This window comes from Streptomyces sp. NBC_00322 (genome assembly GCF_036147535.1).
Lineage (GTDB): Bacteria > Actinomycetota > Actinomycetes > Streptomycetales > Streptomycetaceae > Streptomyces.
Genome location: NZ_CP108019.1, coordinates 3,628,874 through 3,685,744, shown reverse-complemented (window position 1 = coordinate 3,685,744; position 56,871 = coordinate 3,628,874). Strand labels below are relative to the sequence as shown.

General features: G+C 70.8%; 49 protein-coding genes and 2 riboswitches (2 of these 51 only partly in view). Of the genes, 32 read left to right on the top strand and 17 right to left on the bottom strand.

What is annotated here, in order from left to right:
• The 3 genes from OG905_RS16515 to OG905_RS16505 form a co-directional block, all read left to right on the top strand.
• Positions 1-953, top strand: partial view of an ATP-binding protein gene (locus tag OG905_RS16515; protein ID WP_266486689.1) — the 3' portion only. 340 nt of this gene lie to the left of the window's left edge; 953 of the gene's 1,293 nt are visible here — the last part of the coding sequence; the start codon falls outside the window, past its left edge; the stop codon is at positions 951-953.
• Positions 950-1,645 carry a response regulator transcription factor gene (locus tag OG905_RS16510; protein WP_328670340.1) on the top strand — a complete coding sequence of 232 codons (696 nt, stop codon included), beginning with the start codon at positions 950-952 and terminating at the stop codon, positions 1,643-1,645. Before OG905_RS16515 ends, OG905_RS16510 begins: the two co-directional genes overlap by 4 nt.
• 70 nt (positions 1,646-1,715) lie before the next feature.
• Positions 1,716-2,942: an alpha/beta hydrolase gene (locus OG905_RS16505; protein WP_328670339.1), complete on the top strand. Its 1,227-nt coding sequence runs from the start codon at positions 1,716-1,718 to the stop codon at positions 2,940-2,942.
• A gap of 20 nt (positions 2,943-2,962) precedes the next feature.
• Here OG905_RS16505 and OG905_RS16500 read toward each other — a convergent pair whose 3' ends face one another.
• On the bottom strand, positions 2,963-3,730 hold the full coding sequence (locus OG905_RS16500; RefSeq protein WP_328670338.1) for a GNAT family N-acetyltransferase: 768 nt from the start codon (positions 3,728-3,730) through the stop codon (positions 2,963-2,965).
• Positions 3,731-3,773: 43 nt separating this feature from the next.
• Entirely contained in the window at positions 3,774-4,847 is a 1,074-nt protein-coding gene (locus tag OG905_RS16495) for a C40 family peptidase (RefSeq protein WP_328682394.1), read from the bottom strand.
• A 507-nt stretch (positions 4,848-5,354) separates the two neighbouring features.
• Here OG905_RS16495 and OG905_RS16490 point away from each other — a divergent pair.
• Positions 5,355-5,708 (top strand): hypothetical protein, encoded by a 354-nt coding sequence (locus OG905_RS16490; protein ID WP_328670337.1) that lies wholly within the window; start codon positions 5,355-5,357, stop codon positions 5,706-5,708.
• A gap of 98 nt (positions 5,709-5,806) precedes the next feature.
• Here the strand turns inward: OG905_RS16490 and OG905_RS16485 are convergent, their stop codons facing one another.
• The gene (locus OG905_RS16485; protein ID WP_328670336.1) at positions 5,807-6,997 is read right to left on the bottom strand and encodes a C40 family peptidase; all 1,191 of its coding nucleotides are present in this window, start codon (positions 6,995-6,997) and stop codon (positions 5,807-5,809) included.
• Position 6,998: 1 nt separating this feature from the next.
• A riboswitch (cyclic di-AMP (ydaO/yuaA leader) is annotated at positions 6,999-7,163 on the bottom strand.
• A gap of 250 nt (positions 7,164-7,413) precedes the next feature.
• Here OG905_RS16485 and pcrA point away from each other — a divergent pair.
• Positions 7,414-9,855, top strand: coding sequence for a DNA helicase PcrA (pcrA, locus tag OG905_RS16480; protein ID WP_328670335.1), 2,442 nt, complete (start codon positions 7,414-7,416; stop codon positions 9,853-9,855).
• Between the two features lie 3 nt (positions 9,856-9,858).
• Here the strand turns inward: pcrA and OG905_RS16475 are convergent, their stop codons facing one another.
• Both OG905_RS16475 and OG905_RS16470 read right to left on the bottom strand, forming a co-directional pair.
• Positions 9,859-11,403, bottom strand: a complete 1,545-nt coding sequence (locus tag OG905_RS16475; protein ID WP_328670334.1) for a M23 family metallopeptidase — start codon at positions 11,401-11,403, stop codon at positions 9,859-9,861.
• Between the two features lie 236 nt (positions 11,404-11,639).
• Positions 11,640-12,494 carry an alpha/beta fold hydrolase gene (locus OG905_RS16470; RefSeq protein ID WP_328670333.1) on the bottom strand — a complete coding sequence of 285 codons (855 nt, stop codon included), beginning with the start codon at positions 12,492-12,494 and terminating at the stop codon, positions 11,640-11,642.
• On the opposite strand from OG905_RS16470, the gene OG905_RS16465 reads away from it, so the two are divergent.
• Positions 12,493-12,633, top strand: a complete 141-nt coding sequence (locus OG905_RS16465; protein WP_328670332.1) for a hypothetical protein — start codon at positions 12,493-12,495, stop codon at positions 12,631-12,633. The genes OG905_RS16470 and OG905_RS16465 overlap by 2 nt on opposite strands.
• A 246-nt stretch (positions 12,634-12,879) precedes the next feature.
• Entirely contained in the window at positions 12,880-13,293 is a 414-nt protein-coding gene (locus OG905_RS16460; protein ID WP_328670331.1) for a cobalamin B12-binding domain-containing protein, read from the top strand.
• Positions 13,294-13,578: 285 nt separating this feature from the next.
• On the opposite strand, the gene OG905_RS16455 is transcribed toward OG905_RS16460, so the two are convergent.
• Both OG905_RS16455 and OG905_RS16450 read right to left on the bottom strand, forming a co-directional pair.
• Positions 13,579-15,210: a DUF5691 domain-containing protein gene (locus tag OG905_RS16455; protein WP_328670330.1), complete on the bottom strand. Its 1,632-nt coding sequence runs from the start codon at positions 15,208-15,210 to the stop codon at positions 13,579-13,581.
• 16 nt (positions 15,211-15,226) lie between these two features.
• Positions 15,227-16,570 (bottom strand): SWIM zinc finger family protein, encoded by a 1,344-nt coding sequence (locus tag OG905_RS16450; protein WP_328670329.1) that lies wholly within the window; start codon positions 16,568-16,570, stop codon positions 15,227-15,229.
• A gap of 140 nt (positions 16,571-16,710) precedes the next feature.
• Between OG905_RS16450 and OG905_RS16445 the strand changes: the two genes are divergently transcribed.
• From OG905_RS16445 to sucD, 7 genes are all read left to right on the top strand, one after another.
• Positions 16,711-17,823, top strand: a complete 1,113-nt coding sequence (locus OG905_RS16445) for an ATP-binding protein (protein ID WP_328670328.1) — start codon at positions 16,711-16,713, stop codon at positions 17,821-17,823.
• Positions 17,820-20,291: a DUF5682 family protein gene (locus OG905_RS16440; RefSeq protein ID WP_328670327.1), complete on the top strand. Its 2,472-nt coding sequence runs from the start codon at positions 17,820-17,822 to the stop codon at positions 20,289-20,291. Before OG905_RS16445 ends, OG905_RS16440 begins: the two co-directional genes overlap by 4 nt.
• Entirely contained in the window at positions 20,288-21,439 is a 1,152-nt protein-coding gene (locus OG905_RS16435; RefSeq protein ID WP_328670326.1) for a VWA domain-containing protein, read from the top strand. The genes OG905_RS16440 and OG905_RS16435 overlap by 4 nt, the downstream gene beginning before the upstream one ends.
• A gap of 104 nt (positions 21,440-21,543) precedes the next feature.
• On the top strand, positions 21,544-22,338 hold the full coding sequence (locus OG905_RS16430; RefSeq protein ID WP_328670325.1) for a hypothetical protein: 795 nt from the start codon (positions 21,544-21,546) through the stop codon (positions 22,336-22,338).
• A gap of 108 nt (positions 22,339-22,446) precedes the next feature.
• Positions 22,447-23,472, top strand: a complete 1,026-nt coding sequence (locus tag OG905_RS16425) for a hypothetical protein (protein WP_328670324.1) — start codon at positions 22,447-22,449, stop codon at positions 23,470-23,472.
• 308 nt (positions 23,473-23,780) lie between these two features.
• Entirely contained in the window at positions 23,781-24,959 is a 1,179-nt protein-coding gene (gene sucC, locus OG905_RS16420; RefSeq protein ID WP_328670323.1) for an ADP-forming succinate--CoA ligase subunit beta, read from the top strand.
• Between the two features lie 16 nt (positions 24,960-24,975).
• Positions 24,976-25,860, top strand: a complete 885-nt coding sequence (gene sucD / locus OG905_RS16415; protein ID WP_328670322.1) for a succinate--CoA ligase subunit alpha — start codon at positions 24,976-24,978, stop codon at positions 25,858-25,860.
• A 75-nt stretch (positions 25,861-25,935) separates the two neighbouring features.
• Here sucD and OG905_RS16410 read toward each other — a convergent pair whose 3' ends face one another.
• A complete protein-coding gene (locus OG905_RS16410; protein ID WP_328670321.1) occupies positions 25,936-27,162 on the bottom strand; it encodes a sigma factor-like helix-turn-helix DNA-binding protein in 1,227 nt (408 codons plus the stop codon).
• A 124-nt stretch (positions 27,163-27,286) separates the two neighbouring features.
• Here OG905_RS16410 and OG905_RS16405 point away from each other — a divergent pair, with 124 nt between their 5' ends.
• On the top strand, positions 27,287-28,954 hold the full coding sequence (locus tag OG905_RS16405; protein ID WP_328670320.1) for a cell division protein PerM: 1,668 nt from the start codon (positions 27,287-27,289) through the stop codon (positions 28,952-28,954).
• 148 nt (positions 28,955-29,102) lie between these two features.
• On the opposite strand, the gene OG905_RS16400 is transcribed toward OG905_RS16405, so the two are convergent.
• A complete protein-coding gene (locus OG905_RS16400; protein ID WP_328670319.1) occupies positions 29,103-29,876 on the bottom strand; it encodes a hypothetical protein in 774 nt (257 codons plus the stop codon).
• Positions 29,877-30,131: 255 nt separating this feature from the next.
• On the opposite strand from OG905_RS16400, the gene purN reads away from it, so the two are divergent.
• Both purN and purH read left to right on the top strand, forming a co-directional pair.
• Positions 30,132-30,770 carry a phosphoribosylglycinamide formyltransferase gene (purN, locus tag OG905_RS16395; RefSeq protein WP_328670318.1) on the top strand — a complete coding sequence of 213 codons (639 nt, stop codon included), beginning with the start codon at positions 30,132-30,134 and terminating at the stop codon, positions 30,768-30,770.
• Positions 30,757-32,310 (top strand): bifunctional phosphoribosylaminoimidazolecarboxamide formyltransferase/IMP cyclohydrolase, encoded by a 1,554-nt coding sequence (purH, locus tag OG905_RS16390; protein ID WP_328670317.1) that lies wholly within the window; start codon positions 30,757-30,759, stop codon positions 32,308-32,310. Before purN ends, purH begins: the two co-directional genes overlap by 14 nt.
• Positions 32,311-32,400: 90 nt before the next feature.
• On the opposite strand, the gene OG905_RS16385 is transcribed toward purH, so the two are convergent.
• Complete coding sequence (locus tag OG905_RS16385) at positions 32,401-32,997, bottom strand: hypothetical protein (RefSeq protein WP_328670316.1); 597 nt, start codon at positions 32,995-32,997, stop codon at positions 32,401-32,403.
• A gap of 263 nt (positions 32,998-33,260) precedes the next feature.
• Between OG905_RS16385 and OG905_RS16380 the strand changes: the two genes are divergently transcribed.
• From OG905_RS16380 to OG905_RS16355, 6 genes are all read left to right on the top strand, one after another.
• Positions 33,261-34,127 (top strand): bifunctional methylenetetrahydrofolate dehydrogenase/methenyltetrahydrofolate cyclohydrolase, encoded by an 867-nt coding sequence (locus OG905_RS16380; protein WP_328670315.1) that lies wholly within the window; start codon positions 33,261-33,263, stop codon positions 34,125-34,127.
• A gap of 23 nt (positions 34,128-34,150) precedes the next feature.
• Positions 34,151-34,819 (top strand): DUF3017 domain-containing protein, encoded by a 669-nt coding sequence (locus tag OG905_RS16375; protein ID WP_328670314.1) that lies wholly within the window; start codon positions 34,151-34,153, stop codon positions 34,817-34,819.
• A 65-nt stretch (positions 34,820-34,884) separates the two neighbouring features.
• A complete protein-coding gene (locus OG905_RS16370) occupies positions 34,885-36,105 on the top strand; it encodes an NADP-dependent isocitrate dehydrogenase (protein ID WP_328670313.1) in 1,221 nt (406 codons plus the stop codon).
• Between the two features lie 435 nt (positions 36,106-36,540).
• Complete coding sequence (locus OG905_RS16365) at positions 36,541-37,641, top strand: XRE family transcriptional regulator (RefSeq protein ID WP_328670312.1); 1,101 nt, start codon at positions 36,541-36,543, stop codon at positions 37,639-37,641.
• Positions 37,642-37,793: 152 nt separating this feature from the next.
• Positions 37,794-38,783, top strand: a complete 990-nt coding sequence (locus OG905_RS16360; protein WP_328670311.1) for a malate dehydrogenase — start codon at positions 37,794-37,796, stop codon at positions 38,781-38,783.
• 100 nt (positions 38,784-38,883) lie between these two features.
• On the top strand, positions 38,884-40,254 hold the full coding sequence (locus OG905_RS16355) for a B12-binding domain-containing radical SAM protein (protein WP_328670310.1): 1,371 nt from the start codon (positions 38,884-38,886) through the stop codon (positions 40,252-40,254).
• A gap of 18 nt (positions 40,255-40,272) precedes the next feature.
• Here OG905_RS16355 and OG905_RS16350 read toward each other — a convergent pair whose 3' ends face one another.
• Both OG905_RS16350 and OG905_RS16345 read right to left on the bottom strand, forming a co-directional pair.
• Positions 40,273-40,644 carry a hypothetical protein gene (locus OG905_RS16350; RefSeq protein WP_328670309.1) on the bottom strand — a complete coding sequence of 124 codons (372 nt, stop codon included), beginning with the start codon at positions 40,642-40,644 and terminating at the stop codon, positions 40,273-40,275.
• The gene (locus OG905_RS16345) at positions 40,641-40,904 is read right to left on the bottom strand and encodes a hypothetical protein (RefSeq protein WP_328670308.1); all 264 of its coding nucleotides are present in this window, start codon (positions 40,902-40,904) and stop codon (positions 40,641-40,643) included. The genes OG905_RS16350 and OG905_RS16345 overlap by 4 nt, the downstream gene beginning before the upstream one ends.
• 220 nt (positions 40,905-41,124) lie before the next feature.
• Between OG905_RS16345 and OG905_RS16340 the strand changes: the two genes are divergently transcribed.
• The 6 genes from OG905_RS16340 to OG905_RS16315 all read left to right on the top strand — a co-directional run bounded on the left by OG905_RS16340 (position 41,125) and on the right by OG905_RS16315 (position 48,660).
• Complete coding sequence (locus tag OG905_RS16340; protein WP_328670307.1) at positions 41,125-42,621, top strand: aldehyde dehydrogenase family protein; 1,497 nt, start codon at positions 41,125-41,127, stop codon at positions 42,619-42,621.
• A 27-nt stretch (positions 42,622-42,648) separates the two neighbouring features.
• On the top strand, positions 42,649-44,184 hold the full coding sequence (locus OG905_RS16335; RefSeq protein WP_328670306.1) for a GMC family oxidoreductase: 1,536 nt from the start codon (positions 42,649-42,651) through the stop codon (positions 44,182-44,184).
• Complete coding sequence (locus OG905_RS16330; protein ID WP_328670305.1) at positions 44,181-45,338, top strand: quaternary amine ABC transporter ATP-binding protein; 1,158 nt, start codon at positions 44,181-44,183, stop codon at positions 45,336-45,338. The genes OG905_RS16335 and OG905_RS16330 overlap by 4 nt, the downstream gene beginning before the upstream one ends.
• Positions 45,335-47,284 carry an ABC transporter permease subunit gene (locus OG905_RS16325; RefSeq protein ID WP_328670304.1) on the top strand — a complete coding sequence of 650 codons (1,950 nt, stop codon included), beginning with the start codon at positions 45,335-45,337 and terminating at the stop codon, positions 47,282-47,284. The genes OG905_RS16330 and OG905_RS16325 overlap by 4 nt, the downstream gene beginning before the upstream one ends.
• A gap of 36 nt (positions 47,285-47,320) precedes the next feature.
• Complete coding sequence (locus OG905_RS16320; RefSeq protein WP_328670303.1) at positions 47,321-48,274, top strand: ABC transporter substrate-binding protein; 954 nt, start codon at positions 47,321-47,323, stop codon at positions 48,272-48,274.
• Positions 48,275-48,336: 62 nt separating this feature from the next.
• Positions 48,337-48,660: a hypothetical protein gene (locus tag OG905_RS16315; protein ID WP_328670302.1), complete on the top strand. Its 324-nt coding sequence runs from the start codon at positions 48,337-48,339 to the stop codon at positions 48,658-48,660.
• Positions 48,661-48,760: 100 nt separating this feature from the next.
• Here OG905_RS16315 and OG905_RS16310 read toward each other — a convergent pair whose 3' ends face one another.
• Both OG905_RS16310 and OG905_RS16305 read right to left on the bottom strand, forming a co-directional pair.
• Positions 48,761-49,492 carry an isocitrate lyase/PEP mutase family protein gene (locus tag OG905_RS16310; protein WP_328670301.1) on the bottom strand — a complete coding sequence of 244 codons (732 nt, stop codon included), beginning with the start codon at positions 49,490-49,492 and terminating at the stop codon, positions 48,761-48,763.
• Between the two features lie 37 nt (positions 49,493-49,529).
• Positions 49,530-50,030: a carboxymuconolactone decarboxylase family protein gene (locus tag OG905_RS16305; RefSeq protein ID WP_328670300.1), complete on the bottom strand. Its 501-nt coding sequence runs from the start codon at positions 50,028-50,030 to the stop codon at positions 49,530-49,532.
• Positions 50,031-50,077: 47 nt separating this feature from the next.
• Between OG905_RS16305 and pdxR the strand changes: the two genes are divergently transcribed.
• Positions 50,078-51,478, top strand: a complete 1,401-nt coding sequence (gene pdxR, locus OG905_RS16300; protein ID WP_328670299.1) for a MocR-like pyridoxine biosynthesis transcription factor PdxR — start codon at positions 50,078-50,080, stop codon at positions 51,476-51,478.
• A 265-nt stretch (positions 51,479-51,743) separates the two neighbouring features.
• Here pdxR and OG905_RS16295 read toward each other — a convergent pair whose 3' ends face one another.
• From OG905_RS16295 to rocD, 3 genes are all read right to left on the bottom strand, one after another.
• The gene (locus OG905_RS16295) at positions 51,744-52,598 is read right to left on the bottom strand and encodes a hypothetical protein (RefSeq protein ID WP_328682392.1); all 855 of its coding nucleotides are present in this window, start codon (positions 52,596-52,598) and stop codon (positions 51,744-51,746) included.
• Positions 52,599-52,684: 86 nt separating this feature from the next.
• On the bottom strand, positions 52,685-53,020 hold the full coding sequence (locus OG905_RS16290) for a hypothetical protein (RefSeq protein WP_328670298.1): 336 nt from the start codon (positions 53,018-53,020) through the stop codon (positions 52,685-52,687).
• 257 nt (positions 53,021-53,277) lie between these two features.
• Positions 53,278-54,483, bottom strand: a complete 1,206-nt coding sequence (gene rocD / locus OG905_RS16285) for an ornithine--oxo-acid transaminase (protein WP_328670297.1) — start codon at positions 54,481-54,483, stop codon at positions 53,278-53,280.
• 121 nt (positions 54,484-54,604) lie between these two features.
• Positions 54,605-54,695, top strand: a riboswitch (ZMP/ZTP riboswitch).
• A gap of 114 nt (positions 54,696-54,809) precedes the next feature.
• Between rocD and glyA the strand changes: the two genes are divergently transcribed.
• Positions 54,810-56,078: a serine hydroxymethyltransferase gene (gene glyA / locus OG905_RS16280; protein ID WP_328670296.1), complete on the top strand. Its 1,269-nt coding sequence runs from the start codon at positions 54,810-54,812 to the stop codon at positions 56,076-56,078.
• A gap of 145 nt (positions 56,079-56,223) precedes the next feature.
• Positions 56,224-56,871, top strand: the 5' portion of a protein-coding gene (gene trpS, locus OG905_RS16275) for a tryptophan--tRNA ligase (protein ID WP_328670295.1). 366 nt of this gene lie beyond the right edge of the window; only the first 648 of its 1,014 coding nucleotides appear in the window; the start codon lies at positions 56,224-56,226; its stop codon lies beyond the right edge, outside the window.

Genomic DNA, 56,871 nt, shown 5'->3' with positions numbered 1-56,871 from the left:
TCGCGCTGCTCGTCGGCGCCGCGATCTTCGCGGGCAATGTGCAGATGGGCAGCAGCGCCGGCCGCTATGTCTGGCCGATCCTGCTGATCGGCGCCGGTGTGGTGCTGGTGTGGCGGCAGGCGGACAACGCGCGCCGCGCGCGCTGGACCGAGGTCGGCCGCCGCCGCAGGCTGCTGCAGCTGGGCCGCGCGCTGGCGGGCGTGGCCCTTGTCGGCATGGGCCTGACCGTCTTCATCGTGGTCCGCGGCTCGGCCGCCCAGCTCGGCAACGTACTGACCGCGGCGATCGCCGTGATCGCCGGTGTCGCGCTGCTTGCCGGGCCCTGGCTGGTGCGGATGACCCAGGACCTCTCGGAGGAGCGGACGATGCGCATCCGGGCCCAGGAACGTGCCGAAGTCGCCGCGCACGTCCATGACTCCGTCCTGCACACCCTCACCCTGATCCAGCGCAACGCCGACGACGGGGGCGAAGTGCGCAGGCTCGCCCGCGCCCAGGAGCGCGAGCTGCGGAACTGGCTCTACAAACCCGAGGGCACCGGCAAGGACGAGGACGAGGAACCCGACACCCTCGCCGACGCGGTGAAGAAGGCGGCGGCCGAGGTCGAGGACAAGCACGGTGTCCCGCTGGAGGTCGTAGTCGTCGGAGACTGCCCGCTGGACGAGAAACTGGTCGCACAGATGCAGGCCGCACGCGAGGCGATGGTCAATGCGGCCAAGTACGGTGGCGAGGGCGGGGCAGTGCAGGTCTACGCGGAGGTCGAGGGCCGCACGGTCTTCGTCTCCGTACGGGACCGCGGGCCCGGATTCGATCCGGATTCGGTGCCCCAGGACCGGATGGGCGTAAGAGAATCGATCATCGGCCGGATGCAGCGCAACGGCGGCACGGCACGGCTTCGCTCGGTACCCGGCGGGGGCACCGAGGTCGAGCTGGAGATGGAGAGGGCGGGCGAATGACCGAGACCGAGGCTGCGGGAGAGACCGCACAGCGGCGCGTACGGGTCGTGCTCGTCGACGACCACCGGATGTTCCGCACGGGCGTGCAGGCGGAAATCGGCCAGACTGCCACCACCGGCGTCGAAGTGGTCGGCGAGGCGGCCGACGTGGACCAGGCGGTCACCGTGATCACGGCGACCCGGCCCGAAGTCGTTCTGCTCGACGTGCATCTGCCGGGTGGCGGCGGGGTGGAGGTGCTGCGGCGCTGCGCCCCCCTCATGGCGGCCGCCGAGAACCCCGTACGGTTCCTGGCGCTGTCCGTCTCGGACGCGGCGGAGGACGTCATCGGGGTGATCCGGGGCGGTGCGCGCGGCTATGTCACCAAGACCATCACCGGTACGGACCTGGTCGACTCGATCTTCCGCGTGCAGGACGGCGACGCGGTGTTCTCTCCGCGGCTCGCGGGCTTCGTCCTCGACGCGTTCGCCTCGACGGACGCGCCGCCGGTGGACGAGGACCTCGATCGGCTCACTCAGCGCGAACGGGAAGTTCTGCGGCTGATCGCGCGGGGATACGCGTACAAGGAAATCGCGAAGCAGCTGTTCATCTCGGTGAAGACGGTGGAGTCCCATGTGTCGGCGGTGCTGCGCAAGTTGCAGCTCTCGAATCGTCACGAATTGACGCGATGGGCGACGGCTCGTCGTCTGGTCTAGGCTCCGTTGTGAGGTAACTGGTACATAGGCGGGCAACCGACTGTGCCGTGATCACCTCTTGTTTTGCGTGATGAATTTGACGGGGAACACCTTCTTCGTGATCACGATCGTCCTGGTCGTGATCGCCGTACTCCTGCCGCTCCTGTTCTGGAGCCGGCTGCGCGGACCCGCCGTGGTGCGGGGCGGCGGCCGGCTGATCATGGTGCTCTTCGCGCAGGCGACGGCGGTCCTGATGGTGTTCGTGGCGGTCAACAACGCCAATGGCCTGTACGACAGCTGGGACGACCTGCTCGGCACGTCGAACCATGTGAACACCGCGGTCGACCTCGGCCCCAGCGGCACCGGCGGCAGGCAGATATCCTCGCTGCCCACGTTGCACCAGAAGTTCGACAAGGTCGATGATCCCTCGCTCGGCAACGGGCTGCGCCGCACCTATCTCAAGGGCGGGATATCGGGCGTGGAGGGCGAGGTCCTCGTCTGGCTGCCGCCGCAGTACGACGACCCCGCCTACCGCAACAAGAAGTTCCCGGTCGTCGAACTGCTCGCCGGTTTCCCCGGCTCCTCCAAGAGCTGGTTCAAGGCCATGAAGGCGCAGTCCAAGATCCAGCCGCTGATCGAGTCGGGCAGGGTCGCTCCCTTCATACTCGTCTCGCCCCGCACGATGCTGCTGGGCGCGTCCGACGCCGGATACGCGAACATCCCCGGCACGGTCAACGCCGACACCTGGCTGACGGTCGACGTGCGCAAGATGATCTCTGACAACTTCCGGGTCTCCCTCGGCCCCGACAGCTGGGCCATCGCGGGCTACTCGGCGGGCGGGCACGGCGCGGCCAAACTGGCCTTCGCCCACCCCGACCGCTACCGCGCGGCGGTCAGCCTCTCCGGCTACAACGACCCGGCGGCGGAGAAGGACTCGATAACGGGTTCGGACCCGGAGCTGCGCCGCGAGAACGACGTACTGCACATCCTGAAGTCGGCCAAGAAGCCGCCGCGTGTCTCGCTGCTGGCGACGGGCGAGGGAGTGGACGGGTACCTGCCCGGCCTCGCGCTCCAGCGAGCGGCCAAGGGACCGACGAAGGTCGAGGTGCGCAAGACGACCGGCGGGCACCTCACCCGGGTGTGGGGCAGGGAAATGCCGTACGCGTTCGAGTGGCTGACGCGGCAGATGCATCTGCAGGGCATGACCCGGCCCCACGGAAAGGACCAGGGAGACACCGTGGGACAGGCCAGGGGCCGGAGCGATGACCGGAAGCAGGAGGGGGAGCCGACCGACAGCGCCGCCGGACTGCTCGAGTAGCTCGCTGTAACGCCCATGGCCTACCGGCGTGACACGTCCAGTGCCATGTCGGTCTTGTCGCCGACCCGCCGGTAGCCGATCCCCGCATAGATCCGCTCGATGTCCGCGTCGCCCGGCTCCAGCCAGACGACCTTGCAGCCGCGGTCGAAGGCGGTAGCCGTCAGATACGCGGAGAGGGCGGCGCCGATGCCGCGGCGGCGGTGCGACGCGGCGACCGCGAGACCGCACAGCTCGCTCATCCCGTCGACCGGAATGGAGCAGCCGCCTGCGGCGACCGTGGTCCCGTCCGCCTTGTCCCTGGCGAGCGCCGCGACCCCGCCGCCCTCGTGGGCCCCGCGGAGCCAGGCGATCTCGCCCTCGGTCGGCTCGCCCGTGTCGCCGTACGCGAGATGCTGCACGGCGGCCGCGGCGGTGAATCCGGCCGGGTCGCAGGGCTCGCTGATCGCTGTCCCGGCCACCGGCGCGGGCGGGAGGAGGGAGCCGGGCGCGCAGGCCAGCAGTGGGGCGCGGTTGACGACCGCGAAGCCCGCGGCGAGCAGCGCGGGCTCCACCTCGGGCGCGCAGGACGGCAGGAACTCAAGACGCGGCATCCGGTCGCGCTCGCGGAAGACGGCGATCAGAGCGCCGATCTCTTCGGTGGTCGGCTCCGCGCCGTGGTCCGGTATGGCGTAATTCGCCGGCGGGATGGCCCAGTTGGGGTGGTAGCGCACCGTGAAGGGGCCGACCCGCACATGATCGGGCGACCGGAGCGCGAGGGTGCGTACGTAGTTCTGGACGTCGACGTCCACATCGGGCTCCTGCGGCGTTCGGGATCTTTGGACGCCGGGGATCCTATGCGGGCCGGGTGGCACCGGCGAAAGGCATTTCGTCGATCGGCGCGACCCGGACCGGGGCGCCGGGGCGGGGTGCGTGGATCATCTGTCCGCCGCCGATGTAGAGGCCGACATGGCTGATGCCGGAGTAGAAGAACACCAGGTCACCGGGGGCTAGTTCGGAGCGCGATACACGCCGGCCCGCGTTGATCTGGGTGTACGTGGTGCGGGGCAGCGAGACTCCCGCGGAGCGCCAGGCGGCCTGGGTGAGCCCGGAACAGTCGAAGGAGTCGGGCCCGGTGGCGCCCCAGACGTACGGCTTGCCGAGCGCCCCGTAGGCGAAGGCGACGGCCTGCGCGGCACGGGGGTTGGGGGCCTGGAGGGAGCCGCGGGGGGCCGCGGAGCGGTCGGCGCGGGCGTCGGTCGCGGCGTCCCCGTAGCCTCCGTAGGACGTCCCCTGCGAACTGTCGTAGGAGGCGCGCTGCGCGGCCGTGAGCTGGTCCAGCAGGCGTTCGGCGGCCGAGAGCTTCTCCTGGACGGTGGCCTTGTGCCTGGCCAGTTCGGTCTGCCGGGCCGTGAGCGCGCCCATCCGTCTCCCCGCCTCGGCCCGCAACCGGGCGATGTCCACGAGCTGTTGGTGCACTCCGGCGATGGCGTCGGCCTGACGGGTGCCGACCCGCTCGGCGAGCGCGGCACGCTCCAGATACTCGTCCGGGTCGGAGGTCAGCGCGAGCTGCAGCGCCGGGTCGATGCCGCCCGCGCGGTATTGGGCGGTGGCGATCGAACCGAGCGCGTTGCGTGAGGTGTTGAGCAGCTCGGTCCTGCGGGTGGCCTCGTCGCGCAGCTCGTCCAGCGAGCTGCGGGCGCTCGCGGTCTGCTCCTTGGCCCCGTTGTACTTCTCGGTGGCGGCCTCGGCCTCCTCGTAGAGCTTGTCGACCTTGGCCTTGACCTGTGCGGGGGTGAGGACGGGCTCCGCAAGTGCGGTGCCGTTGAATGCGGTGGTCGTTGCGGCGCCGGCGAGCGCGAGGGTGGCGGCGGTCCGGGCCGCGGGCCCGGTGAGCGGATGCTGCTTCGGTTTCCGGTGCGCTGCCACGAGGGCGTCCACGTCCTTCCGTCTTCCCTGCGGTCCGAGCCCGAGTCCGACGGCGGTCCGCACGGGGGGAGCGGTCCGCCGCCGGATCTCTCGGCGGTGGTGGCCGACGGCCGCCCGGGAGCTCGGCGGCGGTGGGGAGTCGGTCACCTGAGGAAGGACGCTAAACCTGGGGATCACGGGGCTGAGGCGCAAGGACCGGTTTTGCCCGAAGGTGGACACCCTGGACCGCTTTCTGGGAGCGGACCTGATGGCACCGGCCCGACCCCGGTACCGCTGTGACCGATGCGGCGAATGAGGCACACCTGCCCAAAGGGCGGTGGTATGGGGATCGTTAGGGGGTGTCTTTCGGATCTTGCCGGGCTCGCGTGCCCTGGCACGCACATCTGCCGCGTTGTCGTCAGTCGCCTACGCTCCGCGTGGGCTCCATCCTCCGCCTTGCAGCTGCACGCACCAGACCCCGCTCACTGACCCGGCCTGATCCGAAAGACACCCCCTAAGCTCCGCCTCATGGACGTACTCATCAATGTCTTCGTCGCCCTGCACATCATCGGTATCGCGTTGCTGCTCGGCGGCTTCCTCACCCAGATGAAGGCGATGGGCGCGGGGACGGCCCGCTTCAGCCCGGCGATGCTGCACGGTGCGCTGACGATGCTGGTCACCGGCGTGGTGCTGGTGGGCCTGAACCGGGCGGACGACCAGCCGGTGAACAGCCTGAAGATCGGGATCAAGCTGGCCGTGCTGGTGGTCATCCTGGGCCTCGTCTACGTCAAGCGGGACGAGGAGAAGGTCGACAAGGCGCTGTTCGGCGCGGTGGGCGGGCTGACGATCGCGAACATCTTCATCGCGACGCTCTGGACCTGATGCCCGGGATGCCCGGGATGCCCGGGGTGCTCGGGGTGCGCCGGGCATGAGAACGCCCGGGCGCGCTTCGGAAGCCCGGGCGTTCGGCTGCTGCGGTGTTACGCGGGGCGCACGCTGCCGTAGATCGGCATGTAGTAGATCGACTCCTCGCGGACGTTCGTACCGGGCTTCGGCGCGTGGATCATCATGCCGTCGCCGATGTAGATGCCGACGTGGCTGATGTCGTCGTAGAAGAAGACCAGGTCACCCGGGAGCAGATCCTTCGTCGCGACCCGCGTGCCCACGTTCACCTGGTCCCAGGTGGTGCGCGGCAGGTCCACACCGGCCGCCTTCCAGGCGGCCTGGGTCAGCCCCGAGCAGTCGTACGAACTCGGGCCGGTCGCTCCCCAGACGTACGGCTTGCCGACCTGGGCGCGGGCGAAGGCGAGGACCTTGTCGGCCTTGGCCGCGTACGTGCTGTCGGTGGTGCCGGTGCCGGTGCCGGTGCCGGTGCCGGTGCCGGTGTCCGTGCCCGTCCCGGTGCTGGTGTCCTGGCTCTGCGCGGCCTCCTGCTGCTGCCGCGCCGCCTCTTCCTTGGCGCGGGCCTCCGCCTCCGCCTTGGCCTGTGCCTCGGCCTTGAGGCGGGCTTCCTCCTGCTTCTGGCGCTCGATCGCGGCGAGCCGGGCCTTCTCCTCGGCGGTCAGCTTCGACAGCAGCTCCCGTGCCTCGGCGAGCTTCGCCTGGACCTCCTGCTTGCTGGCGCTCAGGGCCTTCTGCGAGAGCGTGAGCGACTCGAGCTTCTCGTTCGCCGCCGCGCGCTGCTTGGCGTCCGCGGCCCGCTGGGTCTCGTAGTCGTCGATCACCGTGCGCTGACGGTCGGTCATCCGGTCCATCAGCTGCGTCTGGTCGAAGTACGCCTGCGGGCTGTCCGCGAAGAGCAGCGCGGCGGTCGGAGTGACGGCTCCCGTGCGGTACTGCGTGGCCGCGTAGTTGCCCAGCACTCTGCGCGACTCGTTCAGCTTCTCGGTACGCGTGGCGGCCTCGTCGAGCAGCTCGTCGACCTCGCGCCGCTTCGCGTCGGTGGATTCCTTGGCCTTGTTGTACTTCTCGGTCGCGGTGCCGGCCTGCCGGTAGAGGTCGTCGACCTTCTTCTGCACCTCTTCGATGGAGGGCTTCGGCTCGGTCGGCACGGCGTTGGCGCTCTGCGTCGACAGCAGCGTGACGCCGGCGATGGCTGCCGTCGTGAGCCCGACGGCGGGTGAGGTCGTGGTACGGCTGCGTTCCTTGCGATGCGACGCCAAGGCCGGCATCTCCTTCTTCCGTGGGCCGCCTACCGGGTTAGCTGTCGGGTTCGGGCGGAACGGAAGGTCGCCCTACGGACCGGATGGGGTGCGGTCCGATTCACCCCGGTTGTGCATGGTGGGTCCCCGGTTCCGAACTTCCTTGCGGAAAGCCCGAATTCGGCGCAGGCTGCCCGATGTGGCGCGGATCGCCAGGGGGATACGGGCCGCCTGGTCGAGCACCGTAGCCAACTCGTGTGGCCGCTGTGAAGGTTGATGTTCGATATGCCCGATACATTTTCGTGACCTTGCCGATCGGCGGACCCGGACGTTCCGGAAGATGACCCGACGACATGGCCCGATCACGCAGGGTCGCGAGGATTACGGAGGGTGGTGGCCCGATGCGGCGGCAAGCTGTCAGTGCGGCGGCCTAGACTCGTAGAGCGATGAGCAGCCTCTTTGACGACAGCTTCCTGGCGGACCTCCAGCCCAGCTCGGAGCACCCTCCGCCGCCGCCCGAGGACCCCTCCCCGGAGGAGATGCCTGACGATCTCTTCCAGGGCGCGTTCGACGTGCCCCCGGCCCGGGATCCGTACCACCGCGACGGCGCCCCGCGCACCGTCGTGGACCCCGCCGCCCTCCTCGAAGGGCTGAACGAACAGCAGCGCGCCGCCGTCGTGCACACCGGCTCGCCGCTGCTCATCGTCGCCGGGGCCGGATCCGGCAAGACCCGGGTGCTGACCCACCGGATCGCGTATCTGCTGGGGACCCGCAGCGTCCACCCCGGCCAGATACTGGCGATCACCTTCACCAACAAGGCCGCCGGCGAGATGAAGGAGCGCGTCGAGCAGCTCGTCGGGCCGCGGGCCAACGCCATGTGGGTGTCCACCTTCCACAGCGCGTGTGTCCGCATCCTGCGCCGGGAGTCGAAGAGGCTCGGCTTCACCTCGTCGTTCTCGATCTACGACGCGGCGGACTCGAAGCGGCTGATGGCCCTGGTCTGCCGGGACCTTGATCTCGACCCCAAGAAGTTCCCGCCGAAGGCCTTCAGCGCCAAGATCTCGAACCTGAAGAACGAGCTGATCGACGAGGAGACCTTCGCCGACCAGGCTGCCGACGGTTTCGAGAAGACGCTCGCCGAGGCATACCGCATGTACCAGGGCAGGCTGCGCGAGGCCAACGCCCTGGACTTCGACGACATCATCATGACGACGGTGCATCTGCTCCAGGCGTTCCCGGACGTCGCCGAGCACTACCGGCGCCGCTTCCGCCATGTCCTGGTGGACGAGTACCAGGACACCAACCACGCTCAGTACACACTCGTACGCGAGCTGGTGGGGACGGGGTACGAGGACCTGCCGCCGGCCGAGCTGTGTGTCGTCGGCGACGCCGACCAGTCGATCTACGCCTTCCGCGGTGCGACCATCCGCAACATCCTCCAGTTCGAGGAGGACTACCCGGACGCGACGACGATCCTGCTGGAGCAGAACTACCGCTCGACGCAGACGATCCTCTCCGCCGCCAACGCGGTCATCGAGCGGAACGAAAGCCGCCGCCCCAAGAACCTGTGGACGAACGCGGGCGCGGGCGCGCAGATCACCGGCTATGTCGCCGACACCGAGCACGACGAGGCGCAGTTCGTCGCCGACGAGATCGACCGGCTGACGGACGCGGGCGACGCGAAGGCGGGCGACGTCGCCGTCTTCTACCGTACGAACGCCCAGTCCCGTGTCTTCGAAGAGATCTTCATCCGCGTCGGACTGCCGTACAAGGTCGTCGGCGGAGTGCGCTTCTACGAGCGCAAGGAGGTCCGCGATGTGCTGGCGTATCTGCGGGTGCTGGCCAATCCGGAGGACAACGTCCCGCTGCGCCGGATCCTGAACGTCCCCAAGCGCGGCATCGGCGAGCGCGCCGAGGCGATGATCGACGCCCTGGGGCTGCGCGAGAAGATCACCTTCCCGCAGGCGCTGCGCCGCGTCGACGAGGCGTACGGCATGGCGGCCCGCTCCGCGAATGCCGTCAAGCGCTTCAACGTGCTGATGGAGGATCTGCGCACGGTCGTCGACTCCGGCGCCGGCCCGGCTGTGGTGCTGGAGGCCGTCCTGGAGCGCACCGGCTATCTCGCCGAGCTGCAGGCCTCGACCGACCCGCAGGACGAGACGCGTATCGAGAACCTCCAGGAACTGGCCGCCGTGGCCCTGGAGTTCGAGCAGGACCGCGCAGCGGAAGAAGGCGCGGGCACGCTCGCCGAATTCCTGGAACAGGTCGCGCTCGTCGCCGACTCCGACCAGATCCCCGACGAGGACGAGGACGGCTCCGGCGTCATCACGCTGATGACGCTGCACACCGCCAAGGGCCTTGAGTTCCCTGTGGTGTTCCTGACGGGCATGGAGGACGGCGTCTTCCCGCACATGCGCGCCCTCGGCCAGGCGAAGGAGCTGGAGGAGGAGCGGCGGCTCGCCTACGTCGGCATCACGCGCGCCCGCGAGCGCCTGTATCTGACCCGGTCGTCGATGCGCAGCGCCTGGGGCCAGCCCTCGTACAACCCGCCCTCGCGCTTCCTGGAGGAGATCCCGGGGCAGCACCTGGAGTGGAAGCGGACCGGCCCGATGGCCGCGCCCGCGGGGCCGACCTCCGGCATCACGTCGTCGCTCTCGTCCTCGCGCTCCCGCTCGGGCGGCGGTGCGTCGGGCTTTGCCACGCGGCGTGCGAGCGAGAAGCCGGTGATCTCGCTGTCGGTCGGTGACCGGGTCACGCACGACCAGTTCGGTCTGGGGACCGTGGTGGAGGTGACGGGGTCGGGCTCGGACGCGCAGGCGACGATCGACTTCGGCGACACCAAGCCGAAGCGGCTGCTGCTGCGGTACGCGCCGGTCGAGAAGCTGTGAGCCCTAGGTGGGGTCGAGGCCGTGGCTGCGAAGCCACGGCAGCGGGTCTATGGCCGAGCCGCCGCCGGGCCGGACCTCGAAGTGGAGGTGCGGTCCGGTGGAGTTGCCGGAATTGCCGGAGTACGCGATGACGTCACCGGCCTTGACCGAACCGGAGCGGATCTTGGTGCTGCTGAGGTGGCAGTACCAGGTCTCCGTGCCGTCGGCCGCGGTCACGATGGCCATGTTGCCGTAGGCGCTGTTCCACTGCGTACGGACGGTGCCGTCGGTCGCGGCGCTCACTTCGGTGCCGTACGACACCGGGAAGTCGATGCCGGTGTGCACGGACATCCAGTTGACGCCGGCCTGGCCGTAGTACGCGCTCAGACCCTGCTGCTTCACCGGCAGCACGAACTTGGGGCGCAGGGCCTCGCGGCGCCTGGCCTCCTCCTCGCGTTTCTTCTTCTCCGCTTCCTGGCGCGCCTTGAGATCGAGGCGTTCCTGGGTGCGGGAGGCGCGGTCGCCGAAGTCGCGGGCGTCGGCGCTGAGAGCGGCGAGCTGCGTGTCCATCTTGTTGTTCGCCGCGACGGGCTTGACGGAGGACGGATCGGCGGCCGCGAGGCTCTTGGAGTCGTCTTTGGTGTCGGTACCGAGATTGCCGACGGAGGCGGCGGCGATGCCTGCGACGCCCATCACGCAGGCCGAGGGTACGGCGACGGTGAGGAGGGCGGAACGCTTGGCGGGGGTACGGCGACGGCCGCGGGATCCGCCGGAGCGGCGGACGGGGCGGGGGGTGACGGCGGCGGAGACGGGTTCGGGTTCCGGCGCGAAGTCGGATGCGAACTCGGACTCGGGGTCGTGCTCGGCGTCCGGATCGTCGTCGGCCTCGGAGCCGGTTTCGGCATGGGCCTCGGCGTCGAAGTGAGCCTCGTCGAACTGGGCCTCGGTGTCGAAGTAGGCCTCGGGCTCGGGCTCGGCCGCGAAGTGGGCTTCGTAGTCGGCCGCCGCGAACTCGGTCGTGAACTCCGGCTGGAAGTCGGGCTGGAATTCCGGCTGGAACTCGTTGGTGAGGCCCTCGTAGGTCGGCTCGCCGTGGGACTCCGGCTGGAGGTACTCGTGCTCCGGCGTGAACTGCTGCGGTACGACGGCCTGCGCGCCCGCGTTCCACGCGGTGGCGTCGTACGTCCCGGTGTCGAAGGCGGGCGCCGCCCACTGCCCGGTCGTGTCGTACGCGAACGTCGCCGCGGCCGTTTCGTACTGACCCGTCTGCGCGGTCTGGTTCCACGCGCCGGCGTCCCACTGCCCGGTCGTGTCGTACTGGACCGCGGAGGTGTCGTACTGCGGGAATTGCTCGGTGTACTGCGGCTGTTGTACCTGCTGCGCGCCGTAGACGTCGTAACCGGCGGTCTGGTGCGACCCGGTGTCCCACTGGGTGCTGTCGTACTGGCCGCTGTGGCCCGCCTCGTAACTCCCGGGGAGCGCACCGAAGAGCGGGTCGGCGTCGAAGCTGCCAGTGGTCGAATACCCGTCGTGTCCGACGTACCCGGCGTGGGCGTGCTGGTCGTTCACCAACTTCTCTCTCGCCTCGGCAGCAGGACCTGGGTTCTGGGAGCCACGGGGAGCGGGGGACCCAGAGGGAAAGCAGTGGCGCGACTGTACCCGGCGGTATGCGACGGCGACAATCTTCCGCAGGTTTTAGGCAATCAGGAAACGGGCATTCGGCCGTCTTTCGGCGGACTGCGGGCACAGCTTTGATCCTACGTTCGAAATGCGTTCGACCAGGCGTTGCCCGGCGCTACGCCGGTTCACGCGACGGAGACGGCTCCCGAGGTGACTGCCGCCGAGTCGCTCGACTCGAGGGCCTCCCGGATCGCGGCCGCGACGGCGGGGTGGACCGGCAGGGCGAGATGTCCGATTCCGCTGACACGTACGTTCTGCGCGACGAGGTCGGGGTGGTCGATGCAGGCCGTCTCGACCGGGACCATGATCTGGTCGAGATCGCTCCAGAAACTCACGAACCGGGTGCGGCACCCAGGAGCGGGCTTGGTCAGCTCCTCGATCACGGCCGAGCCGGGACGCATCTGGCGCACGATGGGGTGCGCACTGGCGAGCGGGGCTACGGCGGTGCCCGAATGGGGCGTTCCGAGCGTGACCAGGGTGCGTACGCGCAGGTCGCCGCCGAGGCGCTGCACGTAATAGCGGGCGATCAGGCCGCCCAGGCTGTGCCCGACGATGTCGATCTCGCGTCGGCCGGTACGTGCGCAGATCTGCTCGATGTGGCGGCCCAGCAGTTCGGCGGCCGTGCGGATGTCGCAGGTCAGAGGTGAGTAATTCAGGCACTCGACCTGCTGTCGGCCGTGCCGGGCGAGGGCGCGGCGCAACAGGACGAAGACGGAGCGGTTGTCCACGAAGCCGTGGAGGAGCACGACGGGCGGGTGGACCGGGCCGCCGGTCGGGAGCAGTGCGGCGTCGGAGGGGTGGGGCTCCGGATCCGGTGCCGGGGTGGGCGCGGGGCGCTCCGGGGTCAGGCCGGTGGGGTAGAGAAGCAGATGCCCGGCGAGGATCGCCAGCTCGAGGGCGGTGGCGCGCAGTAGAGCGGCGGATATTCGCAGGTGTCGGACGGGGCGCAGACACAGCGGAAAGAAGGGGAGAACCCTCATGGCCGACCTCCCGTACGGCACGCCGGAGGACGGCTCCGTCCCCCGTGTGCCCTCGTGGGAGCTGCCGCAGGTACTGTGCGGCCCCTGGCCCGAACCGGGCCAGGGGCCCACGGCGTCGTACGCCGTGCCGCGCGGCTGACGGCACGGGGGTACGACCCTGTTGCGGCTCCCGTAGCGACCGTGCCTGCGGCGGTGGTGCGGCTTGTGTTCCGCCTGATGCGGGTACGACGCATAGCGAACTTGTCCCACGTGTGATTTCCCCCTCGCTGTCCACCGCGAAACGGCCGGTTGCGGGATGCTGGAGATAACGTTCGTTCACTTCCCCGGGCCTGAGTCGGCGCGGGACCCGTGCCCAGTGCGGCGCAGTCGGTATGTGGAGGCAGTGATGGGTGTGACCGGTCCGATCCGTGTGGTGGTGGCCAAGCCGGGTCTCGACGGCCACGACCGGGGTGCCAAAGTGATCGCGCGGGCGCTGCGCGACGCGGGTATGGAGGTCATCTACACCGGCCTCCACCAGACCCCGGAGCAGATCGTGGACACGGCGATCCAGGAGGACGCGGACGCGATCGGCCTGTCCATCCTTTCCGGCGCGCACAACACGCTCTTCGCGAAGGTGATCGCGCTCCTGAAGGAGCGCGAGGCGGAGGACATCAAGGTCTTCGGCGGCGGCATCATCCCGGAGGCGGATATCGCTCCGCTGAAGGAACTGGGCGTCGCGGAGATCTTCACGCCGGGGGCGACGACGGCGTCGATCGTCGACTGGGTCAACGCGAATGTGCGGGAGCCGGCGGGCGCGTAGCGGTTTGCCGTGCGGGTGCGGGTCGCCTGCGGCGGGCCTTCCCCTACCCGCCCTCCCCCTACGGCCTGGCGGCCGTGGGAGGTACCCCCATCTCGTTACTGGGGCAAGCCCCCAGACCCCCGTATGCGGCCTTCGGCCGCATGTCCTCAAACGCAGGACGGGCTGGAATTCCGCCCGTCCTGCCAGAATTTGAGGCCTACCCGGGCAAATCCAGCCCCGCCGGCGATTGAGGCGCGGGGGTTCGGGGGCCGAGTCCCCGCAAGGGAGCCGGGGCGGAGCCCCGGTTCAGAGCGGCGCACCCCCGAGCTCCGTCCGTATCGTCGCGCGCAGTCTCAGTGTCGACACCAGTCGCTGGAAGGCCTCCGACCAGTAGCCTCCCGCCCCCGGCGACGCCCCCTCCGTCTCGTCCGGGGTCGCCGTCAGCAGTTCCAGGCGGCTCGCCTCCGCAGGGTCCAGACAGCGCTCCGCGAGGCCCATCACGCCGCTGAAGCTCCACGGGTAGCTACCCGCGTCCCGCGCGATGTCCAGCGCGTCGACCACCGAGCGGCCCAGCGGCTCCGCCCATGGAACGGCGCAGACGCCGAGGAGCTGGAAGGCCTCCGACAAGCCGTGCGCCGCGATGAACTCCGCCACCCAGGCCGCCCTCTCGCCTGCCGGAAGCGTCGCGAGCAGCTTTGCCCGCTCGGCGAGGGACGAGGTGCCCGGACCTGTCTCCGGCGGGGCGGCCGGGGCGCCGAGGAGGGCGCGGGACCACTCCGCGTCGCGTTGTCGCACCGCCGCCCGGCACCACGCCGCGTGCAGTTCCTGCCCCCAGTCCTCGGCGACGGGCAGGGCGACGATCTCCTCGGCCGTGCGCCCGCCGAGCCGCGACGGCCAGGTGGACAGGGGGGCCGCCTCCACCAACTGGCCCAGCCACCATGACCTTTCGCCCCGGCCCGTCGGCGGGTTGGGCACCATCCCGTCGCGCTGCATGTCCGCATCGCACTCGTGCGGTGCCTCGACCGCGATCGTCGCCGCGCCCGCGCCGGCCCCGTCCCCGCTGCGGTCCAGGCCGACGCAGGACGCGGCCCGGGCTGCCATCCGTGCGGCGAGCGCGGAGTGCGGCAGCGCGGACAGGAGCTCGGCCGCCGTGGCGCGGACATTGCGGCTGCGGTCGGACAGGGCCCGCTCCAGGAACGGCTCGTCCTCGCCGGACAGCCCCGTACGCAGGGAGTCGAGGAACATCAGCCGGTCCTCGGCACGCTCTGTGCCCCACGTCGCGGTCAGCAGCGCCAGCGCGGCCCCCGCGTCGTGCACCCGCACCGCGGCCAGCAGGGCGACGCGCTCCGCGAACAGCCCTTCGTCCCAGAGCCGACTGACCGCCTCGGCGTCGGTCAGGTCCGGCAGCACGGCGCTCCCGGACGCGCCGCGCAGCGCGAACTTCCACTCCGGGTTGAGCCGGGCCAGCCACAGCCCGCGCGATCCGGCGAAGGCGAGGGCATGCGGTCGCAGGTCGGTCCGCGCCCGGGCCGCGTCGAGCAGCGCGGGAAGCAGGGACGGCGGCGCCTGGTAGCCGTGCTCGTTGGCCGCGGCGAGCCACTGCGGGAGCAGCTCGGTCAGATCGGGTGCCGTACCGCGCCGCCCGCCCGCCTGGGAGGGGGCGGACCGGTCGGCCAGCAGCTGGGCGAGCCGGCGCCGCGCGGCCACGGGCAGCCGTGGCCGAGTGTCCAGCGGCGCGGGCTCGGGACGGTCGGCCGAGGGTGCGGGCAGCAGTCCCGCCCTGCGCCGTACGGTATGGAGCGCCGCGGCGTCCAGTAGTGCGGCCGGGGCATCCTTGCCCGGGGTCAGGACCGCGTCCGGCGGCGTGCGGCGGTCGGTGCCGAGCAGGGCCGCGGTGACGAGTTCTTCCCAGGCCGATGGGCTGGTGGTGCCAGTCATGGGGTCCTCCGTACGTTCAGATCAGCGGGACCGTCTCGGACCCGTCCTCGGACCAGGCGGCGAGCGGCGAGAAGCCCTGGTGGCCGCACTCGCCGAAGACGGTGACCGGGCCGCCGCCGGAGACGGCCACGAGCTTCAGCAGCCCGGAGCGGGCGAGCGCCGCCGGCGCGACGGGCAGCGCGGTCTTGCCGTCGGCGTCGGCCAGTTGCCACCCTCCGTCCGACGGAACGGGGATGACGCGGCTCAGCGTCACCGGCCAGGAATCCAGCCAGGGGTCGTCCCGCAGTGCTTGCCCGTACGCCTCCAGGGCCGCCGCGGTCGGGCCGCCCGGCGGTGGCGACGTGATCGGGACGGGCGCGCCGAACTGCTCGCCCAGGTCCGCCCGCAGCTGTCCCGCACCCGCGTACGGAGTGAGCTCTGCGTCGATCATCAGCCCCACCGGAAGGGCCTGCTGCGGGGACCGTCCCGCCGCGCCGAACGAGAGCAGCAGTGCCATGCGCCCGGACTCGCGTCCGTACAGCCAGATACGCCGAGTCGCGATCTTGCCGTCCGAGGAGTCGTACTGAGCGAGGATCAGCCAGTCGTCCCGCACCGCCGGGCCCTCGGCGGACGAGGTGAGCCCGACCCGGGTGCGGACCGTCGCGGCCAGCGGCGGCGGCAGGCGCTCGATCCCCAACCAGGCCGCGTCCAGCAGATGGATCAGCGCGAACTCCTCCAGCAGCCGCACCGGCCAGCCGGGCCCCGAACCCGGTATCGCCCCCAACTCACGCACCCGGCCCGCCAGTCCGGGAGCCTGCGCGTCGACCATCCGGGCGGCCGTCTCCTCCCACAGCCCGTACCCCGCCTGCTCGGCCGCGGCCAGGCCGCCGCGCAGCAGGTCGGACAGCCGCTGCTCCAGCTCGGTCGCCCCCGCGGTGATCCGCTCCGCCCGGCGCTCGGCCCTGCGCCTGGCCGCCTCGGGATCGGCGGTCTTCGCCGCCTGCCCCGCTCCGCTCTCTTCCTTGTCCGTGGCGCGCTTTCTGCGCCCTTCCAGCCACTCCTCGGCCCAGTCCGGTGTGCTCGCGACCTGCACGGCGTCCTCGTCCGCCGCCCAGAGCAGCAGCAGCCCCAGCGCGTGCTTGCACGGGAACTTCCGGCTGGGGCAACTGCACTTGTACGCCGGGCCGGTGGTGTCGACGACGGTCTGGTACGGCTTGCTGCCGCTGCCCTTGCACAGGCCCCACACGGCCCCCGAGCCGCTGCTGCCCGCACCGGACCACGGCCCGGCCGCACCGAGTTTGTTTCCCGCTTTGCGTGACGCGTCGTCAGGAGCCAGTGCCAGCACCTGTTCCGACGTCCAGCGCACCCCCAGCTGATTCATGGTGACGACGCTACGGGTCACCACTGACAACGGGCTCTGACCTGCGGCTTCGTATGCGGCGAGGTCGATTGTCAGTGGCATGGTGCACCGTGGAATCCACATCGGGTCGAACGATCTGGAACCGATCTGGAGGGGGATCCATGACCGTGTCCGAAACCGGGGCAGTCACCGGCGCCGAGGCCCTGCGGCCGCATGCCGAGGACGCTTTCGCCGCGGAGCTCAAGGCGCTCGCAGCGGCCGACGACCGGCCGCGCCCGGTCAATTGGCGGCTGTCGCCGTGGGCCGTGTCCACCTATCTGCTCGGCGGCGCGCTCTCCGACGGGACGGTGATCACGCCCAAGTACGTGGGTCCGCGCCGGATCGTCGAGGTCGCCGTCACCACACTCGCCACCGACCGGGCGCTGCTGCTCCTCGGCGTGCCCGGCACCGCGAAGACCTGGGTCTCCGAGCATCTGGCCGCCGCCGTCAGCGGCGACTCGACGCTGCTCGTGCAGGGCACGGCGGGCACACCCGAAGAGGCGATCCGCTACGGCTGGAACTACGCCCGGTTGCTCGCCCACGGCCCCAGCCGCGACGCGCTCGTGCCCAGCCCCGTCATGCGCGCCATGGCGGAGGGCATGACGGCGCGGGTCGAGGAGCTCACCCGTATCCCCGCCGACGTACAGGACACGCTGATCACGATCCTGTCCGAGAAGACCCTGCCGATCCCGGAGTTGGGGCAGGAGGTGCAGGCCGTGCGCGGGTTCAACCTCATCGCCACGGCCAATGACCGCGACCGCGGGGTCAATGACCTGTCCAGCGCGCTGCGCCGCCGCTTCAACACCGTTGTGCTGCCGCTGCCCGCGACGTCCGAGGCCGAGGTCGACATCGTGTCGCGGCGCGTCGACCAGATCGGGCGCTCCCTCGATCTGCCGGCCGTGCCCGAGGGGCTTGAGGAGATCCGCCGGGTGGTCACCGTCTTCCGCGAGCTGCGGGACGGCGTCTCGGCGGACGGCCGCACCAAGCTCAAGTCGCCCTCGGGCACGCTCTCCACGGCCGAGGCGATCTCCGTCGTCACGGGCGGCCTCGCGCTCGCCGCGCACTTCGGCGACGGCGTGCTGCGGCCGGGCGATGTGGCGGCGGGGATCCTCGGCGCCGTCGTCCGCGACCCGGCGGCGGACCGCGTCATCTGGCAGGAGTACCTGGAGACGGTGGTGCGTGAACGGGACGGCTGGAAGGACTTCTACCGCGCCTGCCGTGAGGTGAGCGTATGACCGGCCCCCTGCTCCTCGGCGTCCGTCACCACGGTCCCGGCTCGGCACGGGCGGTGCGGGCCGCGCTGGACGCGGCATCGCCCCCGGCGGTGCTGATCGAGGGACCGCCCGAGGGCGACGCGCTGCTGGCGCTGGCGGCGGACGAGCAGATGCGCCCGCCGGTCGCGCTGCTCGCCCATGCCGTGGACGACCCGGGACGGGCGGCGTTCTGGCCGCTGGCCGCGTTCTCGCCGGAGTGGGTGGCGATCCGCTGGGCGCTGGAGCGGGAGGTGCCGGTGCGGTTCATCGACCTGCCGGCCGCGCATTCGCTGGCACTGGCGGCGGCGGAGGAGGAGAAGGACTCCCCGGACGCGGATCCGGCCCGGGACGAGGATCCGAAGCTCCTCCCGGACGGGGTGGCCGTCGACCCCGAATGGGATGCGGTTCCGGGCGGGGAGCCGCTCGGCGTCGTACCCGACGCGGCGGCCGTCGATCCCGAATGGGATGCCGTGCCCGACGCGGGTCTGCGGATCGATCCCATCGCCGTCCTCGCCGAGACCGCCGGGTACGACGACCCCGAGCGGTGGTGGGAGGACGTCGTCGAGCACCGCGGGTCCGGGTCCAGGGCAGGGCCGGAGGGCCGGGCTGAGGACGACCCCCGCGCGCCGTTCGCCGCGCTCGGCGAAGCCATGGCCGCGCTGCGCGAGACGCACGGCCACGGCGGGCACGACCGCGACCTCGCCCGCGAGGCCCATATGCGGATCCAACTGCGCGCCGCGCGCAAGGAGTTCGGGGACAACGTCGCCGTCGTCTGCGGCGCCTGGCATGTGCCCGCGCTCGCCGAGAGGACCACCCTCGCCGCCGACAAGGCCCTCCTCAAGGGACTGCCCAAGGTCAGGACCGAGATGACCTGGGTGCCCTGGACACACCGCAGGCTCGCCCGGCACAGCGGCTACGGCGCTGGGATCGACTCACCCGGCTGGTACGGACACCTCTTCGGCGCGCCCGACCGGCCCGTGGAGCGCTGGATGACCAAGGTCGCCCGGCTGTTGAGGGACGAGGACCGGATGGTCTCCTCGGCCCATGTCATCGAGGCCGTCCGCCTCGCCGACACTCTTGCCGCGATGCGCGGCCGGCCGCTGGCCGGGCTGACCGAGACGACCGATGCCGTACGGGCGGTGATGTGCGACGGCTCCGACGTTCCGCTCGACCTGATCAGGGACCGGCTGATCGTCGGGGACGTTCTCGGCGAGGTGCCGGACGCCGCACCCGCCGTGCCGCTGCAGCGTGACCTGAGCCGCCTCCAGCGCAGCCTCCGGCTCAAACCGGAGGCACTGGAGCGCGAGCTGGAGCTCGATCTGCGCAAGGAGACCGACGCGGCGAAGAGCCGCCTGCTGCACCGGCTGAAGCTGCTCGGCGTCGGCTGGGGCGAGCCCGTCACGGGCCGGGGGAGCACCGGCACCTTCCGGGAGAGCTGGCGGCTGCGCTGGGAGCCCGAGCTCTACGTCAAGGTCGCGGAGGCCGGGGTGTGGGGGACCACCGTGCTCTCCGCGGCCACCGCGAAGGCGGAGAACCAGGCGGTGGCGGCCACCGCCCTCGCCGAGGTCACCGAGCTCGCCGAGCAGTGCCTGCTGGCCGAACTGCCGGGCGCGCTCCCCGTCGTGATGAGGGCGCTCGCCGACCGTGCCGCCCTTGACGCCGACGTCGGCCATCTCGCGCAGGCGCTCCCCGCCCTGGCCCGTTCCCTGCGGTACGGAGACGTGCGGTCAACCGACACGGCAGCACTCGGCGAGGTCGCGGCCGGGCTCGCCGAGCGCGTCTGCGTCGGCCTGCCGCCCGCGTGCACCGGGCTCGACGCGGACGGCGCGGCCGAGATGCGCGGACACCTGGACGGGATGCACACCGCGATCGGACTGCTGCCCGCAGCACAGGAGTTGAGCGGGCGCTGGGGTTCGGTCCTGCACCGGCTCGCGGGGCGGGACACCGTACCGGGGGTCATACGGGGCCGGGCCGCCCGGCTGCTGCTGGACGACGGCCGGCTCGAGGAGGCCGAGGCCGGGCGCCTCATGGGCCTCGCGCTCTCGCCCGGCACAGCGCCCACCGAAGCGGCCGCCTGGATCGAGGGCTTCGTCGGCGGTGCCTCGGGAGGAGGGATGCTCCTGGTTCACGACGAGCGCCTGCTCGGGCTCGTCGACGCCTGGCTGACGGGAGTTCCGGCGGACGCGTTCACCGACGTCCTGCCGCTGCTGCGCCGCACGTTCTCCGCGTACGAAGCAGGTGTGCGCCGCACCCTGGGTGAGCTGGTCAGGCGCGGGCCATCGGCGGCCCCCGGTGAGATGCGCGCCGAGTCCACGGTGCGCGGCTTCGGCCCGGGCCTCGACGAAGAGCGGGCCGACGCGGTGCTGCCGCTCCTGCGACTGCTGCTCGGCACCCAGGACACCGACGACAACGACCGTGTGGACAACGACCTTGTGGGGGTGGGCCGATGAGCCACGACGACGAGCGGCTGCGGCGCTGGCGGCTGGTGCTCGGCGGCGAGTCCGCGGACGGCACCGGCTGCGCCCTCGCCGGTACGGATGCGGCGATGGACGGCGCGCTGACCGCCCTCTACGGCAACGACGGCGCCAGGAACGCTGACCGCGCCCGCACCCGTTCGGCAGGCCTGGGGGCGTCCGCGCCCTCGGTCGCCCGCTGGCTCGGCGACATCCGTACGTACTTCCCGAGCTCCGTCGTCCAGGTCATGCAGCGCGACGCGATCGACCGGCTCGGTCTGTCCACGCTGCTGCTGGAGCCGGAGATGCTGGAGGCCGTGGAGGCGGACGTCCATCTCGTCGGCACCCTGCTCTCGCTCAACAAGGTCATGCCCGAGACGACCAAGGAGACGGCCCGGGCCGTCGTGCGCAAGGTCGTCGACGACCTGGAGAAACGGCTGGCCACCCGCACGCGCTCCACCCTCACCGGGGCGCTCGACCGCTCGGCGAGGATCAACCGCCCGCGCCACCGGGACATCGACTGGGACCGCACCATCCGGGCGAACCTCAAGAACTACCTTCCTGAGTTCAACACGGTCGTGCCCGAGCGGCTCATCGGGTACGGGCGGGCGTCGCAGTCCGTCAAGAAGGACGTCGTCCTCTGCATCGACCAGTCGGGTTCGATGGCGGCCTCCGTCGTCTACGCCTCGGTGTTCGGCGCGGTCCTGGCCTCCATGCGCTCCATCGCCACCCGGCTTGTCGTCTTCGACACCGCGGTCGTCGATCTCACTGACCAGCTCGACGATCCGGTCGACGTCCTGTTCGGCACCCAGCTCGGCGGAGGCACCGACATCAACCGGGCGCTCGCGTACTGCCAGTCGCAGATAACGCGCCCGGCCGACACCGTCGTCGTACTGATCAGCGACCTCTACGAGGGCGGTATACGGGACGAGATGCTGAAGCGGGTCGCGGCGATGAAGGCGTCGGGCGTGCAGTTCGTCGCGCTGCTGGCGCTCTCCGACGAGGGGACGCCCGCGTACGACCGCGAGCACGCGGCGGCCCTCGCGGCGCTGGGCGCACCGGCGTTCGCGTGTACGCCGGATCTGTTCCCGGAGGTGATGGCGGCGGCGATCGAGAAGCGGCCGCTTCCCATACCGGACAAGTGACCCATCAGTAACCAGGGACTTGCGTGCCCCCGGGAGTCTCGTGCGAGCATCGTCCCGATCCCCGCGGAAGGTCCGCTTCCGCCGACAGGGAAGGCCCCTTCACCGTGACTGCCGCAGCTGCTCGTTCTGCTGCTGTCCTGCGCGTACTGCGCCGGGTGGCGGGCGGACGGCGTGCGCTGCGCGTGATGCTGTTCCTCGGGGGCCTGCTGACGATCGGTCTTCTCTACGGCGGTCAGGCGCACGCGGCCGAACTGCCGCAGCCGACGGCGGCCACCGAGACATCAGCGATGTCGGCCGACGCCGAGGCGAGCGTCGCAACGTCGGTGCAGCAGGCCCCGGTAGGGGAACTGCGGCGCGTGGTGCGGTCCGTCGAGCCGGTGCGCGAAGTGGCGCGGCCGGTCGTGGACACAGTGCGCCATGTCGTACGGCCCGTGGTCCAGCAGCTCACCGAGCCGCTCGGCGGGCTGCCCGTCCAGTCGCTGCCGGAGCCCCCTCCCGTACCGCTGACACCTCCGGGCAGCGACGCGGACAAGGTGGGTACGCCGCAGCTTCTCCTCGGCCGGTCTGCGGTCGTCGAGGCGGGCGGGTCGACCGAGGCGGCGACCGTCACCACCCGGGGACAGCTCGGCAGTTACGGCACCGGACTCGACGGCCCTTGGGCCGAAGCCCGCTCCGAGCGGCCCGTTTCCGCGCCCGCTCAAGTCCCGGGCGAGCCCTGCGACTCCACCCCCGGCACGCTGCAGCAGTCCACCGAGACCCACACGCCGCGCACGGGCGACCAGCATGCGGCGACGAGTGCGTACGACAGGCCGTTCGCGCTCGTACCCGGCGCGGGCGGGTCGGCGGCGGAAGCGCCGACCCGCGAACGACCGCGCGACATCCTCGAATTCCCCGGCTAGGGCAGTCCTTTCCCCCGCTCAAGACCTGCCGCGCGGGGGCGGGACAGGTCTGCCCGCCAACCGGATAGTTCCGGACAGCCGAACCACTTCGAAGGATTTGACACAAGCATGCACAAGAACATTCGCCGTTCCATAGCCGTCGCCGCCACGGCCACCGGTATGTGGGCGCTCGGGACCGCCGCGGCCAGCGCCGACGAGCTGCCCGTCTCCGTGCCGCTCTCCACTCCCGACGAGGCGGCCGACGTCGTCGACGACGTCACGGACGTCCAGTCGGAGGTCCGCTCGGAGATCCAGCCCGAGGTTCAGTCCGTCGTTCAGGGCATCGATGCCGTCGGCGCCGCCAAGGGTGCCGCCTCCGACGCGCGCGCCACCGCCACCGGCTCGGCCACCTACGCCCAGGGTTCGGCCCAGAGCGTCGCCGAGCAGGCCCGTCAGTACGCCGAGGCCGAGCTCCCGGCGTACGACGTCCCTTCGCACGACGTCCCCGCGTACGAGGTTCCGGCCACCCCCGGCGTCGCCGACGTCCAGGCCGAGATCGACTACCTCTTCGGTCCGCTCGCGGCCTTCGCGCCGCAGCTCGCCGAGCAGGCCCCGGCCCAGGCCCAGTACACGGCGCAGAGCACCGTCGCCGCCGCCACCCCGATCGCCGACGCGGCCGCGCAGGACACCCTGCCGCCCATCGCCTCCCGGGCCGTCGACGGCGTCCGCCCGGTCGCCGGTCAGGCGGTCGGCGACATCGGCGGGCTCGCGCAGGGCGTCGTCGGTGACGTGACGCCGTTCGCGGGCGGTGTCGTCTCCGAGGTCCAGCCGTTCGCCGGTGGCGTGGTCTCCGAGGTCCAGCCCTTCGCGGGCGGCGTCGTCGGCGCGGTCACGCCGCTCGTCGACACCGTCGTCGGCCAGGTCCAGCCCGTCGCGTACGGAGTCGGCGGCAGCGCGGGCACCCTCGCGCAGGGTGTCGTCGGTGATGTCGCCCCGTTCGCGGGCGGTGTGGTCTCCGACGTCCGGCCGTTCGCGCAGGACGTCCACGGCACGGCCGACTCGACGCAGCTCGCCGGCAACGCCGTCTCCGGCGCCCAGGGCCTGGCTGCCACGGTCACCCCGGGTTACGCCTCGCACCTGACCCAGGGCATCTGAGGCAGCAGCGCTGTCCGGCAGGCGGGCCGGATTTTCCACGGGCGGTCCTCATTGGGGTGGGGACCGCCCGTTTCCTTCGGTGTAGCCCCTGTTCGGCGCGCCCACCCGTGCGATCTGTGACCGTAATCACCGCTCAGGTGTGATCTGCGATTTAGGGACCCCGGTCCGGCGGGGATAACCTGCGAGACGGACATGCCGCGTACTCGGCCACCGTGTACGCCTCCCTTGTGACAGCGCAGTCACGTTGCCCTTCGCGGCACGCCCACGCAGACAACGAACCGCGATCAGTAGAAAAGGGACGGACGCGCGTGGACCTGTTCGAGTACCAGGCGAGGGACCTCTTCGCCAAGCACGGTGTACCGGTGCTGGCCGGTGAAGTCATCGACACGCCTGAGGCGGCGCGCGCGGTGACCGAGCGTCTGGGCGGCCGGTCGGTCGTCAAGGCGCAGGTGAAGGTCGGCGGCCGCGGCAAGGCCGGCGGCGTGAAGCTGGCCTCCGACCCGGACGACGCCGTCGAGAAGGCCGGTCAGATCCTCGGCATGGACATCAAGGGCCACACGGTCCACAAGGTCATGCTCGCGGAGACTGCGCCGGAGATCGCCGAGGAGTACTACGTTTCATACCTCCTCGACCGCACCAACCGCACGTTCCTCGCCATGGCCTCCGTCCAGGGCGGCGTGGAGATCGAGGTCGTCGCGGAGGAGAACCCCGAGGCCCTCGCGAAGATCCCGGTCAACGCCAATGAGGGCGTCGACCTTGAGAAGGCCCGCGAGATCGTCGCGGCCGCGAAGTTCCCGGCCGATGTCGCCGACCAGGTCGCCGACATCCTCGTGACCCTGTGGAAGACCTTCATCGAGGAGGACGCCCTCCTCGTCGAGGTCAACCCGCTGGCCAAGGTCGCCGACGGCCGGGTCATCGCTCTTGACGGCAAGGTCTCGCTCGACGAGAACGCCGACTTCCGCCAGCCGGAGCACGCGGCGTTCGAGGACAAGGACGCAGCCAACCCGCTCGAGGCTGCTGCCAAGGCCAAGAACCTCAACTACGTCAAGCTCGACGGCGAGGTCGGCATCATCGGCAACGGCGCGGGTCTGGTCATGTCGACCCTCGACGTCGTCGCGTACGCCGGTGAGAACCACGGCGGCGTGAAGCCCGCCAACTTCCTCGACATCGGCGGCGGCGCCTCGGCCGAGGTCATGGCGAACGGCCTCGAGATCATCCTCGGCGACCCGGACGTCCGCTCCGTGTTCGTCAACGTCTTCGGCGGCATCACCGCCTGTGACGAGGTCGCCAAGGGCATCGTCCAGGCCCTGGAGCTGCTCGAGACCAAGGGCGAGGCAGTCACCAAGCCGCTGGTCGTGCGCCTCGACGGCAACAACGCGGAGCTGGGTCGCCAGATCCTGTCCGACGCCAACCACCCGCTCGTGCAGCGCGTGGACACCATGGACGGCGCGGCCGACAAGGCCGCCGAGCTCGCGGCCGCGAAGTAAGGGAACTCAGACCACCATGGCTATCTTCCTCACCAAGGACAGCAAGGTCATCGTCCAGGGGATGACCGGCTCCACCGGCATGAAGCACACCAAGCTCATGCTGGCCGACGGCACCAACGTCGTCGGTGGCGTGAACCCCCGCAAGGCGGGCACCAGCGTCGACTTCGACGGCACCGAGGTGCCGGTCTTCGGCTCCGTCGCCGAGGCGATGGAGAAGACCGGGGCCGACGTCTCCGTCCTCTTCGTGCCGCCGGCCTTCGCCAAGGCCGCCGTGGTCGAGGCGATCGACGCCGAGATCCCGCTGGCCGTCGTCATCACCGAGGGCATCGCGGTGCACGACTCCGCCGCGTTCTGGGCGTACGCGGGCAGCAAGGGCAACAAGACCCGGATCATCGGTCCGAACTGCCCCGGTCTGATCACCCCCGGCCAGTCCAACGCCGGCATCATCCCGGGCGACATCACCAAGCCCGGCCGCATCGGTCTCGTGTCCAAGTCCGGCACGCTGACCTACCAGATGATGTACGAGCTCCGTGACATCGGCTTCTCCTCCGCCGTCGGCATCGGTGGCGACCCGGTCATCGGTACGACGCACATCGACGCCCTCGCGGCGTTCGAGGCCGACCCGGAGACCGAGCTGATCGTGATGATCGGCGAGATCGGCGGCGACGCCGAGGAGCGTGCGGCGGACTTCATCGCGAAGAACGTCACCAAGCCGGTCGTCGGCTACGTCGCGGGCTTCACCGCGCCCGAGGGCAAGACCATGGGCCACGCCGGCGCCATCGTCTCCGGTTCCTCGGGCACGGCCGCGGCGAAGAAGGAGGCCCTCGAGGCCGCGGGCGTCAAGGTCGGCAAGACGCCGACCGAGACGGCCAAGCTGGCGCGCGCCATTCTGGCCGGCTGACCTTCGCAGTACTCCCGTGTGGGCCCGCACCTCTCAACGAGGTGCGGGCCCACACGCGTTACTGGGCGCTCCAGCTCAGCGATCTTGCGGTACCAGCCGTTCCGGGCCGTGCACCGGCTCGGAGAGCAGCCTCGCGCGCAGCTTTCTGTCCGTCGGAGTCAGCCTCTGCGGTCCTTCGTGCGGCGGTACGCCCTCGACCTGCCGGCCGGGGGAGACCGGCGGTTCGTACCGGGTCGGCGCGTTGATCATCGTCAGTGTGGTGGCACCGACGATCAGGGTGGTGACGGTGACAGCGACCCGCGTCCAGAACCGGGCCCGGCGCTCGCTGCCCGTCCGTACGTCCTGGGCGGGCATCAGCCGGGGCGCCGGACAGGAGTTGGCCAGTGCGGTGAGCCGGTCGTGGAGTGTGTCCGGCGCATCGAGTTCGGGCACCCGCTCGGCCAGGGCGGCGCGCGCATGCAGCACCCGGCTCGCCGCGGCGGGCGTGCTCGCCTCCGTCTCGGCGGCCGTCTCGGGCAGATCGAGGCCCACGCCGTCGTAGAGCAGCAGGGTCCGGCGGTAGTGCGGAGGCAGTTCGAGGAGTGCGTCCAGCAGTTCGCGGCGGTCGCGCTCGGCGGGCGGGGGGTCGGGGTAGCGGTGGACGCGCCGCATTCGCTGCCAGGGAGACATGGCGTGCTCGTACGCGGCGGCCCGCACCCAGCCCGGCGGGTCCCCGTCGACCGCGACCTCGGGCCAGCGTTGCCAGGCGAGGTGGAAGGCGCGCTCGACGGCCTCGTGGGAGAGCCTGCGACGGCCGGTGAGCAGGTAGGCCTGGCGTACGAGCGCGGGGGCGGCGTACGCGTAGAGGGCGTCGAAGGCCTCGGCGGGGGTGGGGGCCGGGGGTTCGGGCGTTGTCCGGGGCGGGCTGGAGTGTGGTGCGCCGGAGGGTGGCGGGGCAGGGTGGGCGGGGATCGTCGGGGGCTTGGCCGCGCGCTCGGCGGCGGGTTTCGGCCGGGTGGTGGCGTGGGCCTGCTTGGGCTTGGGCTTGGTCGTGGGCTTGGGTGCCGGTTCAGGGTCCGGGACCAGGTCCGGCGTGCGGGACGACTCCTCGGGTCCCGTATCCGCGAGGAGCTGCGCGTACAGCCTGAGCTTGCGTCCCCGGGGGCTGCTCCGCCCGGTCTCCCAGTTCCTGACCGTCGCCCGTGTGACGCCGACCGCTGTCGCCACCTGCTCCTCGCTCAGGGACTTCGCCTCGCGCAGCCTGCGCCGCTCCTTGGCGGAGGGCAGGGAGACGGACGCAGAGCGTCGGGTGCTCTCAGTCATGAGAGGCTCCCCGCAGCGCTGCACTGGGCGAAAAGTACATAAACGTATCTTGAGCGACACAGCGGGCATTCACCTGTTACATGGATAAACCGCGTGTCGTTGGCAGCATGGCCGGGTGACGCAGATGACTGAGCCCAGCCCGTTGCTGTCGCAAGCCCCGGCCGTCGTCCAGGGGGGCCGTGTACCCGCGCTGGCCGCGGCCCTCGTACGCGGGGTGACCGCCGCGGGGCTCGGGCTCGGCGCGCTCGCCGCCCTCGTGATGGTGCTGTGGATCAGCTCCCCCTACCCGGACAGGGGTCCTGGCGGGGCGCTGCACGTCGCCGCGGGGCTGTGGCTGCTGGCGCACGGCACGGAGCTCGTACGCGCCGACACGCTCTCCGGGAACCCGGCGCCGGTAGGCGTCGTACCGCTGCTGCTCGTCGCCCTGCCCGCGCTGCTCACGCACCGGGCCGCGCGCGATGCGCTCGAACCGGACGAGGGGCGGCCGCGGGCGTCGGCGCGGGGGGTGCTGTGCGCGGTGACTGCGGGGTATCTGCTGGTCGGCGGGGCCGTGGTGGTCTATGCGACGCGCGGTCCGCTGGCCGCCGACCTGCTGAGCGCGCTCCTCCATCTGCCGCTGGTGGCCGGGGCCTCCGCTGCGGCCGGGGTGTGGACCGCGAGCGGGCGGCCGCTCGGGCCGCTGCCCGCGTGGCTGCCCGAGCGGGTACGGGCCGAGCTTGCCCGTACCCGGATCACCGTCGCCGCACGGTCCGCGGCGGCGGGGGCGCTGGCGTTGCTGGGGGGTGGGGCGCTGCTGGTCGCGGTGTCACTGGTGTGGCACGCGGACGCGACGCAGGACTCGTTCCTGCACCTCGCGGATGAGTGGTCGGGGCGGCTCGCGCTGCTGCTACTGGGGCTTGCGCTGGTGCCGAACGCGGCGGTGTGGGGTGCGGCGTACGGTCTCGGCCCCGGTTTCGCGCTCGGTACGGGCGCCCTGGCGACGCCGCTCGCGTTCACCGGCGACCCGGCACTGCCGCACTTCCCGCTGCTGTCCGCGGTCCCGGCGGAGGGCCGCGGGACCGCGCTGAACTGGGCGGTGGTGGTCGTGCCGGTGGTGGCGGGGGTGGTGATCGCCTGGTTCACGGTACGGAGGGACGCGGTGTCGGGCGTCCGCGAGACCGCGCTCGCGGCGCTGCTGGGCGCGGTGGGCTGCGGGCTCCTCACCGCAGTGCTCGCGGCGGCGGCGGGCGGCGCGATGGGCACGGGCAGGCTGGCGGTGTTCGGCCCGGTGTGGTGGCTGACGGGCGCGGCGGCGACGGTCTGGACGGCGGCGGTGGGGGTGCCGGGGGCGCTGGGGGTAAGGGCGTGGCGGATGCGGGGGGCGGGGGTTGTGGCGGCCGAGCCAGCCGTGTCGGCCGTGTCGGAGGGGGCGGAGGAGGCGGAGGAGGCGGAGGAGGGGTACGACTTCCTGCCGGTGGTGGCGCTGGAGGAGAGGGAGCCGAGGGAGGTCCGGTGGGCGGCGCTGAAGGAGGCGTCGGGGGGACTGATGGCGGAGTTCCCGTCGGCGCCGGTCGCGGCGGAGCCGCCGGCAGCAGAGGAGGCCGGGACGTCTGTGCCGCTGGTTGCGGTGGAGCCGGAGGGGGAGCCGCCGGCAGCAGAGGAGGCCGGGACGTCTGTGCCGCTGGTTGCGGTGGAGCCGGAGGGGGAGCCGCCGGCAGCCGAGGAGACCGGGCCGTCGGTGCCGCTGGTTGCGGTGGAGCCGGAAGGAGAGCCACCGGCACCGGAAGAGCCCGGGCCGTCGGCGGCACCGTAGGAGGGTTTTTCCCCAGCCCCGCCCGTTTCCCGAAACTGGGGGCAAGGGCCCCAGACCCCCGGGGGAAGTGCGGCAGGTTCGTGCCGCAGGCGGGCACGGGGGCAAGCCCCCGGCCCCAGTCGGTCGGGCGGGCGGAGTGGGCCGGGGGCTACTCCTTGACGCCGATCACTCCGCGAAGCGGATCCGGCAGCAAGTCGTTGCAGGCCAGCTGGCCCGACTTCGTCAGGGCGTCGTTCACGCACGTGTAGTAGTCGCGGTACACCAGCTGCGCCGTGAACGACGCCGCCACGATCACCAGCGCGATGCTCGCCATCACCAGGCCGCTCACCGCCGCCGTCAGCTGGGACTTGTTCGGGGGTGTCGGCGGCGTCGCGGGCGGGGGAGGGGACATCGGGTCCACCGGGCGGCGTTGGGGCTTGGCGCGCAGGGAGCTGATGCTCCAGTACAGCGCCAGCGCACCCAGCAGCAGCGCGATCTCCGGGAGGTCGAACAGCGCGAAGAAGAACGCCCACATGCCCGACAGCAGCGCATACCGAGCCCGCCGCTGCGCCGGGTCCGTCGGATCCCATTTCATGCCGCCGGGCGAGCCGCCGTCCTGGCCCTGGCGGCCTCCGCCGTTCTGGCCGTTCTCGCCGTTCTCGCCGTTCTGGCCGCCGGGGCGGCCGCCGAAGCCGCCGCCCGACGAGCGGCCCGGCTGGCGGCTGCTCCACTGGCTGCCCCAGGCCGGGCGCTCGCCCTGGTCGCCCGAGGGGTCCGACGAGCCGGACGAGGAGTCGTCGGAGTTGCCGTCGTTCGCAGGGCGGCGCGGCTGCCAGGGCTGGTCCGGCCGGCCCTCCGGGGGCGGCGCGAAGGGATTGTTGTCATCCGTGGACTGGCGCTCCCGCGGCAACAGGAGGTCCGTACGGCGGCGTCGGTCCGGCATCTGGTGAACGTCTTCCCCTCAGACCCAGCGCGCATGGGGTCTTGTCTCGTCGTGCCCGTCGGGGGACGGGCCTGTCCCCAGACGCTACCTCCCGGCCACGCCCCCGTCCCGTGGGGGCCGTTCTGTGTGCCGGTATCGTTGCTGACGGTCGGCCCCTTCGTAGAGTTCCCCGTATCGCGGGGCGCGAATGATTCGTAGGACCGCACAAACGCCGAACAGCCAGCGAACAGCAAGCACGCGAGAAAGAGACCCGCCGTGGCCTCCCCGCCCCCCTCCGCCCGACCGGCCCGCCTCGTGGTCCTGGTCTCCGGTTCCGGTACGAATCTGCAGGCTCTGCTCGACGCCATCGATGACGATCCGCAGGGCTTCGGCGCCCGTATCGTCGCCGTCGGGGCAGACCGGGACAAGATCGCCGGTCTCGAGCGCGCCGAGCGCGCCGGGCTGCCCACCTTCGTGTGCAAGGTGAAGGACTACGAGACCCGCGAGGCGTGGGATCTCGCGCTCGCCGAGGCCACCGCCGCGTACGAACCGGACCTGGTCGTCTCGGCCGGTTTCATGAAGATCGTGGGCAAGGAATTCCTCGCCCGTTTCGGCGGACGGTTCGTGAACACCCATCCCGCCCTGCTGCCCAGCTTCCCCGGAGCCCACGGCGTGCGTGACGCGCTCGCGTACGGCGCGAAGGTCACCGGGTGCACCGTCCACTTCGTCGACGACGGCGTCGACACCGGGCCGATCATCGCGCAGGGCGTGGTCGAGGTCCGGGACAAGGACGACGAAGTCGCTCTTCACGGGCGCATCAAGGAAGTCGAGCGTCAGCTGCTCGTCGAGGTCGTGGGGCGTCTGGCCCGTAACGGCTACCGCATTGAGGGACGAAAGGTTCATGTCGGTGAATAAGCCCATCCGTCGCGCGCTGGTGAGTGTCTACGACAAGACAGGGCTGGAGGAGCTCGCCCGCGGGCTCAACGAGGCCGGCGTCGAGCTGGTCTCCACCGGTTCCACCGCCGCGAAGATCGCCGCGGCCGGGGTGCCGGTCACCAAGGTCGAGGAGCTCACCGGCTTCCCCGAGTGCCTGGACGGCCGGGTCAAGACGCTGCACCCGCGCGTGCACGCCGGGATCCTCGCCGATCTGCGCCTCGCGTCGCACCGCGAGCAGCTCGCCGAGCTCGGTGTCGAGCCCTTCGACCTGGTGGTCGTGAACCTGTACCCCTTCCGGGAGACCGTCGCTTCGGGAGCCACCCCGGACGAGTGCGTCGAGCAGATCGACATCGGCGGCCCGTCGATGGTCCGCGCCGCCGCCAAGAACCACCCGTCCGTCGCGGTCGTCACCAGCCCCGCGCGGTACAAGGGCGTTCTCGCCGCGGTGAAGGAGGGCGGCTTCGACCTGGCCGCCCGCAAGCGCCTGGCCGCCGAGGCCTTCCAGCACACCGCCGCGTACGACGTGGCCGTCGCCTCCTGGTTCGCGAGCTCCTACGCCCCAGCCGACGAGTCGGGCTTCCCCGACTTCCTCGGTGGTACCTGGGAGCGCGAGAACGTCCTGCGCTACGGCGAGAACCCGCACCAGGGCGCCGCGCTGTACGTCAACGGCAACGGCGGCCTCGCCGAGGCCGAGCAGCTGCACGGCAAGGAGATGTCGTACAACAACTACACGGACACGGACGCCGCCCGCCGTGCCGCGTACGACCACACCGAGCCGTGCGTGGCGATCATCAAGCACGCCAACCCGTGCGGTATCGCGGTCGGCGCGGACGTCGCCGAGGCGCACCGCAAGGCTCACGCCTGCGACCCGCTCTCCGCGTTCGGCGGAGTGATCGCGGTCAACCGCCCGGTCTCCAAGGAGATGGCGGAGCAGGTCGCGGAGATCTTCACCGAGGTCATCGTCGCCCCCGGCTACGAGGACGGCGCGGTCGAGATCCTCGCCCGCAAGAAGAACATCCGCGTGCTGCGCGCCGAGGGCGCCCCGGCCAACCCGGTCGAGCTCAAGCCGATCGACGGTGGCGCGCTGCTCCAGGTCACCGACCGCCTCCAGGCCGACGGCGACGACCCGGCGAACTGGACGCTCGCGACCGGCGAGGCGCTGACCGCCGACGAGCTGGCCGAGCTCGCCTTCGCGTGGCGGGCCTGCCGCGCGGTGAAGTCCAACGCGATCCTGCTCGCGAAGGGCGGTGCGTCGGTCGGCGTCGGCATGGGCCAGGTCAACCGCGTCGACTCGGCGAAACTCGCGGTCGAACGCGCAGGCGAGGAGCGGGCGCAGGGCTCGTATGCGGCCTCGGACGCGTTCTTCCCGTTCCCGGACGGCCTGGAGATCCTGACCGCGGCGGGCGTCAAGGCCGTGGTGCAGCCGGGCGGTTCGGTACGGGACGAGCTGGTGGTCGAGGCGGCGAAGAACGCGGGCGTGACGATGTACTTCACGGGCACGCGCCACTTCTTCCACTGACCTGAGAAAGGCCGAAGGCCGTAATCCCGCCGGTTTCGGCGAGGGTTACGGCCTTCGTGCGGTGTTCGCGCAGTGTTGGTTCGAACAGGCTCAGTGGCGCGGGCGCCGGAACCACTCCGCGGTCGCGCTCTTGGACGCGAACACGACCAGCAGGATCGCCACGATGAACGTGATGATGCCGACCGGGATCGTGAAGAGGCCGCTGATGATGGCGAACGAGCCGTAGACGATGGAGCAGACGCGGACGCCGTTCTCACCGCTGGCGAACTTCAGCGCGAGCACCAGGCCGAGCGCGGCGAACACCAGGGCGAGCACCATGAGGAAGCCGATGATGCCCTTGCCGAGGTCGGCGAACGTCTGGGCGTCGGAGCCGCTGAAACTGGAGTTGTGGGTGGCGTCGTCGAACTTCGACAGCGTGTAGGCGTAGATGCCCGAGACGATGACCTGGCAGACGACGATCACGTACAGGAAGATGCGGGCCGCCTTGGTGATGCCCGGCATCTCCGTGGGGCCGGTCGCGTAGCCGCCGCCGTACGGCTGGACCGGCGGCGCCTGCGGGTAGCCGTAACCGGGCTGACCCTGCGGCTGGGGCTGGCCATATCCCGGCTGGCCGCCCTGGGGCTGGCCGTAGCCCGGCTGGCCGCCCTGAGGCTGGCCGTACGGGTTGTTCGGGTCGCCGAAGCTCATGGGGGGATTCCTCCGTTGAATGTGCGGGGACGACGCGGTCCGAGCGGAGGAACTTCACAAGATCAGCGGTTTGCCCCCCAACACTGCCGCGGTACTGCGCGGATCATCGTCGTATTAAGGTCGACTTTTTGTCCAGTCGGTATCCGTATGTGTTGTGCAAGTGCAACCTCCCCTTGTGTTTGCCGGGGCAGGAGGGGCGCGTGCGGTCACCGGAACGAGGGCCGAATTGGAACCGGGGCGGGTCCATCCGCGAGGATGGGTCCATGACTGCCCAGATTCTCGATGGCAAGGCCACCGCAGCCGCGATCAAGTCCGACCTGACCGCCCGCGTGGCGGCCCTCAAGGAGCGGGGCATCACCCCCGGCCTCGGGACGCTGCTCGTCGGGGACGACCCCGGCAGCCGGTGGTACGTCAACGGCAAGCACCGCGACTGCGCGCAGGTCGGCATCGCCTCCATCCAGCGTGAGCTGCCGGACACGGCCTCGCAGGAAGAGATCGAGGCGGTCGTCCGCGAGCTCAACGACAACCCCGAGTGCACCGGCTACATCGTCCAACTCCCGCTGCCCAAGCACATCGACACCAACAAGGTGCTCGAGCTGATGGACCCGGCAAAGGACGCGGACGGGCTGCACCCGATGAGCCTCGGGCGCCTCGTGCTGGGAATCGAGGGGCCGCTGCCGTGCACTCCGAACGGCATCATCCAGCTGCTCCGCCACCACGGCGTCGAGATCAAGGGTGCGCACGTCGTGGTCCTGGGCCGCGGTATCACCGTGGGCCGCTCCCTGCCGCTGCTGCTGACCCGCAAGTCCGAGAACGCGACGGTGACGCAGTGCCACACCGGCACGCGCGATCTGCCGATGCATCTGCGGCAGGCCGACATCATCGTGTCGGCGGCCGGTGTGCAGCACATCATCAAGCCCGAGGACGTCAAGCCGGGTGCCGCGGTCCTCGATGTCGGCGTCAGCCGTGACGCGGAGGGCAAGATCGCCGGAGACGTCCACCCGGGCGTCGCGGAGGTCGCGGGCTGGATCTCGCCGAACCCGGGCGGCGTGGGCCCGATGACCCGCGCGCAGTTGCTGGTCAATGTCGTCGAGGCGGCCGAGCACACGGCTGTGGCTGCCGAGGGCTGAGCGGATCGGGAGAGGCTGAGCCCATGGGCGTACGCACGAACGACGAATCCGAGCCGACGGGCGGCGCGGCGGGCTCGGCCCCCGGGGCCGGGCGGGGCCGCGCGGGCGAGCCTGCCCCGGACGTGGCGGCCGCGGCCGTCCTGGCGGAGGCTGTCCATCCGCGGACCGCGGCTGCTGACGCCGACTCCGAGGGCTCCAGCGGTACGGGCACCGGCGACTCGGACAGGAGGCCCGAGGCCCACACCGCCGACGAGCCGCACGCGCCGGACGCCGAGACCCAGGCCGCCCCCAAAGCCCCCTCCCGGCGGCCGCCCTCCCTCACCCAGGACACCGCCCGGCCCGAAGGCGGCGGGCGTGCCGCCCCCGGCGACGCCTCCGCGCCGGCGCGGCAGTGGCCGCTGCTCACCGTTCTCGCCCTGGCCGGGCTCGGGCTCGTCATCGTCGGCACGGATGCCTTCGCCGACGCGTTCCGCGTGGGCACGATCCTCATCGGGGTCGCGCTCATCACCGGCGCCGTCATGCGCCGCATCCTGCCCTCCGTCGGGATGCTCGCGGTGCGCTCGCGCTTCACCGACATGGTCACGTACGGACTGCTCGGCACGGTGATCGTGCTGATCGCGCTCGTGACCCAGCCGAACCCCTGGCTGGACGTCCCGTTCCTGGAGGACGCGGTCCACTTCACCGTGCGTTAGCGGACGCTCACGTCGAGTACCTTGATGGCGGGACACATCGACGCGTGAGAGGGACGTTCCACCTCATGGCCAAGATCAACGTAGCCAACCCCGTCGTCGAGCTCGACGGCGACGAGATGACCCGCATCATCTGGTCCTTCATCAAGGACAAACTGATCCTTCCGTACCTCGATGTCGAGCTGAAGTACTTCGACCTGGGCATGGAGCACCGCGACGCCACCAACGACCAGGTGACCGTCGACGCCGCCAACGCCATCAAGGAGTACGGCGTCGGCGTGAAGTGCGCGACCATCACGCCGGACGAGGCGCGGGTCGAGGAGTTCAACCTCAAGGCGATGTACCGCTCGCCGAACGGCACGATCCGCAACATCCTCGGCGGCGTGATCTTCCGCGAGCCGATCATCATGGAGAACGTGCCGCGGCTCGTACCGGGGTGGACCAAGCCGATCGTCGTCGGCCGTCACGCCTTCGGCGACCAGTACCGCGCCACCGACCTGAAGATCCCGGGCCCCGGCACGCTCACCATGACCTTCACCCCCAAGGACGGCTCCGAGCCGATCGAGGTGGAGGTCCACGAGTTCCCGGGCGCCGGTGTCGCGCTCGGCATGTACAACCACGACGACTCGATCCGCGACTTCGCGCGCGCCTCGTTCCGCTACGGCCTGGCGCGTGACTTCCCGGTCTACATGTCGACGAAGAACACGATCCTCAAGAAGTACGACGGTCGCTTCAAGGACATCTTCCAGGAGATCTTCGACGCCGAGTTCAAGGCCGACTTCGACAAGGCGGGTCTGACCTACGAGCACCGCCTCATCGACGACATGGTCGCCGCGGCGCTCAAGTGGGAGGGCGGCTACGTCTGGGCGTGCAAGAACTACGACGGCGACGTCCAGTCCGACATCGTCGCGCAGGGCTTCGGCTCGCTCGGCCTGATGACCTCGGTCCTCATGTCGCCCGACGGCAGGACCGTCGAGGCCGAGGCCGCACACGGCACGGTCACCCGCCACTACCGCCAGCACCAGCAGGGCAGGGCGACTTCGACCAACCCCATCGCCTCGATCTTCGCCTGGACCCGTGGTCTCGCCCACCGGGGCAAGCTGGACGGCACGCCCGAGGTCACCAGGTTCGCCCAAACCCTGGAACAGGTCTGCGTCGACACCGTCGAGAGCGGCCGGATGACGAAGGACCTGGCGCTGCTGATCTCCAAGGACACGCCGTGGCTGACCACGGAGCAGTTCCTGGACGCGCTCGACGCGAATCTGCGGAAGAAGATGGCCTCCGCCTGACGGGCCACGGCCACGGCAACTGCCTTGGAAACAGAGCCCGAACGGGCACGCACGGACCACACGTACCGTGCTCGCAAACGCCGACGGCGCCCGTCCTCTCCCCCGAGGGAGGACGGGCGCCGTCGTGTTTCAAGAGTCATGGACGCGCCAATCTCGGACAAGGGACGCCAGGGGCCTGTGGCACGGAAGTGACCGTTCCGCCATGGTGTGATCGTTCCGCAACGGATGGGAGACTGGTCCGGCAGCCGGGGCGGGGCGCACAACGGGGCGCGCCGACCGTTCCGGATGCTCCCGTGCACGCCGTTAACAGGAACTGACATCCTGGCCCTGCGCATCCCAGTGGGTAGTCCGGTACACGGACTCCCGAGGTACACCGCAGGGGGTCAGGAGCGCGGGGCACATCAGGCACGTTCGGGGGGACAAGGGGGGAAGCACATGCCTCGTTGGAAGGCACTGCCGGAGGAGCTGGACCCGCAGGTCAGGGAGTTCACCAGTCAGCTGCGCCGACTGGTGGACCGCAGTGGGCTCGGCATCGCCGCGGTGGCGGACCGCACCGGGTACAGCAAGACGTCCTGGGAGCGGTATCTCAACGGGCGGCTGCTCGCGCCCAAGCGTGCGATTGTCGCGCTCGCCGAGGTGACCGGTACGAACCAGACGCATCTGACCACCATGTGGGAGCTCGCCGAGCGCGCCTGGAGCCGGGCCGAGATGCGTCACGACATGACGATGGAAGCGATACGGATATCCCAGGCGCGGGCCGCACTCGGGGAGTTCGGGCCTGCCCCGGCGGGCACCGCGAACGGCCGCGCGGGCGGCCGAACCGCCGCGCCCGCCGACCCGGAAAGCGGCCACCAACCGGGCGGCGGCAGTCGGGATCCGGGCAGTCGGGATCCGGGCAGCCGGGATCAGGAGCCGCAGAGTCCGTCGTATGTACCGACGCAGCACGGGCCGGGCGGACTCGGCGGGCCGGGCCATCCGGGCCCGCCGTCCGCGGCGGGGTCCATGCCCTCCGCCCCGTCCCCCGGCCGTGGAGGCGGCGGCAAGCGCAAGGTCACCATGTTCCTGGCCGGTCTCGTCGGCGCGCTGCTGGTGATCGCCGCGGCCGTCCTCCTGACCGACCTGGGCGGGGACGGCGAGGACAAGCCCGTGGCCAAGCCCCCCTCCATCGCCCCGACGACCAGCAGCCCGCCGCTGCCCGCCGGAGTGAAGTGCAGCGGCAAGGACTGCACCGGGCAGGACCCGGAAACGATGGGCTGCGGTGGCGAGTTCGCCAAGACCGTCTCGTCCGCGACCGTCGGCAAGGCCTTCGTCGAGGTCCGCTACAGCAAGACCTGCCAGGCGGCCTGGGCCCGTATCACCCGCGCGGCACCCGGCGACACGGTGCAGATCAGCGCGGGCGGCAAGGGCGCGCAGAACGGCCTGGTGAATGCCGACAAGGACGCGTACACCCCGATGACCGCGGTGACCGGGCCTGCCGACGCGAAGGCGTGCGCCACGCTCAAGACGGGCGTCAACGGCTGCACCACGCCGCAGTGATCCGTGCCACAAGGGGGCGTAGGTTGGCGGTGTCCGGGGTCGGATAGCCTGACCGCTGGATATCTCTTCATGTCGAGACACCGATCGATCATGGGAGTTGTCCAGCATCAGGGGCAGGGACCCCCACCGCCAGCTGTCTTACGGAGATCGCCATGACCCGCACTCCCGTCAACGTCACCGTGACCGGCGCGGCCGGCCAGATCGGCTACGCGCTGCTCTTCCGCATCGCCTCCGGCCACCTGCTCGGCGCGGATGTGCCGGTCAAGCTGCGTCTGCTCGAAATCCCGCAGGGCCTCAAGGCCGCCGAGGGCACCGCGATGGAGCTCGACGACTGCGCCTTCCCGCTGCTGCGCGGGATCGACATCACCGACGACCCGAACGTCGCCTTCGACGGCGCCAACGTGGCCCTGCTCGTCGGCGCCCGCCCGCGCACCAAGGGCATGGAGCGCGGTGACCTCCTCTCCGCCAACGGCGGCATCTTCAAGCCGCAGGGCAAGGCCATCAACGACAACGCCGCGGACGACATCAAGGTCCTCGTCGTCGGCAACCCGGCCAACACCAACGCGCTCATCGCACAGGCCGCGGCCCCGGACGTACCGGCCGACCGCTTCACCGCGATGACCCGCCTGGACCACAACCGCGCGATCTCGCAGCTCGCCGCCAGGACCGGCGCCGCCGTCTCCGACATCAAGCGCCTCACCATCTGGGGCAACCACTCGGCGACCCAGTACCCGGACATCTTCCACGCGTCGGTGGCCGGCAAGAACGCCGCCGAGGTCGTCAACGACGAGAAGTGGCTGGCCGAGGAGTTCATCCCGACCGTCGCCAAGCGCGGCGCCGCGATCATCGAGGCCCGCGGCGCGTCCTCGGCGGCCTCGGCCGCGAACGCCGCCATCGACCACGTCCACACCTGGGTCAACGGCACCGCGGCCGGCGACTGGACCTCGATGGGCATCCCGTCGGACGGCTCGTACGGCGTGCCGGAGGGCCTGATCTCGTCGTTCCCGGTCACCACGAAGGACGGCACGTACGAGATCGTCCAGGGCCTGGACATCAACGAGTTCTCGCGTGCGCGCATCGACGCGTCGGTGAAGGAACTGGAGGAGGAGCGCGCGGCGGTCCGCGAGCTCGGCCTCATCTGAGGCATTCGATCCTGACCGCCCCCGGCAGCCGACTGGCTGCCGGGGGCGTTCTGCTGGAACCAGCCGTATGACCGGCTGAGTCTGGGCTGTCATGCGCGTGATGATGATTCTTCCCGCCCTGACCGAAGCCACCAGCCCGCTGTTCCGTCCCATCAAGTACTCGCTGTTCCCCCCGCTGGGGCTCGCGACGCTCGCCGGGTATCTCGGCCCGGACGACGAGGTGACGCTGTACGACGAGCATGTGGAGCGGATCGACATCGAGTCGCTGCCCGAGCCCGATCTGTTGGTGGTGCAGCCGTACATCACCTCCGCACGGCGCAGCTACGAGATAGCCGACCACTTCCGGGCCCGGGGTGTGCATGTGGCCATGGGCGGCCTGCATGTGACGTCGCTGCCTGAGGAGGCCGCTCAGCACGCCGACACGATCTTCACCGGGCCGGGGGAGGACACCTGGCCGCTCTTCCTCAAGGAATTCCGGGACGGCATGCCCGGGCGGCGCTACGACTCCAAGCAGCGCACGCTCGCCGGACTTCCTCCCGTACGGCGGGACTTGATCAAGCGGCACCTCTATCTTGTCCCGAACTCGATCGTCGTCTCGCGCGGTTGCCCGCACCACTGCGACTTCTGCTACAAAGACGCCTTCTTCGAGGGCGGAAAGTCCTTCTACACGCAGGCCGTCGACGACGCTCTCGCCGAGATCGACCGCCTCCCCGGCCGTCACCTCTACTTCCTCGACGACCATCTGCTGGGCAACCGCCGTTTCGCCGAGGCCCTGTTCGACGGGATGGCGGGGACGGGACGGCTCTGGCAGGCGGCCGGAACGGTGAAGTCCGTGCTCCAGCCCGGCCTGCTGGAACGGGCCGTGGAGGCGGGGCTGCGCAGCCTGTTCGTGGGCTTCGAGACGGTCAACGGGGCGAACCTTGCCGAGCGCCGGAAGGACCAGAACATCGGCAAGGACTATTCCGCCGCCGTGCGTCGGCTGCACGACGCGGGCGTCATGGTGAACGCCAGCTTCGTCTTCGGCCTCGACCACGACGGCCCAGACGTCTTCGACCGTACGGTGGAATGGGCCGTCGAGCAGGGCATCGAGACGGCCACCTTCCACATCATGACGCCGTACCCGTCCACCGGCCTGTGGAAGCAGCTGGAGGCCGAGGACCGGATCGTGCACAGGGACTGGGACCTCTACGACACCCGTCATGTGGTCTACCGGCCCAAGGGAATGACGCCGCGTCAGCTGGAGGCCGGTTACTGGCGCGCCTACCGGGACTTCTACCGCTGGGGAAACATCTGGCGGGGCGCGGCGGCCCAGCCGGGCACCCATGAGCGGCTTCGGCATCTCGCGTACGCGGGCGGCTGGAAGAAGTTCGAGCCCGCGTGGGACGCGCTGATCCGCAGCCGTCGGGTGGTGCGCGCGATGCCGATGCTGGAGCGGACGCTCGCCGCCTTCGGCGGCAGGCAGCCGCAATGACGCAGTGGCGTCCACACCTCAGGGCTTCCCGATGTCCACCACCCACACCCCGGTTCCGTCGTATGCCTCGGGCGTGGCGCTGAGTACCTGTCCGTCGACGGTGTCGGAGACCGCCGCGTAGACGGCGTGCGCGTGGCGCCAGTCGATTCCGGAGGCGATGGCCTGTTCCACCGCTGCGGAGGCGGCGAAGTCCAGCGGGTCGAACTCGAGGCCGGGCAGCGCCCCGACGTGGGCCGCCGCGCCGGGCAGTTCCAGGCTCGCGGAGATCAGGCACAGAGCGGGAACGTGGGCCCGCTGGGTGGGGTCGTCCGTCTCGACCACTGCGAGACCGGAGAGCAAGCGGTGTCCCCGGCAAAGGGCGAGCACCGCCGTATGGTCGAGGATGATCACCTGCGGCTCCCGACACGGCCCGCCGCGATGTCCGCCCGCCACAGCTGGGCACGCCGTACATCGTCGTCGGTCAGAGCCGGGCAGAGGTGCGCACGCACGTAGGCCAGCCCTCGGGCAGTGCGCTCCGCGCGCTCGCTCTCGGTGGGGATCTCCCTGGCCAGGCGCTCCACCAGACCTCGCACGCTGGTGCCTCGCTCCTCGGCGAGTATGCGCAACCGGTCGCGGACTTCGTCGGTGATCTTGATCGTGGTGTCAGCCATGTGACGAGAATACATTTGAATACCGGGCCGTGGGGTTGATTTCCGTCGAGCACCGTGAGCGGCCCAGGCAAGGCCAGATGCGTGGCGTAGGCACTGGATAAGTGACACGCGACACTTTCGACCACCCATTGCGCATGCTTCCCACGCCCAGGGGCAGGCGCCCCGTCCGCCGGTCCACACCGGCGAGGAATGAATCGGGAACGGGAAGGCAAAACGCGACGTGTCGGCACAACAGACCATCCACGTGGGCGGAGAGTGGCGTGCAGCCGCCTCCGGCGCCGCGCGCGAGATACTCGACCCCGCTGACGCGACCGTGTTCGCCTCCGTCGCGGAGGGTGGGGTCGGGGACGCGGACGCCGCGGTCGCCGCCGCGCGTACCGCGTTCGACCAGGGCGAATGGCCCCGGACTCCGGTGGCCGAGCGGGCCGCCGTGCTCCGGCGCGTCGCGGACCTGCTGCAGCGGAACCGGGAGGCGCTCGGGCAGCTGGAGAGCCGGGACGCCGGGAAGACCGTCGAGGAAGGCCGCATCGACGTCGACTGCGTCAGCGACGCCTTCCGCTACTTCGCCGACCTCGTCATGAACGAGAGCGGCGGGAGAGTGGTGGATGCCGGTTCGCCGGACATTCACAGCTTCGTGGTGCATGAACCCGTCGGGGTCTGTGCCCTCATCACGCCGTGGAACTACCCACTCCTTCAAGCGAGTTGGAAGATTGCCCCGGCTCTGGCCGCGGGCAATACTTTTGTGATCAAGCCGAGCGAGATCACTCCGCTGACGACCGTCGAGCTGATCCAGCTGCTCGAGGAGGCGGGGCTGCCCGCCGGTGTCGCGAACATCGTGACCGGCCCGGGCGACACCGTCGGGGCCCGGCTCGCCGAGCATCCCGATGTGGACCTGGTGTCCTTCACCGGCGGGCTCGCCAGCGGTACGAAGGTGATGCGCGCCGCCGCCGACAGCGTCAAGAAGGTCGCCCTCGAACTCGGCGGCAAGAACCCCAACGTCGTCTTCGCGGATGCCTGCGAGAGCGACGACGGGTTCGACACCGCCGTTGACCAGGCCTTGAACGCCGCCTTCATCCACAGCGGGCAGGTCTGCTCAGCCGGGTCCCGGCTCATCATCGAGGAGCCCCTGCGCGAGCGCTTCGTCGGCGAGCTCGCCCGCCGTGCCGAGCGGATCCGCCTCGGACGCGGCACCGACGAGGGTGTCGAATGCGGTCCCCTCGTATCCGCGCAGCAGCTCGCCAGGACCGAGGACTACGTCGCCTCCGCCCTCGCCGAGGGCGCGGTGCTGCGCTCCGGTGGGCAGCGGCCCGACGGCGACGAGTACGCCGAGGGGTACTTCTACCGGCCCACCGTCCTCGACCAGTGCCACCGCGGCATGCGCGTCGTACGCGAAGAGATCTTCGGGCCCGTCCTGACCGTGGAGACCTTCCGCACCGAGGACGAGGCCGTCGCCCTCGCCAACGACACCGAGTACGGGCTCGCCGGCGCGGTGTGGACCGCCGACCAGGGGCGGGCGCGTCGCGTCGCCGGGCGGCTGCGGCACGGGACCGTCTGGATCAACGACTTCCACCCCTACCTCCCGCAGGCGGAGTGGGGCGGCTTCGGAAAGAGCGGAATCGGGCGAGAGCTCGGTCCCGCCGGTCTCGCCGAGTACCGCGAGGCCAAGCACGTCTACCAGAACCTCGCCCCGCGCCCCGTGCGCTGGTTCAAGGGCTGAGCCAGGGCTGAGTTGGAGAACGAACACATGACCACGTACGACTATGTCGTCGTCGGAGGCGGCACCGCCGGATCGGTGATCGCATCCCGGCTCACCGAGCACCCGGACGTCACCGTCGCCGTCATCGAGGGCGGCCCGAGCGATGTCGGTCGCGACGACGTCCTGACCCTGCGGCGCTGGATGGGGCTGCTCGGCGGCGAACTCGACTACGACTACCCCACCACCGAGCAGCCGCGCGGCAACTCCCACATCCGGCACAGCCGCGCCCGTGTGCTGGGCGGCTGCTCCTCGCACAACACCCTCATCGCCTTCCGGCCACTGCCGTCCGACTGGGACGAGTGGGCGGCGGCCGGGGCCGACGGCTGGCACGCGGCCGCCATGGACCCGTACTTCGACCGGTTGCGGAACAACATCGTCACGGTCGACGAGAAGGACCGTAACGCCATCGCCCGCGACTTCGTCGACGCCGCACACAGCGCGCTCTCCGTCCCGCGCGTCGAGGGCTTCAACCAGAAGCCGTTCCACGAGGGCGTCGGCTTCTTCGACCTCGCCTACCACCCGGAGAACAACAAGCGTTCCTCCGCCTCGGTCGCGTATCTGCACCCCTTCCTCGACCGCCCGAACCTCCACATCGCCCTGGAGACCTGGGCGTACAAGCTGGAGCTCGAGGGCACCCGGGCCACCGGCGTGCACGTGCGGACCAAGGACGGTGAGGAGCGGGTCGTCCGTGCCCGGCGCGAAGTGCTCGTCTGCGCGGGCGCGGTGGACACCCCGCGGCTGCTGCTGCACTCCGGCATCGGACCGCGCGCCGACCTGGAAGCTCTCGGCATTCCGGTCGTGCACGATCTGCCGGGCGTCGGCGAGAACCTGCTCGACCATCCGGAGTCGGTGATCGTCTGGGAGACGCACGGACCGCTCCCCGAGAACTCGGCGATGGACAGCGACGCGGGCTTGTTCCTGCGGCGCGATCCGGACGCGCAGGGGCCCGACCTGATGTTCCACTTCTATCAAGTCCCGTTCACCGACAACCCGGAGCGGCTCGGCTATGAGCGGCCCGCGCACGGGGTGTCGATGACGCCGAACATCCCGAAGCCGCGCAGCCGCGGCCGGTTGTATCTGACCAGCGCGGATCCGGATGTGAAGCCTGCGCTGGACTTCCGTTACTTCACGGACGAGGACGACTACGACGGCCGGACCCTCGTCGACGGGATCAAGCTCGCCCGCGAGATCGCCCGGGCCCAGCCGCTGGCGGGCTGGCTGAAGCGGGAGGTCTGCCCGGGGCCCGAGGTCACCTCCGACGAGGCGATCAGCGAGTACGCGCGCAAGGTCGCGCACACCGTCTACCACCCGGCCGGCACCTGCCGGATGGGCTCTACGACCGATGAACACGCGGTAGTGGAACCGGACTTGACGATCCGGGGACTCGACGGCATCCGTATCGCCGACGCGTCCGTCTTCCCGACCATGCCCGCCGTGAACCCGATGATCGGGGTCCTGATGGTGGGAGAGAAATGCGCCGAGCTGCTTGCGGCGGCGTCCGACGAGAGGGGTGAACTCCGATGAAGTCCGAAGCAGTGGACAAGACCGCGAACGTGACCGTGAACGAGACGGTGGACGAGGCGGTCGACGTGGACGTGACCACGAAGGCCGGCGACGGCAGTGCGCCGCCCGTCTTCTCCGTACGCGACCTGTGGAAGGTCTTCGGGCCGAAGGCGGGGCGCATCCCCGGCGACGCCGAACTCGGCGCGCTCAGCCCGGCCGAGCTTCGTGCCCGTACCGGCTGCACCGCCGCCGTGCGCGACGTCTCCTTCGATGTGCACAAGGGCGAGGTCTTCGTCGTCATGGGCCTCTCCGGCTCCGGCAAGTCGACCCTCGTACGCTGTCTGACCCGGCTGATCGAGCCGACGTCCGGCGCGATCGCCATCGACGGCGAGGACGTGCTCTCCATGGACACGGCCCGGCTGCGCGAACTGCGCCGCCGCCGCGCGTCCATGGTCTTCCAGCACTTCGGGCTGCTGCCGCACCGCTCGGTGCTCGACAACGTCGCCTACGGCCTGGAGATCCAGGGCCTCGGCAAGGCCGCGCGCCGGGCCAAAGCGGCCGAGGTCGTCGCCAAGGTCGGGCTCGAAGGACTGGAGCACCGCAGGCCGGGCCAGCTGTCCGGCGGTCAGCAGCAGCGTGTCGGGCTCGCCCGTGCGCTCGCGGTCGACCCCGAAGTGCTGCTCTTCGACGAGCCGTTCAGCGCGCTCGACCCGCTGATCCGGCGCGACATGCAGGAGGAGGTCATCCGGCTGCACCGCGAGGAGGGCCGGACGATGATCTTCATCACGCACGATCTGAGCGAGGCGCTGAAGCTGGGCGACCGTATCGCTCTGATGCGGGACGGGCGGATCGTGCAGCTGGGCACGCCGGAGGAGATCGTCGGCTCGCCCGCCGACGACTACGTACGGGACTTCGTCCGCGATGTGCCGCGCGAGCAGGTGATGACCGTGCGCACCGCGATGCGCCCGGCGAACGGCGACGAGGCGGATTCGGGGCCGGCGATCGCTCCCGACGCGACGGTCTTCGAGGCGATCGAAGCGGTGGCCCGCACCGGGTCCCCGGCCCGGGTCATGGAGGCGGGCCGCTGCGTGGGTGTGGTGGACCACGCGGGTCTGCTGAACGTGGTGGCGGGCCTGGACCGCGGCGCGCATACCGACAAGGCGGTGGTCGCATGACGGCCGTCGCCACCGCCCCCACCAGGCAAACGCCTGCACTGCGCGCCCTGCTGAAGAACCGCGTCCAGCGCAAGCTGCTGGCGCTGTGCGTTGCCGCGCTGGTGCTCGTACCCGTCGGCATCGCCCTGTGGGGCAGCGGCAGTTGGCCCGCCGGGCTGACCGTCGACGTCTCGGGTCCCCTCGACGACGCCAACAAGTGGGTCATCGACAACCGTGACACCCACCCCCTCTTCCTCTACTTCCTGCTCCACTTCTCCAACACCGCCACCGACGCGGTCGACGCCGTCTACGGCTTCCTGGACTCCATGGGCTGGCTGGGCGTCCTGGTCGCCGGGGTGCTGTTCGCCTGGCGGGCCGCCGGGCTCGGGCGGCGCGGGATCAAGGTGGCGGCCACCGCGTTCGGGGCGTTCGGCGCCTGCGGGCTGCTCGGCATGTGGGACGCCACGCTGATCACCATCGCGCTGATGGTGGTCTCCGTGGCGGTCGCCGCCCTGCTGGGCGTGCTGATCGGGCTCGCGGCCGGGCTGTCCGGGCGCGTCGACCGGGCGCTGCGGCCGGTTCTCGACACCATGCAGGTGCTGCCCGCGTTCGCGTATCTGCTGCCGTTCGTGCTGGTCTTCGGCACCGGCACGCCCGCCGCGCTGTTCTGCACGGTCATCTACGCCGCCCCGCCCATGGCCCGCCTCACGGCGCTCGGGCTGCGCGGCGCCGATCCGGCCGTGCTGGAGGCCTCCGCGTCGCTCGGCGCGAGCGGCTGGCAGCGGCTGCGGACCGCGCGGCTCCCGCTCGCCCGCAAGCAGATGCTTCTGGGCCTCAACCAGACGATCATGATGGCGCTCTCGATGGTCGTCATCGCGGCGCTCGTCGGGGCCGGCGGCCTGGGCGAAGCGGTGTACTCGGCGCTGTCCACGGTCGACGTCGGCAAGGCGCTCGCCGCGGGCATCCCGATCGTGCTGATCGCGATCTGGCTGGACCGTACGACGGCGGCCGCGGGCGACCGTCTTGGCGAGAGCGCTCCCGGCGGCGGGCTGCTGCACGGCCGCTCGGCCTGGGCCCTGGTGCTCGGGGGTGTCGTGGCCGCCGCGCTGGGCGGCCTCGCCATCGGCAGGGCATGGCCGGAGGGCTGGACGTACGACATCTCATCGCCCGTCAACAAGGCGCAGGAGTGGATCACCGAGAACCTCACGTTCACCGAGGTCTGGTCGCGCGAGTTCACCCTCTGGATCCTCAACCCCCTGCGCGACGGCCTGGTCTGGCTCCCCTGGTGGTCGCTCCTGCTGCTGGTCGCGGCCGTCGCCTGGCTGGTCGGCACCTGGGCGACCGCGTTCACCGCCACGCTGTCGATGGGCGCGATCGGCGTCCTCGGGGTGTGGGGAAAGTCCCTGGACACGCTCTCGCAGGTGCTCGCGGCGCTCGTGCTCACGCTGGCGCTCGGTGTGCTCGCGGGCATCTTCTGTGCGCGGGCCGGGCGGCTCGAACGCTGGCTGCGGCCCGTACTCGACGCGATGCAGACGATGCCGCAGTTCGTGTATCTCATCCCGGTGGTCGCGCTGTTCGGTGTCACCCGCGCCTCGGCGATCATCGCGGCCGTCGTGTACGCGCTGCCCGCCGTCGTGCGCATCACGACCCAGGGACTGCGCGAGGTCGACCCTGCCGCGCTGGAGGCCTCCCGCTCGCTGGGTGCCTCGACCCGCCAGCAACTCCTCCAGGTCCAGCTGCCCCTGGCCCGCCCGGCACTGCAACTGGCCGTCAACCAGGGCGTCGTGCTGGTGCTGGCCGTGGTCGTCGTCGGCGGCCTGGTCGGCGGCGGAGCCCTCGGCTACGACGTCGTCAAGGGCCTGTCCCGCGGCGAGATGGGCATCGGCATGACCGCCGGAGTCGCGATCGTCTGCCTGGGTCTCGTACTGGACCGGATCACGCAGCCAGCCGCCCGCAAGACCGACTGAACCCCTTCCCTCAGTAACAGGAGCAAGAGAAGCACCATGCGCATTCTTCGTACCACCACTGCTGTCATCGGCGCCCTCGGCGTCCTCACCCTCAGCGCGTGCGGCGCCGCGGAGACCGGAAAGAAGGACACGGTCGGCGGCGACAAGACCGTGAAGCTGACCGTCCCCTCCTGGGTCGGCGCCCAGGCCAACACCGCCGTCGCCGCGTACATCCTCAAGAAGGAGCTGGGCTACCACGTCAAGACCCAGCAGATGGGCGAGGTTCTCGCCTGGGACGCGCTCTCCAAGGGCGACATAGACGCGATCATGGAGGACTGGGGTCACCCCAAGGAGGAGAAGCAGTACCTGACGACGAAGAAGACCGTCGTCAAGGGCGGCGACCTCGGCGTGACCGGGCACATCGGCTGGTTCGTGCCGAAGTACTTCGCGGACAAGCACCCCGACGTCACGGACTACAAGAACCTCAACAAGTACGCCAAGGACTTCAAGACCGGTGAGAGCGGTGACAAGGGCGAGATCCTGGAGGGCTCCCCGGACTACGTCACCAATGACGACGCGCTCATCAAGAACCTGAAGCTGGACCTGAAGACCAACTACTCGGGTTCCGAGGCCGCGCAGATCACCGCGATCAAGAAGTACGCGAAGGCGCAGAAGCCCTTCCTGACGTACTGGTGGACCCCGCAGTGGCTGAACGCGCAGGTCGACATGGTCGAGGTCAAGCTGCCGGAGTACAAGACGGGCTGTGACGCGGACCCGAAGAAGATCGCGTGCGCGTACCCGAACACCCCGCTGCAGAAGTACCTCAACGCGGACTTCGCCAAGAACGGCGGCGAGGCGGCTCAGTTCCTGAAGAACTTCAAGTGGACGACCGAGCAGCAGAACGAGGTCGCCCTGATGATCGCGGGCGAGAAGATGTCGCCGGAGGCCGCGGCCGAGAAGTGGGTCAAGGAGAACGAGGCGACGTGGAAGGCGTGGCTCCCGAAGAAGTGACCCGAGCTCTGAGTCTGCTCAACTCGCTTGAGTGAACGGGGTTCGCGGATGAAGATCCATGCATGTTCTTTGGATCCGGCAAGCGCGAACTGTCCGTACTCGTTGTGCGTGACGCGGACGGCATTCTCGATGCCGTCCGCGCCGCGCTGTCCACGGCCACCCCGGAGGAACGCCCCGGCCTGGAGCGCGCCGCCGCGATCATCGCCGAGGCGGCGGAAGCCTCCGCCGCCGAACTGCGCGGCCGGTGGGTGCGCCAGCAGCTCGACGCGGCGGGCATCAAGGGCCCGGCCGACTCGATCCCCGCGATCAAGGCCCTGCGCCAGGCGCAGCCGGGATTGAGCCTGCTGGCGGCGGTGGAGCTCGCGAGGGAGGCGGAGGCGGGGTAACCGGGGCCTCGCCCCGGACCCCCGTATGCGACCTTCGGTCGCATGTCCCCAATCGCCGGACGGGCTGAACTTCACCCCCGGCGCCCCACAACCGGCGCTGCTAGTCCGCGCGGCCCCCGCGCAGCTCCTCCGCCAGCTTCCGCGCCGCCACCATCGCCTGCCTCTGCAGATACGGCCCGAACGTCACCCGTGTCGCCCCCAACCGCCCCAGTTCCGCGATCCCCGGGCTGCCCGGCAGCGGCGCGACGTTGATCGGGACGTCGATCTCCTTGCGCAGCAGGGGAAGTTGCTCCGGCGGCGCCGCGAAGGGGTAGACGCAGTCCGCCCCCGCCGCCGCGTACAGCCGCGCCCGCCCGATCGCCTCCGCCGGGTCGCTCACACCGCGCAGGAACGAGTCGACCCGGGCGTTGACGAACAGGCGGTCGCCCGCAGCCGCGCGGACCTCGGCGAGCCAGTCGGCGTGGCGCCGGGGGTCCTTGAGCGTCTTGGTCCGGGAGTCGGAGTCCTCCAGGTTGCAGCCGACGGCGCCGGAGTCGAGGATCCTGGCGACCAGCTCCTTCGGGGACAGGCCGTAGCCGTCCTCGATGTCCACGGAGACGGGGATGTTCACCACGCGGGTGATACGGGCGACGGCCGCGAACATCTCGTCGGCCGGGGTCTGCCCGTCCTCGTAACCGAGGGACGCCGCGACTCCCGCGCTCGGTGTCGCGAGCGCCGGGAAGCCCGCCTCCGCGAAGGCGAGCGCGCTGGCCGCGTCCCACGGTCCCGGCAGGACGAGGGGATCGCCGGGCGCGCGGTCGTGGTGGAGGGAACGGAAGGTTTCAACGGTCATTTCGGATACCCCGGTCTGGTCGTCGCTCGTACGCGGATCAGTGCTTGAACTGGCCGGGCGTGTAGTGCCCGGGGACCATGCGCGTGCTCACGGCGAAGCGGTTCCATGCGTTGATGACGGTGATCGCCGAGATCAGCTGCGCGAGTTCCGCCTCGTCGAAGTGCTTGGCTGCCCTCTCGTACACCTCGTCCGGCACGAAGCCGTCGGTCAGCACGGTGACGGCCTCCGTCAGCTCGATCGCGGCGATCTCCTTCTCGGTGTAGAAGTGCCGCGACTCCTCCCACGCGCTGAGCTGGATGATCCGCTCCACCGACTCGCCCGCCGCGAACGCGTCCTTGGTGTGCATGTCCAGGCAGAACGCGCAGTGGTTGATCTGCGAGGCGCGGATCTTGACCAGTTCGAGAAGGACCGGGTCGAGGCCCTGCCGGGCGGCCGCGTCCAGCTTGACCATGGCCTTGTAGACCTCGGGGGCGAGCTTTGCCCAGGGCAGGCGGGGGGTGTGCTCGGGGGCGTGGGACTGGTTCTCGTTCGGCGTCATGCGCACGAATCTAGTGCGCCTGTGGCGCAGGAGTATGGTCCATCTTCATGACGGATTCCTGGGCCACTTTCGGCGCCGACCTGCATCTCGAACTGCGTGGTTCCGGGCTGCGCGCGGGACTCATGGACGCCTTGCGGGAGGCCGTGCGCACGGGACGGCTGACCCCCGGGACACGGCTGCCGTCCTCACGTTCGCTCGCCGCCGACCTGGGGATCGCCCGCAATACGGTCGCCGACGCGTACGCCGAGCTCGTCGCCGAGGGATGGCTCACCGCGCAGCAGGGCTCGGGCACGCGGGTCGCCCGGCGGGCAGCGCCGAGGAAGCCGGCGGCGGGGGCGGTACGGACCCGGCCGGCCCGCGGCGGACCGCAGTACAGCCTGATGGCCGGCAGCCCAGACCTCGCCTCATTCCCCCGCGCCGAATGGCTGAAGGCGGCCCGCCGCGCCTTGACCGCGGCGCCGCACGACGCCTTCGGATACGGGGACGCACGCGGGCGCATCGAGCTGCGGACCGTACTGGCCGACTATCTGGCGCGGGCGCGCGGCGTGTACGCGGCCCCCGAGCGGATCGTCATCTGCTCCGGCTTCGTCCACGGGCTGATGCTGATGGGCAAGGTCCTCAGGCGGCGGCGGGTGCGCGAGGTGGCCGTCGAGTCGTACGGACTCGACGTGCACTGGAATCTGCTGACCGAGGCGGGGCTGCGCACGTCCGCGCTCCCGTACGACGAACTGGGCACCCGCACGGATGAGTTGGGCGCCCTGCACGGAGCCGGTGCGGTGCTGCTGACACCGGCGCACCAGTTCCCAATGGGCGTCGCACTGCACCCCGACCGGCGCGCGGCGGCGGTCGACTGGGCGCGCGGGACGGGCGGGCTGATCCTGGAGGACGACTACGACGGGGAGTTCCGCTACGACCGCCAGCCGGTGGGCGCGCTCCAAGGGCTCGACCCCGACCGCGTGGTCTACATGGGGACGGCGAGCAAATCACTCGCCCCGGGGCTGCGGCTCGCCTGGATGGTGCTGCCCGAGGAACTGGTGGGGGACGTGCTGGGGGTGAAGGGCTCCGTCGACTGGGTGTCCAGCGCGCTGGACCAGCTGACGCTCGCGGACTTCATCGCGTCCGGCGCGTACGACCGTCATGTACGGGGGATGCGGCTGCGCTACCGCAGACGGCGCGACCAACTCGTCGCCGCACTGGCGGAGAGGGCGCCGCACATCCGGGTCAGCGGGATCGCGGCGGGGCTCCACGCGGTACTCGAACTCCCGCCGGGCACCGAACACTCGGTGATCCAGGCGGCGGCATGGCAGAACCTGGCGGTGGAGGGCGTCTCGCGCTTCCGCCACGAGGACGCGCCGCGGGGGCGGGACGCGCTGGTGGTGGGGTACGGCACGCCGCCGGACAGCGCGTGGGCGGGCACGCTGGACGCGCTGTGCCGCGCGCTGCCGTGACGGTGCCCGCCGGGGCTCCGCCCCGAACCCCGAGCGCCTGCGGCGGGCTTTCACCCCACCCCGCCCCTTCCCGAACTGTGGGCAAGCCCCCAGACCCCCGTATGCGACCTTCGGCCGCATGTCCTCAAACGCCGGACGGGCTGAATGTGCGGCCCAGCCGCACATTTCAGCCCCTCCGGCGCTTGAGGAGCGGGGGTCCGGGGGCAGCGCCCCGGTTACGGGAAGGGGCGGGGTGGGGAACAAGCCCGCCGCAGGCGGAGCCGGCTCACGCCCCCCGCGCCACCGGCTCCTCCACCCGCTCCGGCGCCGGAGGCTCACCGAAGCGCGCCAGCGCCAGCGCGCCCGCCACCGCCACCGCGAACCCCGTGATTCCCAGCCACGCCAGCCCCTCCCGGGTCCGGTCGCCCAGCCACACCACCCCCACCAGCGCCGGGCCGATCGTCTCGCCGAGCACCATGCCCGCCGTGGCGGTTGTCACCGAGCCGCGCTGCAGCGCCGAGGTGAGCAGCAGAAACGCCGCGCCGCCGCCCAGCAGCAGCGCGTACAGCGCCGGATTGGCCAGTACGCCCGGCAGCGCGAGCGAGTCGATCAGGCGGACCGAGACCTCGACCACGCCGAAGCCGAAGCCCGCGCCGAGGCCGAGTGTCAGGGCGCGCGACTTGTCGGGCAGGCGGCCCGCCGCCGCGCCGAGGAGGAGCACGGCGAGCGCGACGCCGAGCATCGACCAGCGCAGCGCGTCCGTTCCGGCGCGGTCGCCCTCTTCGCCGGAGGCGAGGCCCAGCATCGCCAGTCCGGCGCAGACCACCGCCACCGCCGCCCATTCGATCCCGCTGAGGCGGACGTGGAGCAGCCAGCCTGCGACGACGGCGGTGACCGCGAGGCTGGCCGCGAGCGCCGCGCCGACCGCGTAGATGGGGATGGAGAGCAGGGCGACGATCTGGAGGACGAAGCCCACTCCGTCCAGGCCGAGTCCGGCGACGTAGCGCCACTGGCGCAGCGAGCGCAGCAGCAGCCCGGGGTCGACCCCCGAGCCGGTGCCCGGCTCCGCGGCGCGGGCGGCCATGGCCTGGAGGACGGAGGCCGTGCCGTAGCAGACCGCTGAACCGAGCGCGCAGATCATCCCGAAGAGCACAAAGCGACTGTAGAGGTACCTCGTGTCCCGACGCAGTCGGAAGGGGCCCGCGGTCGGATTCCCGTGACGGGATGTCAGGGGTCCCGCCGCGGGATCCCGGCAAGGATGTCGTCGATACGTCCGTTGCTGCGCTCGTATCCTTCGCCGCCATCTTCGAGCAGCATGATGTGGCGAATTTGCTCAGTGCTCAGTCCGCGATCGTGGAGTGCGATCACCTGTTCGCGCCAGGCGACGGCTGCCGTCGCGCCGTCGATGTTGTAGTGAGCGGTTACGGCTCTGTCGGCGATCTCCTGAGCTTGGGACAGGGCCAGGTCGGCTCGGCGCATTGAGGCTGTGGCTATGAGGATGGCCGCGATGTTTCCGATGACGCCGGTGATGGCGGATGTCGCCGCCCAGAGAGTCTCGTCCATGCAGCGCCCCCGCCTTGTTTGCCTACCGAAGCTGGATTTTCGTGCGGGAGCGCTGTTCGGAACAGTTCGATTTTCAGTCAGTCTGCGGGCCAGTAGTGACCGAAATGGATGGCTCCGGCACGGCGCGGCGACGCAGGAACCCAGCCGAAGCCGCACCCGATGCCACGGGTGCGGCAGACGGCAACCCCCACCTCCGCGGAGGCGAGGTTGTCAACAGGGGCTCGCTCCGCTTCACGTTGCGGGGCAAGGACGAGTCGCTACGCGCCCAGGACGGCCCTGAGCTGGTCCAGGCCCCAGTCCAGGTCCTCCTTGCTGATCACCAGCGGCGGCGCGATCCGGATCGTCGAGCCGTGGGTGTCCTTGACCAGGACCCCGCGGTCCATCAGCTTTTCGGAGATCTCCCGGCCGGTGCCATGACTCGGCACGATGTCGACGCCCGCCCACAGCCCGCGGCCGCGAACCGCCTCCACCGCGCCGCCGCCCGTCAACAGGCCCAGCTCGTGGTGGAGATGCTCGCCCAGCTCGGTGGCGCGCTGCTGGAACTCGCCGGTGCGCAGCATCGCGATCACCTCAAGGGCCACCGCGCAGGCCAGCGGATTGCCGCCGAAGGTCGAGCCGTGCTCGCCGGGACGGTAGATGCCGAGCACCTCGCTGGAGGAGACGACCGCCGACACGGGGACGACACCTCCGCCGAGCGCCTTGCCCAGGACATACATGTCGGGCACGACGCCCTCGTGCTCGCAGGCGAAGGTCTTTCCGGTCCGCCCGAGGCCCGACTGGATCTCGTCCGCGATGAAGAGCACGTTCCGCTCGCGGGTCAGCTCACGCACCCGCGGCAGATACCCGGCCGGCGGCACCAGCACCCCGGCCTCGCCCTGGATCGGCTCCAGCAGCACGGCCACGGTGTTCGCGCTCATCGCCGTCTCGAGCGCGGTCAGGTCCCCGTACGGAACGATCTCGAAGCCCGGCGTGTAGGGACCGAAGTCCGCGCGCGCCTCATGGTCCGTGGAGAAGCTGATGATGGTGGTCGTACGGCCGTGGAAGTTGTTGGCGGCGACGACGATCTTCGCCTGGTTCTGCGGGACGCCCTTGACCTTGTAACCCCACTTCCGGGCGGTCTTCACGGCCGTCTCCACCGCCTCCGCCCCGGTGTTCATCGGCAGCACCATCTCCATGCCGCACAACTCGGCGAGCTGGGTACAGAAGTCCGCGAACCGGTCGTGGTGGAACGCGCGGGAGGTGAGCGTGACTCGCTCCAGCTGCGCCTTGGCGGCGTCGATCAGCCGGCGGTTCCCGTGGCCGAAGTTGAGCGCCGAGTACCCGGCAAGCATGTCGAGATAGCGGCGCCCCTCGACATCGGTCATCCACGCGCCGTCCGCCGAGGCGACGACCACGGGGAGCGGGTGGTAGTTGTGCGCGCTGTGGGCCTCCGCAGAGGCGATGGCGCTCTCCGTTGCAGACACGGGATCTCCGTTCACGTAGTGACAAGGCATCCGGCGTGGGGCGGGGTGTGCCCCTGTTTCTATCGTCGCTCGAATGGTGGACGAAGAAACCTTGCTGTCAGGCCGACCCCTTAGGCTGGAGAGTACGCACGGCGACTGGCGTACGGGGAAGTGACCCCGAGGGAACCGCGCGCGGAAGATCACACGAGGTGCCGCCCGCCTGGGTACCCCGGGACACGTCCCGTGTGGTGCCGCACGCCCCCTGCCATGGGTGACCCGCCTCTGGCCAGGGACCCCCGAGCGGACCCCGGGACCACGACCGAGCACGGATCGCCCCGGAGGAAACGATGACTCTTCCCCTGCCGCACCCCGCACTGGCCGCCACGGACCCGGAACTGGCGGCACTCGTCGCTGCCGAGGAACAACTTCAGGCCGACACCCTGCGCCTGATCCCCAGCGAGAACTATGTCTCCCGCGCCGTCCTCGAAGCCTCCGGCACGGTCCTGCAGAACAAGTACAGCGAGGGCTACCCGGGCCGCCGCTACTACGAGGGCCAGCAGAACATCGACAAGGTCGAGCGGCTCGCCATCGACCGTGCCAAGGCCCTCTTCGGTGTCGAGCACGCCAATGTCCAGCCCTACTCCGGCTCCCCGGCCAACCTCGCCGTCTATCTCGCCTTCGCCGATCCCGGCGACACCGTGATGGGTATGGCCCTGCCCATGGGCGGCCACCTCACTCACGGCTGGGGCGTCTCCGCCACCGGCCGGTGGTTCCGCGGCGTCCAGTACGGCGTACGCCACGACACCGGCCTCATCGACTTCGACGAGGTGCGCGAGCTCGCCCTCAAGGAACGCCCGAAGATCATTTTCTGTGGCGGTACGGCACTGCCCCGCACCATCGACTTCGCGGCCTTCGCCGAGATCGCCCGCGAGTCCGGCGCCGTCCTGGTCGCCGATGTCGCCCATATCGCCGGCCTGATCGCCGGCGGCGCCCACCCCTCGCCGGTCCCGCACGCGGACGTGATCTCCACGACCACCCACAAGACCCTGCGCGGGCCCCGCGGCGCGATGCTGATGTCCCGCGAGGAGCACGCCAAGGCCATCGACAAGGCGGTCTTCCCCGGCCTCCAGGGCGGCCCGCACAACCAGACCACCGCCGCGATCGCGGTCGCCCTCCACGAGGCGGCCCAGCCCTCCTTCCGCGACCACGCCCACGCGGTCGTCGCCAACGCCAGGGCTCTCGCCGACGAGCTGCTCGCCCGCGGCTTCGACCTGGTCTCCGGCGGCACCGACAACCACCTGATCCTGATGGACCTCACCCCCAAGGACGTTCCCGGCAAGGTGGCGGCCAAGGCGCTCGACCGGGCCGGGATCGTCGTCAACTACAACACTGTCCCGTACGACCCGAGGAAGCCCTTCGACCCCTCCGGCGTCCGCATCGGCACCCCCTCCCTCACCTCCCGCGGTCTCGGTACGCAGCACATGGCGGCGGTCGCCGAGTGGATCGACCGGGGCGTGAGTGCGGCCGGCGCGGGCGACGAGGACGCGCTGGCCGCGATCCGCGCGGAGGTGGCCGAGCTGATGGCGGCGTTCCCGGCGCCGGGGCTGACCGCCTGATTGTTCTTCCTTGTGCGGCCGCCCCGCCCGAACGGCGGGGCGGCCGCCGTGGCGCGCTGTGTTCCTCGTCTCATTGACCGCGACCGCCCCGAAGGGCCACCACCGGCGGCCGGAGATCGGTTCCGCACCTGAGAGAATGATGAGCATGGCCTCAGACCGACCCCGCGCGCTCTCCGGTATCCAGCCCACCGCAGGCTCGTTCCACCTCGGGAACTACCTCGGTGCCATCCGCCAGTACGTGGCGCTGCAAGAGACCCACGACGCGTTCTACATGGTCGTGGACCTGCATGCGATCACCGTGCCGCAGGACCCGGCCGAGCTGCGCGCCAACACCCGGCTCGCCGCCGCCCAGCTGCTGGCCGCCGGTCTCGACCCCGAGCGCTGCACGCTCTTCATCCAGAGCCATGTCCCCGAGCACGCCCAGCTCGGCTGGATCATGAACTGCCTCACCGGCTTCGGCGAGGCCTCCCGGATGACGCAGTTCAAGGACAAGTCCGCCAAGCAGGGCACCGACCGCGCCACCGTCGGCCTGTTCACGTACCCGATCCTGCAGGTCGCGGACATCCTGCTCTACCAGGCCAACGCCGTCCCGGTCGGCGAGGACCAGCGCCAGCACATCGAGCTCACCCGCGACCTCGCCGAGCGCTTCAACGCCCGCTTCGGCGAGACCTTCACCATCCCGGCGCCGCACATCGTCAAGGAGGTCGCCAAGATCTACGACCTCCAGGACCCGTCGATCAAGATGAGCAAGTCGGCGTCCACGCCCAAGGGCCTGATCAACCTGCTCGACGAG

What these genes read in the sequence shown, in the direction of transcription:
- OG905_RS16510 (WP_328670340.1), top strand. Translation starts at nt 950, where the DNA reads ATGACCGAGACCGAGGCTGCGGGAGAGACCGCACAGCGGCGCGTACGG.
- OG905_RS16505 (WP_328670339.1), top strand. Translation starts at nt 1,716, where the DNA reads ATGAATTTGACGGGGAACACCTTCTTCGTGATCACGATCGTCCTGGTC.
- OG905_RS16490 (WP_328670337.1), top strand. Translation starts at nt 5,355, where the DNA reads ATGGACGTACTCATCAATGTCTTCGTCGCCCTGCACATCATCGGTATC.
- OG905_RS16485 (WP_328670336.1), bottom strand. Translation starts at nt 6,997, where the DNA reads ATGCCGGCCTTGGCGTCGCATCGCAAGGAACGCAGCCGTACCACGACC.
- pcrA (WP_328670335.1), top strand. Translation starts at nt 7,414, where the DNA reads ATGAGCAGCCTCTTTGACGACAGCTTCCTGGCGGACCTCCAGCCCAGC.
- OG905_RS16465 (WP_328670332.1), top strand. Translation starts at nt 12,493, where the DNA reads ATGGCCGACCTCCCGTACGGCACGCCGGAGGACGGCTCCGTCCCCCGT.
- OG905_RS16470 (WP_328670333.1), bottom strand. Translation starts at nt 12,494, where the DNA reads ATGAGGGTTCTCCCCTTCTTTCCGCTGTGTCTGCGCCCCGTCCGACAC.
- OG905_RS16460 (WP_328670331.1), top strand. Translation starts at nt 12,880, where the DNA reads ATGGGTGTGACCGGTCCGATCCGTGTGGTGGTGGCCAAGCCGGGTCTC.
- OG905_RS16455 (WP_328670330.1), bottom strand. Translation starts at nt 15,210, where the DNA reads ATGACTGGCACCACCAGCCCATCGGCCTGGGAAGAACTCGTCACCGCG.
- OG905_RS16450 (WP_328670329.1), bottom strand. Translation starts at nt 16,570, where the DNA reads ATGAATCAGCTGGGGGTGCGCTGGACGTCGGAACAGGTGCTGGCACTG.
- OG905_RS16445 (WP_328670328.1), top strand. Translation starts at nt 16,711, where the DNA reads ATGACCGTGTCCGAAACCGGGGCAGTCACCGGCGCCGAGGCCCTGCGG.
- OG905_RS16440 (WP_328670327.1), top strand. Translation starts at nt 17,820, where the DNA reads ATGACCGGCCCCCTGCTCCTCGGCGTCCGTCACCACGGTCCCGGCTCG.
- OG905_RS16435 (WP_328670326.1), top strand. Translation starts at nt 20,288, where the DNA reads ATGAGCCACGACGACGAGCGGCTGCGGCGCTGGCGGCTGGTGCTCGGC.
- OG905_RS16425 (WP_328670324.1), top strand. Translation starts at nt 22,447, where the DNA reads ATGCACAAGAACATTCGCCGTTCCATAGCCGTCGCCGCCACGGCCACC.
- sucD (WP_328670322.1), top strand. Translation starts at nt 24,976, where the DNA reads ATGGCTATCTTCCTCACCAAGGACAGCAAGGTCATCGTCCAGGGGATG.
- OG905_RS16410 (WP_328670321.1), bottom strand. Translation starts at nt 27,162, where the DNA reads ATGACTGAGAGCACCCGACGCTCTGCGTCCGTCTCCCTGCCCTCCGCC.
- OG905_RS16405 (WP_328670320.1), top strand. Translation starts at nt 27,287, where the DNA reads ATGACTGAGCCCAGCCCGTTGCTGTCGCAAGCCCCGGCCGTCGTCCAG.
- OG905_RS16400 (WP_328670319.1), bottom strand. Translation starts at nt 29,876, where the DNA reads ATGCCGGACCGACGCCGCCGTACGGACCTCCTGTTGCCGCGGGAGCGC.
- purH (WP_328670317.1), top strand. Translation starts at nt 30,757, where the DNA reads ATGTCGGTGAATAAGCCCATCCGTCGCGCGCTGGTGAGTGTCTACGAC.
- OG905_RS16385 (WP_328670316.1), bottom strand. Translation starts at nt 32,997, where the DNA reads ATGAGCTTCGGCGACCCGAACAACCCGTACGGCCAGCCTCAGGGCGGC.
- OG905_RS16380 (WP_328670315.1), top strand. Translation starts at nt 33,261, where the DNA reads ATGACTGCCCAGATTCTCGATGGCAAGGCCACCGCAGCCGCGATCAAG.
- OG905_RS16375 (WP_328670314.1), top strand. Translation starts at nt 34,151, where the DNA reads ATGGGCGTACGCACGAACGACGAATCCGAGCCGACGGGCGGCGCGGCG.
- OG905_RS16370 (WP_328670313.1), top strand. Translation starts at nt 34,885, where the DNA reads ATGGCCAAGATCAACGTAGCCAACCCCGTCGTCGAGCTCGACGGCGAC.
- OG905_RS16365 (WP_328670312.1), top strand. Translation starts at nt 36,541, where the DNA reads ATGCCTCGTTGGAAGGCACTGCCGGAGGAGCTGGACCCGCAGGTCAGG.
- OG905_RS16360 (WP_328670311.1), top strand. Translation starts at nt 37,794, where the DNA reads ATGACCCGCACTCCCGTCAACGTCACCGTGACCGGCGCGGCCGGCCAG.
- OG905_RS16355 (WP_328670310.1), top strand. Translation starts at nt 38,884, where the DNA reads ATGATGATTCTTCCCGCCCTGACCGAAGCCACCAGCCCGCTGTTCCGT.
- OG905_RS16345 (WP_328670308.1), bottom strand. Translation starts at nt 40,904, where the DNA reads ATGGCTGACACCACGATCAAGATCACCGACGAAGTCCGCGACCGGTTG.
- OG905_RS16335 (WP_328670306.1), top strand. Translation starts at nt 42,649, where the DNA reads ATGACCACGTACGACTATGTCGTCGTCGGAGGCGGCACCGCCGGATCG.
- OG905_RS16330 (WP_328670305.1), top strand. Translation starts at nt 44,181, where the DNA reads ATGAAGTCCGAAGCAGTGGACAAGACCGCGAACGTGACCGTGAACGAG.
- OG905_RS16325 (WP_328670304.1), top strand. Translation starts at nt 45,335, where the DNA reads ATGACGGCCGTCGCCACCGCCCCCACCAGGCAAACGCCTGCACTGCGC.
- OG905_RS16320 (WP_328670303.1), top strand. Translation starts at nt 47,321, where the DNA reads ATGCGCATTCTTCGTACCACCACTGCTGTCATCGGCGCCCTCGGCGTC.
- OG905_RS16315 (WP_328670302.1), top strand. Translation starts at nt 48,337, where the DNA reads ATGTTCTTTGGATCCGGCAAGCGCGAACTGTCCGTACTCGTTGTGCGT.
- OG905_RS16310 (WP_328670301.1), bottom strand. Translation starts at nt 49,492, where the DNA reads ATGACCGTTGAAACCTTCCGTTCCCTCCACCACGACCGCGCGCCCGGC.
- OG905_RS16305 (WP_328670300.1), bottom strand. Translation starts at nt 50,030, where the DNA reads ATGACGCCGAACGAGAACCAGTCCCACGCCCCCGAGCACACCCCCCGC.
- pdxR (WP_328670299.1), top strand. Translation starts at nt 50,078, where the DNA reads ATGACGGATTCCTGGGCCACTTTCGGCGCCGACCTGCATCTCGAACTG.
- OG905_RS16295 (WP_328682392.1), bottom strand. Translation starts at nt 52,598, where the DNA reads ATGATCTGCGCGCTCGGTTCAGCGGTCTGCTACGGCACGGCCTCCGTC.
- OG905_RS16290 (WP_328670298.1), bottom strand. Translation starts at nt 53,020, where the DNA reads ATGGACGAGACTCTCTGGGCGGCGACATCCGCCATCACCGGCGTCATC.
- glyA (WP_328670296.1), top strand. Translation starts at nt 54,810, where the DNA reads ATGACTCTTCCCCTGCCGCACCCCGCACTGGCCGCCACGGACCCGGAA.